Source organism: Acinetobacter sp. CAU_H_S139_7, assembly GCF_058599305.1.
The window spans coordinates 2,364,534-2,422,204 of record NZ_CM178651.1; the positions used below are offsets into that span (position 1 = coordinate 2,364,534).

The following is a 57,671-nucleotide window of genomic DNA, read 5'->3' on the forward strand; positions in this document are numbered from 1 at the left end:
CGCCATGAAATCAGAACGGCTCATCGTCCTCCGGTTCCTGGCCGCCCTTACGCTTTCGCTCCCGTGATTTGATCTTGGCCTGGGCCGCCAAGCTACTGTGTTGCAGGCGATAGGACTCGTTACCGGTTTCGACGATGTGGCAGTGGTGGGTCAGCCGATCCAGCAGGGCGGTGGTCATCTTGGCGTCGCCGAACACGCTCGACCATTCGGCGAAGCTCAGGTTGGTGGTGATCACCACGCTGGTGTGTTCGTACAGCTTGGATAGCAGGTGAAACAGCAACGCACCGCCGGCCTGGCTGAAGGGCAGATAACCCAGTTCGTCGAGGATGACCAGATCCATGCGCAGCAGAGCTTGGGCGATCCGCCCGGCTTTGCCGTCGTGCTTTTCGCGCTCCAGCAGATTGACCAGATCGACCGTGGAGTAGAAGCGCACGCGCTTGCCGTGCCGGGTGATGCCGGACACGGCCAGCGCAGTGGCCAGGTGGGTTTTACCGGTGCCAGGCCCACCGATCAGCACCACGTTCTGCGCGGTGTCGGTAAAGGCCAGACTGGCCAGTTCGCTGATCAAACGAGCGTCTGCGCTGGAGGCGCTGAAGTCGAAGCCGGCCAGGTCGCGGTGCATCGGCAGCTTGGCCATGTTCATCTGGTGGCTCACCGAGCGCATGGCGCGATCTGTGTGCTCTTGTTCCAGCAGGTGTTCGAGCAGCCACTTGGACGAGGCTGTGTTCGACTCACCCTGCGCAGTCAACTCCGCCCAGGCCGTGGCCATGCCGTGCAGGCGCAGCTCCTTGAGTGATGTGTGCTGAAAAAACAGGAGGTTTTAACTTGGTAAACTAAACACACTCATCAGGAGTTTACCATGAGCAAGAAACACAAGACTTACACCACAGAATTTAAAGCTGAAGCCATCAAATTAATTGAAGCCAATCAAGGCAATGTCTCGGAAACAGCTAGACAACTTAGCATTTCAATGCAAACTCTTTCAAATTGGAATACCAAAGCAAAGGCTGGAACTTTAGCAGGTACAAAACAGTATTCACCTGATCTAAACGCTCTACTCGAAGAAAATAAAAAACTCAAACAACAGCTCAAAATAGCTGAAATGGAACGTGAATTTTTAAAAAAGGCAGCAGCGTACTTTGCCAAAGAAAGTCAGTAAGGTACGCCTATATGAAACAAAAAAGATATTCTTTTCCAATTACCTTAATGGCTCGATTACTTCATGTTTCAGTTTCATGTTTTTATGATTGGCTCAAGAGAGGCGTGAGCAAAAGAACGATTCAACGAAATCAACAGACGATATTGGTGAAAATAGCCCATGAGGAGACAAGGCAGAGCTATGGTTATATTCGATTAACCAAATACTTACAAGCTCAGGGCATAAAAATGAGTATGTACGCTGTACGTCAGATAAAAGCGCTGAACCACCTGTATTGTAAGCGACACAAGCGTTTTAAAAGGACTACGAATAGTGACCATAATCGAGCGATCTATGAAAACCTGCTGGAGCAACAATTCTCAATGACTAGACCAAATCAAGCATGGTCAAGTGATATTACGTACATATGGACTGTTGAAGGATGGCTGTACTTAGCAGCGGTAAAAGACCTTTACACGAAACAAGTGGTTGGCTATAGCTTAAATGAGCGCATGACAGCACAGCTTGTTTGTAATGCGCTAAATATGGCTATTCACAATCAAAAACCAACCAAAGAACTGATTGTGCATTCAGACAGAGGAAGTCAATATTGCAGCCATGAATATCGAAATATACTTGAGCAATATGGTTTTCAAGGTTCAATGAGCAAGCGCGGAGACTGTTACGATAATGCACCGATTGAAAGCTTTTGGGGAATACTGAAAAATGAGTTAGTGCATCATTACAACTATCAAACCAGAGAAGAAGCCAAAGCAGATATTATAAAATACATTGAATTATTTTATAATCATCGAAGAATTCAAAAGGGTTTGGGTTTTAAGACACCAAATCAAATGGCCGAAGACTTTTATAAGTTGGCTGCCTAGAATCTCCCAAGGGAAAGTCTCCTGATAATTCAGCGTATATCATTAACTTTTTAAATCTAAAAAACAGGAATTTCATTTATGTCTAAACACTATGATTATATTGCGATTGGCGGAGGCAGTGGCGGTATTGCATCAGTCAATCGTGCTGCCATGTATGGTAAGAAATGTGCACTGATAGAAATGGGTGATATTGGTGGAACCTGTGTCAACGTAGGATGTGTTCCTAAAAAAGTGATGTGGTATTCAGCTCAAATTGCCGATGCGATTCATAAATATGGTCCTGACTATGGCTTTAATACAGAATTGAAATCCTTTAACTGGAAGAAATTAGTTGAAAACAGACAAGCCTATATCAGCCGAATACATACATCGTATGACACAGGACTAGCTAAAAATAATGTTGATGTCATTCGAGGTTTTGCAAAATTTTTAGATGCTCAAACAATTGAAGTAAATGGTGAAACGTACACAGCTGACCATATTTTAATTGCTACGGGGACTCAAGCATTCAAACCTGAAATTGAAGGTGCTGAATATGGTATTGATTCCAATGGTTTCTTCGGATTAGAACACTTACCGAAGCGGACTGCTATTGTTGGTTCTGGCTATATTGCTGTGGAATTGGCAGGTGTTCTTAATGCATTGGGTTCGAATGTACAATTATTTATTCGTAAACATCAGCCTTTGCGTGGATTAGATCATTTCCTTGGTAAAACACTATTAGAGAATATGCGCAGTGAAAATATTAACGTGCATACTCATAGTCAGATTAACAAAGTGACTAAAGTTCAAGATAACTCACTTGTATTACACCTAGAAGATGGTACAGAACATAGTGTAGATTGCTTGATTTGGGCAATTGGTAGAAAACCTGCAACTGAAGCGATCAATCTTAATAAGACTCAAGTTCAATTGAACGAGAATCGCTTTATTCATGTTGATGCATATCAAAATACAACACAGTCTGGCATTTATGCAGTGGGTGATATTACAGGTAAAGTCGAGTTAACACCTGTTGCTGTGGCAGCGGGTCGAAGACTGTCTGAACGTTTATTTAACAATAAGCCAAATGAACATTTAGATTATGAAAATATTCCGACTGTGGTGTTTAGTCACCCACCTATTGGAACAGTTGGATTAACCGAAGATCAAGCCATAGAAAAATTTGGTAAAGATGCCATCAAAATTTATAGTTCTTCCTTTACATCCATGTATACAGCGATAACAGAACATCGACAACTCACAAAAATGAAATTAATTTGTGTAGGAACTGATGAGAAAGTGGTCGGAATTCATGGTATTGGATACGGTATGGATGAAATTCTGCAAGGCTTTGCTGTTGCTTTAAAAATGGGAGCAACTAAAAAAGACTTCGATAACACTTTAGCAATTCATCCGACTTCTGCTGAAGAATTCGTCACAATGCGTTAATCATTGATCATCTAAAAGAGCATTTATTTATATATTTGCTCTTATTTTTATATTCTATATCCAAATTATGAACTTTCAACAACTTAGAATTATTAGAGAACTCACTCAACATAATCTCAATTTATCACAAACAGCACATGCTCGGCTTTGTTGCACAAAGATTTGAAATGCAAAGCGCCCCTAATTGAGCCAAATTTAAGGCGTAACTTGGGTAAGTGGTCGACCTAATTCCGTAAATCTGTTAAGGACTGCTACACGTGCATGGATCTCATTCACTTGGCTATCAAAACTCCTTGCACTGAGTTTATCTCCTAATAATTTGATGCAATGCATCTTAGTTTCAACCAAACTTCGCCGATGATAGCCTGACCATTTTTTCCATAGTGTCCTGCCTAAACGTTTAATTGTTCGAAGTAATTCATTTCGCTCTAGCGAGCTACTCTTTGTATCTTTCCATGGTTTCGCATTTTTTCTAGGTGGAATCACCGCATGCGCTTGCCGATCTGCAATGACCTGACGGCATTGCTTGGTGTCATAAGCTCCATCGGTATAAACAGAGTTAATCCGCTCATCTTGTGGAATCTGATTAAGTAAATCACCAAGCACCTGTGAATCACTGACATTATTGGTTGTAAGCTGAACTGCTCGTATTTGCAGGGTTTTAGCATCTATACCAATATGAAGTTTACGCCATTGGCGACGATATTCAGGTCCATGTTTCTTGCGTTTCCATTCGCCCTCACCTAGAAACTTCATGCCTGTAGAGTCCATGAGTAGATGCAGCCCATCGCTACTTTTTTGGTAGCTGATTACAATATCAATATGCTTTTGTCTTCTACAAAGCGTGGTGTAATCTGGAGCTATCCAATTTAATCCGCAAAGTTTAATCAGACTTTGCACAAAGCCAGTGACCATACGTAAAGACAGACGGAATAAGGATTTAATCATTAAGCAGCATTGGATGGCTGCGTCGGAGTAGGTTTGATTTCGCCCTTGTTTGCCTTTTGATGGCGCATACCATTGCGTAGCAGGATCAAACCAAATGGCAATATTTCCGCGACTCATGAGTGCTCGGTTATATGCGGGCCAATTGGTTGTGCGGTAGATTTTGTGTGTAGGCTTCTTCATTTGAAAATTATATCGCTGAAAAACCCTTTACAGATAGGTTTGTGCAACAAAGCCACTCCTAGTTGAAATAATTTTGGCCAAAGCATAGATACTTGACTGCCTTGACAAATAGAATTTGTAGTAACAAATGCAATTTTTTGTGTGCTATGTATGTATTGAGAGGCTTTATAAAACCAACAAGCGATGTAATCTAAATTTTTATAGTCATTCTGATTTCTAAAAACTATTTCCATATCCTCTCGTTGAAGATCAGTATGATTCCGTTGACCTAAATAAGGGGGATTTCCTAGAAGATAAATTTCTGAATTGATACTATTTGGGCAGATACTATTCCAATCAATTCTATTAGAGTTAGCACAAATAATATTGCCAGATTGCTTCAATGGCAAACTAGGTACTACTTCACCAAATTCAACCTTAAAGGATGAATTCATCTGATGTTCAGCCAACCATAATGACAAAATTGCTATTTCATGAGCAAAATCATCAACTTCTATACCATAGAACTGCGATACCTGAATCACTGAAAATGGTTTTGAAAATTGACCTGTTTTTTCTAATTCTAACTCTTGAATACGTTTCAGAAGCTCCATTTCAAATTTACGAAGCTCTTTATATGCAATGATCAGGAAGTTACCTGAACCGCAGGCAGGGTCAAAAATTTTAAGTTGTCCTAACCGTTGCTGTAATTTTAGTAGCTTATTAACACTATCTTGATTTTTCTCTAATTCTTCATACAAATCATTTAAGAATAATGGTTCAATCACCTTCATAATATTGGGAACAGAAGTGTAATGCTGTCCCATCGTGCTACGCTGTTCAGTATGAACAACCGCTTGGAACATAGAACCAAAAATATCAGGGTTAATATCAGACCAATCCAGCTCTGCACCACACTCAATTAAAATCCTACGTGATTTGCGTGTGAATTTTGGAACTTGAATATCATCTTTAAACAAACCACCATTTACATAAGGAAAATCTGCTAGGTAATCAGGTAAATCTGCTTCACGATCTTCAGATGATCGGTTTAAAACTTTAAACAATCGACCAATTAAAGCTGATAAATCTAATCCATCTTCATTACTCTTTGATATTGCCGAAGTAAACTGTTTGTCCTTGAAAATTTCAGTATCTTCAGCAAAATAACAAAATAACAGTCGAGATAAGAAAATATTAAGGTGATGTAAGTTTTCTTTATTGTTTAAATCATCTTCATCGAAATTATCAGCTTTAATTTCGTCAAATAGTTTTGCTAATTTTTCAGCAGCCTTAACATCCGCAGGGTTTTCGCCTTGATATACAGCTTTCTCCATCCCCGCCCATGGCAAGAAGAAATCAAATTTTTTAGCTAAATCATTAAAAGGAACATCCAATGTATCTTGTATTTTAGTATCTACAGCTAAAAGAGTTTTAAAGTCAGTCACGATCAAGAAGCGAATCTTATTGCTTTCAGTTCGCTTCTCACATTTCATTTGGTCAATTAGACCGTGTAAATCATGCTGTTTCGCAATTTTGAAGTATATTTGGCGCTTCCAAAAAACCGTGTTTTCCTTATCTTCAGCTAAATTACGCTCACCATTACGCACTCGTCCAATAGTTTGGCTACGATGTCCATAAGCTAAAAGCAATTCATAGATAAAGTCTTGCTTATTTAGCTCATCTTGAGCAATTTTATGGATAAGATGTTTAACATTTTCTTCGATTTGGACGATATTCATTTGTATAGGTGACCGTATTAAAGCTAATAATTAGTTCAAGGAAACAATAAGTTATTTAAACCATCGAATTTTAAACATGCGACATATATTGTCGCATATTGCATATATAAGTTTCTGTGTCAAAAAAGAAATTAATCTGTCTGTCATCGATCAATTTGTAATAGGCCTTTATTTAGCTTTTCACGAGATATCCCATGTTTATAAGCGTTGTACTGCCAAACAACAAACTGTTCTAATAGGGCAGCATTTTCTCTATCCAACCGCTCAACCTCACGGGTCAAGCGTGCGATACGCTGAGCTGCAACTGAAAGAGTTGCTGGAATCTTTAAATCCTTGACATCATTCTTATCTCGCTCTTTAGCTAGTTTCTAAGCTCCAGCAACTCGACTAAACTTATGCAAGGTTTGTCTAGTAGGCTTAAAACCTATAGCTCCAACACAAGCTACACAGAGAGCTTCCCAAGTCAAACTACCATCCCATCCATCACATAGCTCTATGATGCTCTCAATATCATTATCAGTCAGATGACGTGATTTTTTTCCCACTATTAATCCTCTGTTAATAAACGTGCTCTATCAAGAAAAGCTTCATTATCTTCGATTTTACATGCTCGAGCATCTATTGCTCTTTTTATGGGACTGTACTCCTGAGAGTTATGAAGCTTAATTACAGAGCCATTGGGTACTCCCGAGTCTTTTAGGATGCAAAGTAATTCTTCAGCTCTTTGTAGTGTCATTTTTGTATGCTCATAAGCACCTCGTTAATTAGCCATTTTATCCAACTAAAAGGTGTCTACAAAATTGGTGGCTATTCATTCATCCTTTAGCAAATTATTAAATTGATGGATTCTTATCACCTACACGATTTTTTCAAAATTGCTGCTAAGTCTTCTCTTACTTTGTCAGGCATACTTACTCTATTGTGACTAGTATCTATTGATATCCTTTTTTTTGAATTAACAGGCCTCTCCCAATATTTTGGATACAAATATGAACTTCTCTGTTTTTCCACAGCTTTTGCATATAAATCCATAAAAGTACTTCTTGCAATATATAAATATTCTTGATTATGAATAGTTTTAACTCTCTCCATTACTTCATAAGTAACTAGCTGAATCTTATGAATAATATTTTTCTCATAGTTTAATACATCCTCCCAAGCTTCAATCGGAGACTGCCAAACCCCTGCACTTTCACAAAGCTTTCGAAAGCCTCCAAAATTTACCAGTTTTTGTTCCTTACACAACCGTGAAATTCCATATTGGATTTCCTCTTCGAGAAGACCATCTATTGTCTCTATCATGAATTGAATAAGCTCATCTTTGGATCTATTTGCATACATTTGATTAAACTCTTTAACGTTAAGAGCCGACATAGTATTAAGAATTTTTTTAGCAAGAATTAAGTGAGTATTTTGCATTATTAAAAAATCCAATTCTGAGACTGTTTAACATTACTAACATATGGATTTTTTCTTATGCTTATGACATTTGGATATCCCCCTTCAATTGCTCTAATCAAAGACTCATTCGCTTGATCACCAAAACTTTCCAGTTTCAGTAATGTATACTTAGCACTTGTTAGAATAAGTGGTTGACCAATTTCATTTCTCATTGAAACAAAATCATTCCATAAATTTTGATCAACATTTGACGGTAGTACTAATACTTCTAAGAAATTTGAAGTTTTTATATTTTTATAATCTTTAATATCTGTAATATCTTTATTTATGTCCAATTTTTTTACTGGTGCTAGTCTATTTATTTTACTAGCTTTGTCTGCTTTTTGGACTGGTACAAATTTTAGACTATCCTGTTTTTCCTTAATACTTGTATTCGCAGATCTGTAATTTTCAAGTACTTTAATTAACTCATCTTCGGTTTTAAACGTATTTAAACAATAAGCCTTTCCATTTTTAGTTATCTTACCTACTCTAATCAATCTACACCCATCAAGCTCACTAAGTCCACGAAGTACCGTCGTGCGACTCTTACCTGTATCTGCTTGTAATTGCGTTAAAGAAATACAAGCTTCAAGCTTATGCCATCCTTCTGTACGTCTTACTATACAAATCAATATTTTAAATGCTGCATCTGTAAGATATCTCATTGCAATATCTACATAAATATTCAATACCTTAGTAAAACCTACTGTCATGTTCAGATCCTTTAATTAAAATTAAATTTAGGAGACCATAACAAATTTACTTTGCTTCATTTTCTAACCGTTGAGTTTTACGTTTTTTTTACAAAATCACACGATAGTTCAGCTCTTAAGACATGCTCTGTAATAGAAAAATAGTGAAAAAATCTTTAGGAAATCATCGATAATCCCTAGACTACTCCTAGTATCCTAGACAACCTCATTTTGCAGCTACCTCAAATGCTTTTGGGCTCATTCCGTCGAGATACGAATGGCGCCTAATCCTATTATTACTAAGATGGACAACTAAATAGCCCTTTATCACAATATTAGATGTAAAATTTTAATATTCCTAAATATCAATGCTCTGTATAAACTGAAAATTAACCAAACTTGAGTTGTACATTATGTTAAGTTTAGCAAATATTTCAGGATGTACTATTAGGTCCATACCTTTTAGTGTGTATGTCTCAGAGCTTATTTTCTCTTCACGTACTTCCCATGATCTCAATCTAAGAAACTCTTGTCCTTGAGAATCTTTTAAGCAAAGTTTCTCATTAAAATCTGCAGGCATATAATCAGGAGTAATTAATAACAGTTCAACAGGTGGAGTAAATATAAAGTTTCTGCCTAACATATCAGTGGAAATGGATACTCCAACTAGAGAAGTCAATCCCCCTCCAAAATGGATCATTATTCCACCATTTTTTGTCCACCATAAATTTTCAATACCGTCTTTTACTGGCATAAAATTATGAGGAAGACTAAATAATTGAGGTATTAATGAAAGCCCAGATATATTCTTAATCAACTTATTAGGTCTTGAAAAACTATGTTCTTCATTAATATATTGAGTTTCCATACAAGCTAACTGTACCCAATTTTCATACTTTGGATCATTCTTAACAATAGTAATAGGGCTTATTCCATTTGTTAGTTCATTTGGAAGAGGTAACGCTGGTCTTGTTACCCGACTTTGATAAATTCCTAAATGTGACTCTATGTTAGGTAACGTATGTAAAACAAACTCTTCTTCTGTTTCTAATGACCATAGGCCTTCTGCTTTTAAATATTGTTGAAGGGCTTGCCCACAATTGTTCAACTCTGCAATAAATAGTTCTTCTCTCCAAGTAAGTCCATCTACAGGAGGAGTAACATCTCTTGATCTACCATAAATGAGTTCAAAAGTTTCACTCATTAATTTCATATTGAAATTTTTCTTCAATTCTGCATCTAGAAAAGACTCTATTTCTGAAGGCAAACTAGGAACATATAAGCTTAAAGTTTCTAAGCTCTTAGTTGGGTCTAATTCCATAATATATGGATTAGGTAAATAGGTCTGAGAGCTGCTTGCAGAATAAACATTTATATTGTTATAAGCTTCATAACTTAGTCCTGCTCTATCTAATAAAGAACGGCTTATGACTTGGGCACCCCATATAGAAGAATTTGTATATATTTCTAATATATCCTTAATCCCTTTACTTAAAGTAAAAGGTTTATCTTCAAGGAAGAATATAATTTCTAAAATTAGCAGTAATGATGAGGTAGGCGTGCTATTACAAGCAAACCATGTTAATGGTTTAGATAAAAGATTAGGTAAATATTTTAAAATGCTAGTAAAACCTGTTAACGTTGCAAGTTTTCTAGATTTTCTGGGTTCAGATAATCTCAATAAAATTATTAAAATTAAGCTCTCATCTATATCATGTTCAATTGGATCAGAAGATCTATATTCAGCAAAATAATGAGAGATTTTAGTTAAAGTTAGACGATGTTCTATGACGCTAAAAGCCTCATGCCAACAATCAATTGCTTCAGTGTAATACCCCCAATCTCTCAATCTTTCGATCAAACTTTCAGTGATACCTGCACCGTAATCTGTATATTTTAATCTTCTTCCTAATTCTTCTGAAAATACCTTTGTTGTTAAATCCTCATTAAGACTTTTAGCAGTTAGTAATAAATTTTTCTGCTTAGAACCGCCAATACTGCTCCATCCTCCATTTCCTCTAGATTTCATATAAGCTAGAGTATAGGCAATAGCTGCTAAGTCTGAGAGTCCAGCATATTCAAGGCTTTGGGCTAGGCTAGCTAAAGGGTGATCTTCCGACCATGAAGAAACCTCACGGCCGTAGAAGAAGAGAATTCTTTCAGCATCATTTTTATTCCCCTCTATGCTTAGCTCTTGCAATTTATATGAAAGATAGACATTAAGTTTTTGATAATTTTTGTTCTTTGATTTTTCAATAAGCCTAATACATTTAATTATATCCCCAAGAGTGGCATCCTCTGGTGGATGTGGAACAATTTCAGGAGAAATATAATCAGAATTAACCTTAGAAAGTGAATCCCTTCGTGAATAACTAGTTGAGCTAGAAATTTTTGTGGGTTTTATCTTACATTTAATTGGATAACCAAAATTACTTGAAACTAACTCTAACTCTCTAATGGCATCTTCATTATATTTGTAAACATCATTAGAAACTTGGGCAGCCAATAAATGGAGTCTATTTTCTATAAATTGAGGATAGAGAGTATTTAATTTCAGTATGCATTCTAGACGTTCTTTTACTGCTATAAGACCATCATTTTCATATTCAATTTCAAAAGGTATTGTTTGCCATAAACTATCAAGTATTAACGGATTTGCTTGATCTAGTAGCTTATTAGCAACTAATTTAAGAGCCTCTATCGTTGGCCAACTTTCATGAAAGTTTTCCTCAATAATTGTTCTTGCTAACACATTTAAAGCAGCTTCAGGATCAATATCCAATAGCTCTTTGAACCAACGATTCGGTGTATGCTTAGTACTTCTACCATCTGTATGTCTTAATACAGAGGAAATTAATGGCTGTAATTTTTCTAAGGCTAATAAACACTCATTTTTAGATTTATGAGAGATTACAGAAACAGTATCAATTATCTCAAATAGGGTTATATCTTTTCTATAACCATAGCTAGTTAAATATATACCCACATCTTTCCACTCTTTATTAGCCTCGGTCTTATTATTCTCTAGAAGGATTTGAGTGTATTTTAACTTTAGTTCAGCATGTGTTGAGTAATATGTTCCATTACTCTCCACATGGTCTATTTCAGATTTTAAAGCTTCTAATATGTATCTATTGATATTCTCAAGCTTGGAATAAGGTTCAAGTAGATTAAAAATAACATCACTTGAAACAGGTCCATTAACTTCTCTATCAAGTCTTGTTGTGGTGTTTAAATTAACTTGTTTAAGTACTTCTAAAATATGTGCCCATTCATCCTCTGTTTTTACTAGCTTTAATCCTAACCCTATTGCATAGCTGATAGTCCCATGAATTGCATATAGATCACATGCTCTTGGTTTTCCAGCAAATGGATGGCTTTCTTCCAAAAGAATATTAAAAACTTCTTTAATATTATAATTTTCTGCTTTTTCTGCACAAAATACGTTGATAGCAAATTTTAACCAGCATCGATACCACCCCATACCTCGAATTCTTCTAAGTTCTCGGTTTAATACTTTATAAAGTTGATCGGAATGAGCTAATACCCTGATTGAAGCTACCCATAATTTCAAATTATTTTTTTTGGGATGGCCATCAAAACCTAAGTTTATAGAAAAAATTTTTCTTCCATCAATAACTAGATTATTTAAATTTATTCCATAATCTAATAATTGTGAAACCAGAATAGGTGACGTTGTGAGATTTAATGCACATTCAGCATATTCTCTCGCATAGGAGTGTGCATTTTGTTGATGATAGAAATCAGATAAGCCCCAATATAATCCATATGAAATTAATCTTTGATTCTCATAATTTCTAAATTTTTCAGCTAATTTTATTACCGTTTTAGTTAAATTATTCTTTAATAATCGGCATGCTAAACACTTAATAAAATAAACAGGAATATCTTGATTTCTTTTAAATTGATTTAAATATTTTAAAACTTTTCTTAATATTTTAAAGCCTAAACCTAGACTTAAGTAACCTTGTATTAATGCTAAGTTATTTTCTTCAGAAGTTTTTAACTGTGTTAAATGATCAAAGTAGTCAGGTGAATAAGTTCCATCCTCATAAGACATTTCAAGATTAACGTATTCTCTCCATGGAGCGATACCGCCCATATCATCAACAATCAAACACGCTTGCATGCCATTTAAATAATCTAATGTAGGTCGACCATCAAAAAGTAATCTTTCGGATAAAGCTTGATGACCAAAAAGCCTACCATATGTTAACCAATAATCTTTGCCTCCTAATCGCTCTTGTTCGTATGTATGAAGAGCCCGACGTAACTCATTACATCTAACTAATATGGCCCAATTTTGATCGTATGAAGCAATATTGGCTGTGATTGCAATATTATTTTGAATAGCATCTACAGTATGGCCATAATTAATACTTGTAGATACAAAATCAAATGAAACTAAGTCGTAAATTTCATTCGATTTATTTGCATTTTTTAAGGCAGATAATAAAAAACGATAGCTCTTAGCATTTTCATAGAAACCTTTATCCTTCATCCAATTAATCACTGGATCTAGAATATCTACTAAATTAACTCCTTGTTCTTTTAGCTCTTCTCTAATAAATCGTCGGAAACTTTCATGGAATACCCTAAGTCCACCTTGAGCTTCAATTTGGACAAATATAGGTTCAAATACCTTTAGGGCAGCGGATACATGACGTGCTAGGTGGCGAGGATACATTTCCTTTAATTCATCTTTAGTAATAGCAAATTCTATTACTGCGAATAAGTCTGCAACGAAACGACCTTCATCTGAAATTTTTTCATATAAATATTTGTAATAGACTTTAATATCACCATTAATAATTGGCAGTTGGTTTAACCAATCTTCAGGTTTTTCAGTCGGATTTTGTTTTAAATTAGAAATTATCCCTTTACATAAATACCTTGCATATAGAGGTATACTATTAGCTTTCTGGGCAACTAGACTAAAAATTTCATTATGATTTTCAATACCATGCTCTGAGAATAGAGTGTCTAATTCATGTAGCTTACATAGTTCAATTGTGTCTTGAAGAGTCCAATCAGGTATACAGTAAGTTAAAACATCATTTTCCCTTCGTTTTAAAATTGGGTCTAAGTGTTCTCCTGGTTGTGTACCTAATATAAGCTTTACCCCATTTGGGATATCTAAAGATGCTAGCCTTTCTATTATATCTGTTTCATTATCATTCAGATTAGATGATGCTGACTTAACTCTAGAAATATGATCTAAGCCATCAATAATTAAAATGACCTTTTCACTCCGAGAAGTTAATTCGTTTAAGGCATTTTCAAAATTTGAAAAATCTGCTGAAAGTCCAATCTTTGAACTAAATGGTGTTTTAATTGAATCTTGTAATTCAGCTAATAAGTTAGCAAAGAATACATCTGTAGTAACCCTTCTTTCAGATATTTCATCATTAGGGGATAAATAACAGTAATGTCGTGCAACAATTGCATCTTCTTTCAAAATTTCTGACAAATTCGTTAATTCCCATGACTTACCTGATCCAGGAGGGCCAATCAATATATGGAAATTCTTGTCGCTATCTAAATTTAAAATGTTTTTTCTAAAAATAGGCCGATCATAAAAGTACTTTTTATCTAATGGAAAAGCTTGTGAAACTCTGCCAAAATCTGTCCTTATTTCAAGGTGCTTAATAATCTCTTGAGTATCAAGTTTAGATTCATTAGCTCTTGCCCAAGTTGCAAGTCCAATAGCTAAGGCTGCAACATCCTCTACTTTACGCTCACTATTAGGGTATTGGCCAATCCCTATCTTCTCATGTAAGAGCGTTAATAATTCAGTTTCAACACGACTAGGTGAAAATAAATCACTTGATGCACGAGGTAGTTCAAGCTCGATAACAAATTTTTTACAAAACTCTATAAAGTCTGATCTATCAAAATCTGTTCGATTTTTTAGTGGCTTCCATAAAGGAGTCTGATTGTGGGGCCATATTTTTTCATAATCTAATTGGTATATTTTTGAATTAATAGTATCAAAAATAGGCTTTCCTGCTATCTCTATTAAACAGTCGTGATATTTATCGTCAATTAATGGAGCATTCCAAGTAGCACATAGGCGATACTCATCTGCTTTTTCAGTAGCTAATTTATTAGTTAAAATTAATCTATCAATGGTTAAGTTTGTACTCGTTCTATTAGTAAATTCAGAGAGAGCGAGTGACTTGTTAGCATCTGTACTATGTTTAATTTGAATTCTAGTTTTAAATCCATCTTTTTTTATAATTTGTAAGTCATCAAACCTATCATCATCTAATTGTTTCTTATCGACAGTCACTGAATCAAACTTGTCAATAATCCCTAATACAAAAAAATATGCAGTAATAATATCTTGATAACGATAACCAGCATGTGCTGGTTTAAGGTTTCCGCTCATATCCATCCTAATGATTTATTAACATCAATACATCATCCTAATAATTAAAAATAAATCTATATTATTAAGAGGCTAGCTAATTTTCCTATAAAAATGAGGAGTTATTTCACCATTTTTTATAAATCGAATATCATTTGTAATAACTTATATGATAATAGAAAAAATCTTTTTAAAGATAAAAGTGATTCCTCATTACTTAATTTTTACTATACACAATTTTTGAGTAAAGCTAGAACCAACATCAATGTAGTAGCAATTACTCAATCTTGTCATTTCTTTAACAATTGTATGCCCCAAATAAATGGCATCAATGCCTTCAACAACATCATAATCATTTGAAAGGTTTTTGATACGGCCTCGCCCCCATAATGCATTTTTATAAGCTGATGTCACGCCTGGGATAGAATAATCACCTTTAACCATATCTGCCTTAAAAGCATTCCAGTCATGAATATCTATATCTGCATGAACAATCCCAATTTTTTTGTCTTGGATCTGAATCTCTATCACAAGAGGTAAGACTTCAAAACTTTTTATAATTTCATGCCGTTGATGTGATGGCAATTGATAGAACCATTCACCGCCATTCCTTTCATGTAATTGTCTAAGCTTGAAATCATATAACCCTTTAATACACAACTCTTCGTGATTTCCACGCACCGTTTTGAACCATGGCTTTTTCAGTAATGAAATGCACTCTAAATTCTCTTTACCTTTGTCTACAAGATCACCCGTGCAGATCAATAAATCTTCATCAAAATTAAAGCCAATAAACTTAAGATGATTCATTAATAGCTGATAAGAACCATGTAAATCACCCACCACGTAGACTGATTTGAAAACTAATCCATCTATGCTCTGAACATGTTTCATCATGGCTGATCGTCACCTAATTGATTAAAGGCATTATGCTAATAGGAATTTAGCCAATCCAATAACTTAGAACTAGAAGTATCACAGAAATAAACCTGTAATCTTCACTGTATATCACCAATCCAATTCAGCCTTTGTCTCTTGAGTTTTAAATTTTTTATTATTACCTGAAGCTCTTTTACGAACTTTACCCTGAAGTTTAAGTAATTCGATTGGTGACAATGGCACCTCAGGTATTAAAACATTAAAATTATTCAGCATATTTAATGCACCTAAAATCGCTATTAAATCCGAAAGTTTAGCATTACCTTTTTCTGCGTTTAAGACTGTCCTTCTACTGATCCACGCTTTACTTGCCACTTCTGCTTGCGTCATATCCAGATTCAATCGAATGCGTTTTAAGCGCGCCCCTAAAACCGCAGCTATATATAATGGACTATCATTTTCTGAATACATCATTCTTCATCACTCTCAAGTATTTTTATAAATTTACGCATAAGAAATTCAAGTCGTTAAGTCCATATAATGCACATAAGTGCTTAATTTTGCCAGTTCTGTGCATTCTTTTGCACATAACAAAGTATGTATTTCAATAGAGCTCAAACGCGGCTGAATGATGGTGTCAATGAGAACTGATGCATTGGCTCAATTTGAGCTTTTCTTCTTTATAAATAAAATAAGAAATAGAATAATTAATATATTTAGTGTTTAACAAATTTTTAATACATTTAATTTTATTTTTCACATTTTACTAAGATTTATTGAGGCAGGCCTTGACGCCTATTTCATTACTGGATAACCTTATCTCAACACAGCAAAATCTGTGTTCGGGCGTGGAAACCTGATATCATCCAAGAGTGCAATTAAAGTCGCTTATGCGGCATTTTTTTTGCCTACTGTTACGCAGTCGTAATGGCAGCTTGACAGGGCAGCCTCGCGCTGGCCGTACTCTTGGAACGGTATTTCCACCCCTGTTACGCTGCCACCAAATACTCTATGTGGAAATGGAGTTGGTGGTATGTTCAATTAGACCGAGAGCATACGACTATGAATATTAAATTCAATAGTGCAAACCTTTGCACGCCAAAAAATCTTGCTAAACAACTTATTGTTGAAAGCGCTAAAATTCTAAATCACCAACAACGCCAAGCTTTGGTCGATATTTTTAAGACACTAGATCAAGCTGAAAAATCAGTACCTCAACCTATTCTCCCTCAGCGAGAAGCTGACCCAAGCTCTAAAAATCTGTCTGAAAATTTTGTTTATCAAGATGAATATGCTGAAAATGAATTCAATCAAGAATATTGGAGCGGTCAACATTGCGATTCACACAGCCAAGAGTATCCTGAAGATTGGGTAAAGCGAACGCAACAACGCCCTCGCCATACCACTTTTTCAAACTCTAATTATTAAGTTGTGAGTGAGAATGCTCATGACTAAAAAAACGAAGTTACTGGTACGTGGTGATTACCCACTTATTGCCTCTCCTACGCTTGCCAAAAGGTATGGAGTACCATCTGCAATGTTCTTGCAAAAACTACATTACTGCCTACAAAGCAGTGATGCAAAATGTATACAGCAGCAAAAATACTTTTATCATAGCTATGAACAGTGGGCTGATACCTTAGGAATCTACAGCGTATCGACTATTAAACGCATTGTCAGTAAGTTGAAAAATGCTGGAATCCTTATTGTTAAAAAATTGGCACAGAACAAGTGGCTTCAAACTAACTTTTATACAATTAACTACCGAAAGCTGAGTAACGTTGTAAAAGGCACTACGCAACCAAATCAAGCTGCAACGTCATCACAAGATGAATCTTCAACGAACAGCCCAATACAAGGAAATAGGTCTAAGCAACGTCATGCTTCCTCAGCATTATCTATTACAACTCCAAATATAACCAAATCTAGATCATCAAGTAACCCAGCACCCATAGGCCTACCTTCTCCATTATCCTCTGTTGCACAAGCCTCTGACTTAGAAGCGATGTCACCTGAGATACGAGGCTTATATCATCAGCTATTAAAAATGAAAGTTGATATTCATTATGATGATGCGAGGCTTGATGAATGGCTCAAACATAAGAATTTCATTGTTCAACAAGTCGCCTATCTTAAAGATCAGTTAGGACATTTAAAGATGCATTGGCATAGTCCAGAACAGCTCAACTTAAGAGTCAATTCGTGAGCTCAGCTAAAATAATTTGTGAAACATGTGATCATGGTTAGACGTCGAACATGATAAAACATTAAAAAAGCCCCATTCACTAGAATGGGGCTTTTAAAATCAACAAAAGGTATTAAAGAAAAAGAAGAAATCGAACAAAGTCTATTATTGTATTTTTAGACAATCTAAAAAATATTTCACTTATTTTATTTGGGGAAAAGTCGCTTTTCTATTCATCAAATAACTTTCTAATTATAAAATATATGGATCTAGCAAGATTATCTATAAGCTGCTGACCTTGTCTAAGATATGATAAGGAGTCATCAACTTCAGCTAATTTAATGGCATCAGTAATTTTAGATCCAGATATATGTGCATCGCCATTCCTCATATCATATATACCAGCAATTACTCCAAACATTTGATGAGCTTTATCCTCACCTACTTTATCCGCTAAAATGCTTTCGAAGAGCTTATTTGAGCCTAAATCATTTTTTAATTTATGATTAGAAAGCTGTTTAAGAGCTTTTTTATTTAAACGTTCCGAGAAAAAGCGAGTCAACTCTTTTGCCAATCTCAGTAGAGATGGCTGATCTTTGCTAGCAAATCGAGAAATATGCTTAAAGAAAGTGTCTGCATCAACTTTATGTGAAAAAAGTTCTAACTGATATTTTTCATAAAAATGCTGTTCTAATACCTCTGCCAATTCAAATAATATTACTTCTGGAGCATGGGTGTTAGCTGGATTAGCTTCTACTTGAGATAGCATTAATTCTGCTGATACTTTTCCATCAGGCACTACATTATGACCTAGCCAAACATGCTGTTCCCAAGGTTTTAATCGAGCAATATCATAAGCATATACTGTTATGTAATCAGCTACATTTAAGCCAAAATGTGTTCTATAACCTGAAGAAGAATTTATGGCTCCTGTTTCCTGTGTATACCAACTTAAAGAAAAACCTCTATAAGTAAGTAGTTCATTAATTACAGATGATCTAAACCAAAGCCAACGTCCAATGGACTCATTATTTAATTTATCAGAAGGTACTCTTTTTCCATCTGTTTCAATAATAAAGCTAGGTAAATCTTCATTTTTATCATTTCTTATTCTGGTGCTTTTCCCATTATGCATTATCCATTCATCTTTTAAAAACTCTCCCTCAACTCTTACACCATGGTATCCTCCTGTATAGCCCTCTGCTTGTTCATATTCTGTATTCCCATCATTTTCTTCTCCCATTACAGGGGCGTCTTCCTCATTATCTACATCTGTTCTCCCCACTCGCATAGATGCCCATGTACCCCCATAAACACTTTCAAGATCACGAATTAAAAGTTCAAATCTACCGCCCTCAATTTCATCATTTTTATTTTCAAGATCCTTGTAAGGGCTTGTTTCTAAACTTTCTACATTCTCAACTCTTTGTCGATAATATGAAATTCGCAGGTTCAGATTTCTAGCAGCAAGATAGTCTATTAAGAATTCTTTTTTAATTTCTATAAGTACATGATCATTATTTTCATTGAATACCTCCTTAATTACGGGAGTAAAATTTTCCAACGGACTGACCCAAATATCTCCCTCTTTCACTAGCTGTAGTGCCATGATTAAGTCAGGATTAATTATCCACTCACGCTTGTGGGTTAAAGGATGTGTATAGCTAAATACTAAATGAGTCCCTATAGGTTGTTTGTCATTATATTGATACTCTTCAACTGTTTTATAATATCCATCATCATAGGCATATGGAGTTGTCTCACAACCTATGCCTATGTCACTCCAACTTAAGCTGTCAGCTAAACTCATATGCTCTTCAGGAAAAGCAACTGTACCACACCCAAAGTAATCTTCAATGTATCCGATTTTTTGAATATCCCCATGAGTATTGTTCTGCGATGCTCTTAATGGTATCCAAGTTGCATTATTAAAAGACCTACGAATTTCTTTAGTCTGTAATATCCAATCTTTCTTACTCACCCGATTCCCCTTATAAATACGATTGAATTTTAAGATATTTTTGAATGAAAACTATTTTTTCACATATCTTTCTAACTCATTTTTCATTTGGTATAAATTTCTTATACTAAACGCACATATAAGCTCAAATATAGATATGCCATATAAGTTAGTAGCGGCAAAGCTGTGCCTTCCCGCCGCTAGCCCTTTGACTAAGAAAAATTATCATAGTCTGAGTTATATAGTCTGTCTGGTTGATGCCTTCTCTTGTCTAAATCAGGGTGGATTAATCCATCATCATCGAACATATTGTTTATCAGTATCCTTTCATGCTTGCCAAGCTTTTCCCTAAATGCTGCAACCAAACCCTTTACTTCCTGCTTAGCACTCTCATAGTGAACAGTTTCATCCTCTACAATTATTTCAAACTTAATTTGATCTAAGTGACCTTCAATTATTGTAGACAGTTTTTTAATTGTATTTAGTTCCTCAGCTTGCATAGTATTTAGCTTTATTTCGAGAAACTTAAAGCATTCATCAATACTGTAAATATACTCACCGAGGTATAGATCTATGTCCTCGTCAGATTTATTGGCATCACGATATTGATGAAAACAGCGTTCAGCTATTGATACAAAGCCCAATGCAGGTCTTAGTTCTAGCTCAGGGAAATTCTCTTGGATGCAGCTTAGCTCAGCACTCATGGTATTCAATGCACGCCTGCGCTTTGAGAGTTCTTTCGTACGTTCTAATTCTTGTTTAAATCGTTTAACGTTTTCAATACGTTGTTTACGCTCAGTTCGTTGTCTTGCAATGTTGACCAATCTACTGACTCCAATTGTTTCAACCCTTTCAGATATGGCCTTAAAACGCCATCTATTTCCTCTTGGATCAGGGGTCGCAGATAAGAGACTTTTAATAACATCTTCAAATGTGTTTCTAACTCTGATTTTAGTCTCTCTAAATATTCGATGAGCTCTTTCAATGAAATCTCTTTTTGCAGTTCCTCTTGATATAACTTGATGATCTTGCCCTGCTCGATTGACTTCGAATTCATATCTTTGAGTTTCTTGTTCATAAGAAAGTTTTCTTTCCTCATAAGCTCTTGATAGTCGTGCTGTAGCTTCTGCGAGTTCTCTAGTTCGTTGATGTAGGCTTTCTGCTCTTGGATCACATTTTGGTCTGTTTGAATTTCCCCGTCCTTTATTTTCAGTTTCAGTTCTAGATTTTGAACTGTCGCCTCTAACTGGGCAATCCGTTGGTTTTTTAAGATCTGTAATGGTGTATCTCTCATACTTAACTCCTTCCATTCGTGTAGATTTCTGATAATTAAGAGAATGCTTAATACTGTTAATTTCCCAATCAATTAGTAAACTCTTTGATATTGAAGATTCACTTGTTGTCTTGATTAAATTTCGCCCTAAATTTATTTGAGGCGTTGTTTGTTCAACTTCATCAAAGCTTGAAAATCTTTCTGCAACTAATTTTGAATTTAGCTCAACAATGGCATCAGTTTCATGCATGGATGTCGTTGTGTGTGTTTGATGTGGTAATACTTGATTTTTCTTAATTTTATCGATGGATAAGTTTTTAGGATCATATATCCTAGACATATCATCAGGACTAGATTCATCTTTAGGAATGAATCGGTTAAGCATTGAATTTATATTCAACTCCGAATCTAATATTTCTTGATCTATTGTTTGTCCTTTTAATCCTTTGGGTTGGTAATACTTATGGTTGTATTCAGCTCGCTTTGCCCGAACACGATGCATTTCTTTAAAACATTTTTCGGCTCTTTTTAAACGTTCTTCATTGGTTATTAACAGTTGTTCACTCTCACAGATTCCCTGCTTTAATCGTCTTTGATTTATTTGATAATCTTTAAATGAAAAATCCATTCCATAAAATTTTCCTCTTAGCCGATCTGTGTCGGTCGCATGTTTAAGTGAAATATAATCCTTGCCTTGTCTGTTCACTTTGCCCAAACGTTTTAGACAGCCAACAAGTTCTTCACGATTATTAATGTCACCCGAATTGATCAGGTTCAGAACATATCGATCAATAATCTTCAGCCGCTCATCTTTCGTCAATTTCTGATCAGTTAATCCATCTAAATTTGCTTTTACATCTTTAGCATCTTGGAAATGCAGATGTTGAGGCAACTCTTTCTGATTCAAATGTGTAACATCATCAGGTCGAATCCAATCATATTTGTAGTTAAAGTAATCACGTAACGGATCAAAATAATGACGATGACCAGGCGGAGCGACATTAAATGATTTTCCAGTTCTCAGCTCCATACGTGGTATTAGAATATGTAAATGTCCTGAACCATCATCTTCTCTATGCATGATGACAGTCATGTGATACTGATCTTGCTCAAGTCCAGCACCGATATGTTCTCGAAATCCAGAAACAACTTCACTGATTTGATCATCTGTCACCTGATCCTGCGGTGACCAGGCAATGACAACTGATGTATAACAATATTTAAATGAAGCACTTTCTGCCAGGGCAGAAAATGTGAAAGGATCTCCTTCTAATATTTCCACATCAGCTCGCTTATCTCCTTTATGATCAAGTTCGCCAAGTAAATAGGAGACTGCCCTCTTAGGATCACCAGTCCCAACTGGTAAAAACTTGATGATCATTATGTAAGCTCTACTTTTGCGACTGATCCTTGAGCTTTTGATCGTCTGTGTTCTGCGAGATTTTCTGAAAGGGTGTAGGTAGGGATCTCTGGTAAATATTTGTGAATCTGCTGTTGTATATCTGCTAGTACATCAAGACAATCTATAAAAGAAAACTGTTGCATAACATCTATTTGATAACCACAGATAATATTGAGCGAACGTGCAATCTGATTTACGTTATGCCCAATGCCTCCTAATTTTTTCAATAACTTAGGATCCATATCTGGAGCTGGACGACCAATAATATTAAATTTTTCCCTTCTCCGCTTCCTAATAGGTAAGTCAACAGCAACAATATTTTCTTCTGACGCCTCGAACTGAACGTTGTCAGTACACTGCCAGCCCAATCTGTTTAGTTCACTTTCAATTAAGTAATGAGTGAAATCAGTAAATGTTACTTTCCTCATCTCAAGATAGCTGTCTAACCTTCTTGCCTGCTCATCCTTAAAACGAAGTCGCTTAACAATTTTTCGTCGTGCTCTTGTCATTTATTCACCTCCATTGGAGTTGTATTGGAGGGGTCTTAGGGATCTCCCTAACAAGGCCCTGTTGCGTACCAGACAAAAATCGCGTAGCGATTTTTTCTGTAGCTACAGGTAGGCTTGCTTGATACCTTCCAGAATTAGAAAGATTTCCCCACCCCATACCCAATGATAAACAGATGTGAAAAAATAGATCTCCAACCGTCCTGATTCGCTGATTTTTGATGAAAAATGCGTTGAACTAATTAAATAAAAGGTGATGTGTAAGTAGATATGATTCACCCTACTTGAGCTTAATAGATGAATTAATAGCTTTTAGGCCTAACAGTTTGACTATTAAACAACTTATTTTTATTTTTTGAGTGTTAAAACATAAAAATGTGTTCTGAATAGTAAAACACATCTAATAAATAACGCTTACAACTCTATTAAAAAACTTTAAGATATTGATTTAGTCCAATTTAAATAGTGTTATGTAACATCGTATTTTCTGCTGAGTAACGTACAAAATTTTGCTGTGTAACGTTATTAAAATAATGAAGAAATTGGATGAAACGGACAGTTTTTTGCTGAGTAACGTACAGATTTGAACTGTGTCACATTATTTTAAATACTATGAATTTGAGAAAATAAATTATAGGTTTGACCTATTTATTGAATGAGGTACTAGCCTCTCATATTGAGTAAATATTAATAATCCAGATCATAGTTCAAGACTAACTTAGTAGAAATAAACATAAGAATTTGTTTCTTGAAGTTAAACCCTCACATTTACGAAATGAAAAGCCTCAAAGAAGGATGACTAAATATTACTGCAAATCTTTCACATCCAAATTGAGCTTAGACAATAACTTTTTTAATCATCGATACAGTCAAAGTAAAAAGTTAGTTAGCTAACCAGGAACAATATTATTTAAAAAAATAAACCGATTTTTTGATGTTTTCAACGAAATGAGTTTTGAAAAATTATGTTGTGCTATGTTCTTGTTATCAGCAGATATATCTAGACATATATCTATATGCAATAATTTTTATAGGACCGATAAAATTAATGAAACAAAGATTGGATCGTATTGCTCGAATGTCAGAAGAGCAACGTTTGAACTCAATTCATCAATTTTGGAATCTTCCTGAGGATGCCGTATTCTCACCCGAAGTCGTAGCGCTAGTATGCGATATGTCACTATCTTGGCTTCAGGCTAAACGCTGCCAAGGTAATGGTATTCCTTTTGTTAAAGTGGGACCGAGAAAAGTTGGGTACACAAAAAGAGATGTACTCGAATTTTTAAGTAAAAATAGGTATCTGAATACTTGCCAACCTAATTAGGGCTCTACTTAGTCAAAGGCCATACAGGCCTTTTTTTATTCTATAAAATGTATACCCAGTGTATACCTTGCTACAAAAAATACAGCTTAAATTCTATGTATACCCAGTGTATACTGTAAAAATGTTGTTTAAAATCGCCTCCTATTTTTAGATAGCGCTTAAACAAAAATATGTATGAAAATTAATTTGTTATGGGATTATTTTTATTGTTAAATACACTCTAATGTTGCTTAACTCATTCAACCAGCTTTGAACTCATCGGGTTCAGGGTAACGACACATGCAGCGGCATCTTCGGAGTACTTTATTTATTTTAATAACAATAACTTAAAACAAATATACATCTCACCTTTCTCATTTGAATCCGCATAAATCATCAAAAGTAGGCATATGGTAGGCTCCAGAATTATTGTGCTATATTGCTGTGTATTGTTTCAATCAGTTAAAAAGGGCTTTGTTGCACAAACCTATCTGTAAAGGGTTTTTCAGCGATATAATTTTCAAATGAAGAAGCCTACACACAAAATCTACCGCACAACCAATTGGCCCGCATATAACCGAGCACTCATGAGTCGCGGAAATATTGCCATTTGGTTTGATCCTGCTACGCAATGGTATGCGCCATCAAAAGGCAAACAAGGGCGAAATCAAACCTACTCCGACGCAGCCATCCAATGCTGCTTAATGATTAAATCCTTATTCCGTCTGTCTTTACGTATGGTCACTGGCTTTGTGCAAAGTCTGATTAAACTTTGCGGATTAAATTGGATAGCTCCAGATTACACCACGCTTTGTAGAAGACAAAAGCATATTGATATTGTAATCAGCTACCAAAAAAGTAGCGATGGGCTGCATCTACTCATGGACTCTACAGGCATGAAGTTTCTAGGTGAGGGCGAATGGAAACGCAAGAAACATGGACCTGAATATCGTCGCCAATGGCGTAAACTTCATATTGGTATAGATGCTAAAACCCTACAAATACGAGCAGTTCAGCTTACAACCAATAATGTCAGTGATTCACAGGTGCTTGGTGATTTACTTAATCAGATTCCACAAGATGAGCAGATTAACTCTGTTTATACCGATGGAGCTTATGACACCAAGCAATGCCGTCAGGTCATTGCAGATCGGCAAGGGCATGCGGTGATTCCACCTAGAAAAAATGCGAAACAATGGAAAGATACAAAGAGTAGCTCGCTAGAGCGAAATGAATTACTTCGAACAATTAAACGTTTAGGCAGGACACTATGGAAAAAATGGTCAGGCTATCATCGGCGAAGTTTGGTTGAAACTAAGATGCATTGCATCAAATTATTAGGAGATAAACTCAGTGCAAGGAGTTTTGATAGCCAAGTGAATGAAATCCATGCACGTGTAGCAGTCCTTAACAGATTTACGGAATTAGGTCGACCACTTACCCAAGTTACGCCTTAAATTTAGCTCAATTAGGGGCGCTTTGCATTTCAAATCTTTGTGCAACAAAGCCATTTTTTGCACGCAAGATTTTCTGCCTATACTTTAAAAAATAGTTTTGATTAAGCCTTCTTCATTTGAGAATTATTTTACTGAATTAAGCTCGCATGAAAATCTTTATTCAGCCAAGCCGTTCTATTAAATAAAATTAACTTTCAATCCGATATTGGAAAGTATTTTTAACATTCGACACACTGGTCGGTTTACCATCGACAAGACGAGGCTGATATTTAAAAGTGAGTGCAGCCTGTATCGAAGGTCGTACAAACATCGGATGACAATCGCCTTGTGCTTTAGGATTTTCTACCCGTCCTTTTTCATTTACGCTATACATCACTGTGCAATCCCCCTCAAGTTTACGATCCAAAGCTTGTTCAGGATAGGCTGGTGCTATTTTTGCAACAGGTTGATAATTTTTAACATCAAATGATTCAGGATGAGTTTGTGCTTTGGGTTCTACTGATTTCTGGGTCTTCGTCTGAGTTGGTATATCCGCCTTAGACTGCGTATCTACTGTTTTCTGAGATTCCTCTGTTGCCGTTTGCTTTTCCGTCACGACTTGCTGTGTCGGTTTAGCCGCTGTAGGTACAATTTTGTTGCTCTGCGACTCTACAAACTTCTTGGTGGTTTTCGGTTGGGCTTCAGCAGGTTTCTCAAGCTGTTTTTTGACAGGCTCATGTAGCGGCTTTTCTTCGACTATCGGTTCAGGCTTTTTAGGTTCTGGTTGCTGTTTGGCTGGAGGTGGTATTTGCACAAATTGTAATTGAATGGTTTTCGGCTTAGGTTCCACCAATGTTTCATGCATCTCAACCGTACATAACCATGCAATTAGCGCAATATGTAATCCAGTCGTGACCGAAAGCGCTAGACCTTGATCACGAAACCTAATTTTGGAAACGGTTGTCATCATGATTGTGGCTCCTCTGTCACTAGCCCCAAGTTCGTTACCCCACTTTTTTGCAAGGATGCTATGGCCTGTGCAACCAGTTGATAATCAGCATCCTGATCGGCACGTACATAAAACTGTAAGCTTTTATCTTTTTGAATAATCGGAACCAGTTTTTGTTGCATAGTGGCTAAATCAATGGCCTGATCCGTAACTTTCTCGGTATTCACTTCTGATCCAATATTCCAGTAATACTGGCCATTGGCTTGAATAGATAAGGTTACAATACGCTGCTGTTGTGATGCGGGCATGACATTGGCATCCACTTCAGGCAAATCAATTTGAATGCCTTGCGTCAACATTGGTGCAGTCACCATAAAAATCACCAATAACACCAACATGACATCAATATAAGGAACCACATTCATTTCAGCATTGAGTTTTAATTTTTGAGGACGCTTAATCATGGTTCTTGCTCCTTAACGCGAAGTGCGCTCAGTGTGCCCCAACAAACGATAAATACGCGTTTGCAACTCATTGGCAAAACCGTAATAACGACTGGAAAGCTTGTCAGCACGTGCCGAAAAGCGGTTATACGCGACTACCGCAGGAATAGCAGCAAATAAACCAATGGCTGTTGCAATCAGCGCTTCTGCAATCCCTGGTGCAACTGTATTTAGGGTTGCCTGTTCAACGGCAGACAGTCCAATAAACGCATTCATAATGCCCCAGACCGTTCCAAATAAGCCTATATAAGGGCTGACTGAACCGACTGTTGCAAGAAAGGTGAGATTTTGCTGAAGCTTTTCTTCTTCTTCACTGATGCTGCTGAGTAAACGACGTTCTACCCCATCAATCACATCCGCCGTCGTGAGTTGCTCATCTTTGATCAATTGATGGTATTCATCCACCCCATGTTGAAAAATGCTGACAACTCCTTTTTGTTGTTCAGGCTGTTGGTAGTCTTGCTGTAAAAGATTGAGATCTTTTTGCTGTCTAAAATTCTTTAAAAAGCGGTTCCAAAGCTGCTCTTGTCCACGAAGTAACATACCGTGACGCACGATTAAATACCAACTTACTACTGAGGATAAAACCAAAATCAACATCACTACTTTTACCAACACACTGGCATGGCTAATCAACATCCAAACTGACATTTGATCCATCGTTGCTTGCATAACGCACTCCAATTTTTTTACTGCATGGTGCAGTACATATATATTTTTAAAATGGGCTGTGATTCTTTAGCAGCTCATGTACTCAAGCGCTATTTAGTCCAAATGCAGGGCTTGAGCGATTTTTTCCCACGGCACATATTTAAAGTTCTGATTGGTTTCAGGCATACGTTTACGTCCATCTTGCACCACCAGCATGCCTTGCTTCCATTTGCCACCAAAATTTAGGGAGCTCACATCTAGTCCATCTGTTTCAGACACAGCGTCAATGCCTTTGTCGATATTGATGCCTACACGAAATGCGCCACGAACCGTATAAGGTGCTGCGGCATCAAGCACCACAAAGCTGTCATTGCCTTGGCTTGAAACTACCAAATAACTTTGCTTTTTACCGTGATAAAGTCCCATTCCCTCAATGTCATCATGCATCACCTCTCCTACACCTATCACCTGCTGCATAGGGAGCTGAGTTTTTGGGTTGAGATCTTTTACCCACACCGCGACATCTTCTTCACCCAAGAAAATACGTCCTGTGGCATCGTCTACGACACAGCCTTCAGGTTGAGTTTTCACTGAAAAACGTTGTACTTCTTCAGCCCGTAATTTTTGCTGTGCAGCCGTGATGTGGTATTGAACAAAAGTCCCATTTTTATCGTTGGGAATGGCATAAATTTCCCCTTGAGCGTCGCGGTACATACAAATGCCATAAATATCATCCAATGTAGTTGCTAGCTCGCCAAGCACAGAAACCTTGCCCGTTTTGGGTTGAATCGCAAAGAGATGCAGGCTGTTATGATCTCGGTTCGATGCCACAGCCAAATCGACCGTTTGATTGCCCCATTTAAAACCGTGGCGTACATCAACATTATTCAATCGCCCTACTGGCAAATACTGCACGGTTTTGCCCTGTAAATCGTTAACCTGTAAACCACCTTGTTTATCTGTCGCTAAAATACGGGACTGACTCGGCTGTGCAGCGTTATGCCAAATCGCAGGATCATCAGCCGCGTCACCTGTACTTGGCACACCCTCCGTCTGCACTTCTGCTGGAATAGTGATGATATTTTGGGCTTTGATCTGGGGGTGAGTTTCCCATTCCACATCTGTCACTTTCACGGTTTTATCATCTAAAATCAGCAAGGATTTATCAGTTAAATTACCTTGAACACTCAAAGTCTCTGCTTCTTTCACCGTGTCTAGTTGTAAAGGCGGCTGTGCTTTCCATTGCTTATCTTGCTTTTGATAACGATAAAGCAAAGGTTTTTCTGCATCGAGTACGGCGACATGATCATCTACAATCGCAATTGCAGAGGGTGAACCTTGCATCGAACCAAAGGGTTGCACGAGATCCACCGCCTGACGCACCATGTCAGCTTCAGAATGAGCTGGATATGCCCAAACCCCAACATTCGCTTCATTAATAAACAACTCTGCTGTGGCATCATTCACTTTGCATACACTACTAGCAGGTGGAAAACTGAGACGGCGTAACAACTGTGGTTGAACCAAAGCCTTCTCATGCTGAGCCACCAACCATTGTTCACCAAGCCCCTCTTCGCCTACTAAAAAAGCAAAACTCAGCCCTTGAGCATCGGTATATAAGCAAACATCTTCAGACTTAAATGAACGCTTTGGAATAAAGCTGGGTTTGTCCCATGCTTTATTTTTTAAGTTCATGCTCATCAGTTGAATTTGCTGTTGTTGCAAATTTGACGCAGCAATCAATAAACGCTCCGAACCAATCCGATAATCAAAACGCCCAAACTGACCTTGAATTTGATGTAGTACATTTTGTTGATCATCTAATATTTGTAGCCCTTTATTTTTACTGCTCAACAGTGCGGCGACTTCAGGCCATGCACTCAAGCTTAACCATTGCACATCCTCAGTTTTTGCCCCATTCATGTCGACTTCACGTAATTGCAACTTCGCTGCCATGGGCTGATCTATTGGTATTTCAACTGGGCTTAACGACTGGCTATTTTGCGGAGCTTGGGGCACGCTATGCTGACTGCATGCGCTCAATAACAGCAAGCAACTGCTTAAAGCAGACAATTTAAAAGATGAAAATTTCATAGAGACACTCAAAATTGGGCAAGGAACCTCAGGTCTGCTTCTGCTGAGCAAACCTGAGAACTAAATTTAATTCGACTTAAAAGTGGGTGTAGGTCAGTGCAAGTTTGTATGCTGGGCCATACTCTTCATATTGAGCGTTATAAGCCTTAGAACCTGCATAGTTGTAATAAGTTTCATCGGTGATGTTTTGCACATCAAACTTGAGCTGTAAGTTTTTAGATAAGTTCACATGACTACTAAAATCAAGAAAGATTTGGTCATCGGTATAAATATCTTTCTCAGGCGTATCAATGTCACCAAGTTCATACAGATAACTCGATTTATAATTTGCTGAAAGTCGTACACCAAAACGCTCATTTTCCCAACCAATCATGGCATTACCGACCACATCCGACTGGTTTGGTAAATGAATACGACGGCTCAGAAGTTCGCCATCTTTCATCGAATCAATATCCGCCTCTGACTTACTAAAGGTGGTATTTAAACCCAACAAGAACCCGTTCCATGGTGCTCCTAGATGGTCAAACTTTTGTGAGTAGGCAAACTCCATCCCGTACAGTTTTGCTTCATTACCATTTTTATAGGTAATAGCTTCATCAAAGTCAGCCCATTGCCCTGTTCCTGCAATATTGGTGTTATAAATAAAGTTATCGATATCTTTATAAAATGCGTAGAAGCCCACCATACTGGCTTTGCCAAAATATTTTTCTACCCCCAAATCAAAGTTAGAAGATTCTAAAGGCTTTAACATTGGGTTACCAAACTCAGCTTCATCGCCATCGATATAAACACTTGGTGCACTTTGCGCAAAGTTTGGACGTACCACACTATTGGTCCAAGCGGCACGGAGGTAAGCGTTATCGGCCAATTGATAACGTAAATGTAGGCTTGGCAACCAATGATCATAGTCATTTTCATGTTTAGTCGCAGTGATCACATCATCGTTGAACTCAAAACCACGTGCTTCAAAGTTGGTATTTTCATAACGTAAGCCTGCAATCACACGCAGTTGATCCAAATCAACGGTATTCATGACATAAGCCGCTTGTATGTCTTCATTCGACTTAAAGTCATTAATGATTGAACCGTCAGCAACCACATAATCATTTGGATTTAATCCACTGATTTTATCTTTAATAGCATTTTTATTAATGGTTGGACCAAACTGACCCAGTTCATAATGGCTGTTTGAATTGAAATCTGAACTTGACGTACTGAGATCTTCATATTTCCATTCATCGGTATTGTTGGTTTTTTCACGTTGACTGATTTTTCCGCCGAACTTCAATGCAGCAGCATAATTCCCCAGCATATAGTCTTTCAAAAAGTCTAATTTACCGTTGTATTCTTTATCGGTGGTTTTAGATTTTTCCCACGACACCGAATCTAACTCATAGTTGGCCGCATTATAAAAATCTTGGTCTGCCGTAATTACAGGTTTTTGCGTACTATTAAATCCAACATTACTAAAATCACCTTGGTATTTTGCCCCCGAAATTCCCCCTGGATTTTCCTCCGATGCTTCGCTATAACCGAGCTGACCTTCCACCGTCCACGTGCCAAAACCTTGCTTACCACCGAGGACAAAAGACTGTATTTCTTGTGTTTCTTCACGGCTCTTCAGTGAACGAGTCACTTCTGCATCACCACGCTGGCCTGCAAATTGCGGATCAGAAAATTCAGCCGCCACTTCCTGACGTGACTCAGTGTCTTTAAAGCGACTATATAAAGTTCTTAAATAGTATTCGCCTGTGTCATTCGGACGGTAGTCAAAGTTTAAACCCGCACCAATGCGCTCACGCTCGATGTCATATTGACGCATTGCGGTTTCTTCAAGTGCGTCACCATCCCAAGCCCCACCCGTTTCAACATTGTCCGAGCCAAATTTTCGGTTTTGATAACTCAGTGCCAGTGCCACCCCAAGGTTGTCTTGCCCCTCACCAACACTGAAACGATTACTGATAGCACCAGATGCTTTAGGGCTATATTTTTCCCGTTTTTCATCATAACCACCTTCAACCGTTCCCGTATAAAACAAACCGTCATGGTCAAAAGCCGATAAACTTTCAACCTGCACCGTACCACCTAATGAGTTGGCATCCATGTCTGGTGTCAGCGTTTTCACCACAGCCAATGACTGTACTAGCTCTGAAGGTAAGACATCCAATGCTACGCCACGGCGATCGCTTTCAGGCGCGGGAACCAAAGTACCATTGATGGTTACTGCATTTAAGTCAGCGCCTAAACCACGAACGGAAACAAAACGTCCTTCGCCTTGGTCACGCTCTGTAGATACACCCGGTATCCGTTGCAAAGCTTCTGCGGCATTGTCATCGGGTAATTGTCCGATGCCATCGGCATGTACCACACTGCTGATTTGGTCGGCACGTTTTTGTTCTTTGAGTGCTTTATCCATACTTGCAGCTTGACCAATGACCTGTACATATTCCACCGTGTTATCTTCGGCATGTAGATGCATCATGCTCAGCATTGACAGGACCAGTGTGCTAAGCTGAAAACCCGCACGCTTATGTTTCATGAAACGGCTCTGATTATTTTGCATTATGTTCTTCCCCTCAAGCCAAAGTGGCATGGTTTGAACGCACAATAGAAATTGAATGTGAACATGATGTGACAGTCTTTTTTTCTGCCTGTCCTTTTTATTTGTTTTTGGCCATTTTCAGCAAAAAGTGAGCTAATTTGATCTGTATAGAGAAAATACTGAGCATACAGAATGATGCATATTCACCTCAAAGATAGGGTTTTTCAGCATTTTTATTCTCAAAAATCAAAAATACCCTGATCTATTTTGACCCTAGCCATTGCCATCAAACTGTCATCTAAATCTGTTTAGCTTGGGCGAAAATAAATCATTTCAAAAAATGCTATGCCTAAATACTTTGCTTACTACCGCTGGCCTTTATTATGTGTAGCGACTGCCTGTAGCTTATCCCTTTGGTTGTTTATCTTACTTGGGCAGAGCAAGTCATTTGCTGAATGGAACTGGGTCGATATTTTAGGTGAAGGGGGAGCAACTGTTTTTATTGGTATTTGGATTTTCTTTATTATTAAAAGCCGTCCTTTGGGCCGTGTAACCAACTATATCTTTTATGGACTGTGTTTTATTTTTTTCCACATGTGGATGGACAGCTTAGATGAGTTTATTCGCCTGCCTAAAGAAATCATGTGGGATGCATGGCTTGAGTCCATTCCTTTTCCAATTGGACTGTATCTATTTACCATCGGGATTTATTTTTGGCATCAAGAAGAACAGGCAATTTCTAAACACATGCAAAAACGAGAACGTATTTATCGGGATCATCGCTTATTCGATGCACTCACCCCTTTGGCCGATGCTCATTATTTTAAAACACAGCTCAAAGCCGCAATCGAGCAAAACTTGCATGAACCCAGCGACATGTCCGTCATACTGCTAGATATGCATAATTTTAATCAGATTAATCAAACACATGGCTTTGATGAAGGCACATCTATTTTACAGCATGTTTCACAATTGATTAGCTTAAACTTACGACCACAAGACCTGCTCTGCCGCTTCGCAGGAGATCGTTTTATTATGTTGTTACCAGAGACTAAGCTACAACAGGCTGAAAAAATGGCTGCTCAACTTGAACGCATGCTTATGGTCAGTGCTTATTATCAACGTGATCTGTCCGTGCACATTCCTCTAAAAGCACTCACGACCTGCTGCGCTGTCGGACAATACCAAACTGCCCAACAACTCTTGAGTGCCTTAAATCAGCAATTGCTCCAAGTGAAGCAGTACTACTCACCGAAGCGAGTCATGGTATGAGCTTTGAATGCGACTACAGCTACATTCCTGCGCATCATCAATTGTCTATTTTAATTGATTTGGCAGCGAGTCATGAAGTCGAACATCACGTCCTGCTCAGTGGCAGCAGTATTTTCTTAGAAGATATCTTTTCGGGGCAAAAACTAATTAGTCAACAACAGTTACAACAGGTTTTAAAAAATGCTGAACAGTGTTTTCGCAATCAGGACATCAGTTTTTTATTTGGTCAACGCAGCCTAACCACCCCCTTTAATGACGCCATTAAATCTATGCTTTATGCATCGACCTTCGATGAGGCACTTAGCCGTTATTTAACATTTTCCGCGTCCGTTTCACCATGGTTATGCCCTCGACTCATGTACAGTCAAAGCCATATTCATATTTATTGGTTAGATGAAAACAAGCTTGAAAATCGCTTTTTAATCGAAAGCGCAATGAGTGCAGTACAAGCGTTTAGCCGTCAACTGTACCAAGCCAAGTTAGCGTGGAAATTCGAGTTTAATTTTTCTGAACCTGACTATATTGAACAATATTGGACACATTTAGGCAGTGCTTTAGAGTTTAATCGCCCGATCAACATGATGAGCCTACCTCGCGATTTGATTTATGAAAAACTTCCCAATGCCTCTTCGACCTTAGCTTCAATCAGTTATCAATATGCGCTGAAAGAAATGACAGCTCAAAATATTCAACAGAGTTTTTTGCTCAGTTTGCACCAATATTTAATGCAGAATATTCAAAATAATATTCAACTTGAACAAACCGCTGACTATTTTCAAATGAGTTCTGCCACCTTAAAACGTAAACTGAAAAAGCATCAGACCCATTTTCAGGCGCAACTCGATCAAAGTCGTTTGCATACTGCCATCATTTTATATCGTGTACATGGTTTTAAAACTGAACAGATTTCTCAGTATTTACAAATTAACGATGCCACTAATTTTCGACGTGCGTTTAAGCGGTGGAGTGGTTTAACCGTACAAGCGGCACAGTCCTAAGCGCTTATTTTTCCCAAAAAAATCACGGGTATTTCTATTGTAACGTCGAAATTAAAAGTCAAAAACTCATCGGCTAATCACTAAAGTCTGCATAGTCACGTTCGCTGTATTTTTCTGTTTGTGTCCAAGGTGTAGCAACATGTTGGCCAATTTTGCGCACGGTAAAGGTTTTGGCATAGCCTGAGGTCGGTTTGAGCAATTCATATTTTTGAACCAGTTGATCCTGTTCACTCCATATAATATTCAACGTTTGCCCAGCACTGCGTATTTGATAATGCGCTAACTTCGGATCACGTTGAATCAATTGTGCTCGCTTTAAAATGTCAGGATGAATCAAACTATATTCACAGCGCCAACAGTTTTTCATCCCTAGCATTTCTTGATCGACATCCTGCAATTGCACCCGCATTTTTTCATCTGGCAAAATATAAAAACGCTGAAACGGACTTTCTACGTTTGCTTGCCCGACTACATCTTTGCGCTGCATCCACTGAATTGCACTGTCAAAACTCGCATGCTGATGGGTATCTTTGGCAGACACATGAGCGTTGTTATGTGTATGGGCTTCGTCAGCATGCGTTTGTGTGTTTAAACGTTCAATCCAAATATTTTGCGCATCTCGAATTATTTTCTCACTGTATTTTTGAATGGTCGTGACCCCATTGGCATCCAACCGTTCAATCTGATAATCAATACGATATTCATCGGCCGACCATACCCATGGACTGAGCAAACTGAAAGACAATGCTAAGAACTTCATTTTGAATTTGAACGGCCGTATTAATCTTGTATCCATTAGAATCCAAACGCCTTTTTCAATTGCTCAAATACCCATGTATTTTCTTGTGTGCCTTTGAAGAAATTTGAATTCTTTCCTTCAGCAAACAGCATCACATCTCCGCCGCCATGTGTTTCGCTTTTCGTCAGTTGTACCCCGACTTCTTGTTTATAGTCGTCAGCAAAGGCTTGCTCGTTGCTAATACTGTCACGAATATCTAAACGTTTACCCGTACCATTTCCAAAAACAAGCGTCGTTCCTGTTGCCCCATTTACATCGCGGTATGGATTATGTACTTGGCCATCAGCCAGCACTTTGCTGTAAGCATTTTGCTCTTTTGCAATATTATAATCATAGCTCAGCCCCAAAATACCTGGATTAGTTTCCGTCGTTTGACCCGTTCGTGCGGCATAACCATTAAAGGTCATCACATGGTCATGGTCTGCCGTCACTACAATCAAGGTATTGCTCAAATCCACTTTATCCAGTGCAGTTTGAATTGCATCATTAAATGCCTTGGTTTCCTGCAATGCCCGTTTGGCATTATTGGCATGTAGCGCATGGTCAATACGCCCACCCTCAACCATCAAGAAATAGCCTTGTCCATGACTCTGTGCTTGCAGTGCATCAATCGCTTTACTGGTCATCGCCGCCAGACTCGGTTCAGTCTCTATATTCTTCTTGAGTCGGTCCAAATCAAAATTTAAATGCGACTGTGTGGAGAATACGCCGAAAATTTTCTGAGTATTGACCGTCAGCGCCAAATCACTTTGGCTTACAACGGTTTGATAACCCTGCTGTTTAAACTCTGCCAATAAATCACGACCATCCAAGCGCCCTTTGGAGTTAGAGACTGCATCATAAGGCGTCCAATGATTTAAGCCGCCTCCCATAAGGACATTAATGCCATCCAATAAGTTTGGATTATAAGCTTTACCTTTTGGAACAGCTTGAAGCGCGATATCGTATTGCGCATCACGGTGACAGATATGTGCATAGGTTGCCGCAGGTGTGGCATGGGTGAGTTCGGTCGTCGTCACTACGCCAACCGCTTTACCCTGCTTTTTTGCCAGTTCTAAAATACTTAACGCAGGCATCCCTGCGACCATACTACTGCCCTGTTCTGGACAACGGTTGATGGCTTTCGCTAAGCTTTTGCCATTCGGCAATTTTCCTTCTTCAGGTTCGACCGCAACCGTTCCTGTTGTCATGGCAATCACTTCATTTTTATTTTTCTGCCCAGTCATATAGGCGCCCATAGAGGGAGCGCTATCTGTGGTTTGACCATCCTCAGAATAGGTTTTAATCCGTGCTGCGTGCTTCATGCGGTCCATGGCCAGTTTGCCATTTTCCCCCACAGCATAAATACGACTTGCCGTCACTGTGGTTGGCCCCATCCCATCGCCTAAAAAGAATATAACGCTTTTCGTTGGTGTAACTGTGGTGTCCGCAGCATACAAAGCACTTGAAGAAATCGACGCTGTAAGCAGAAGCATCATGTATGGGAGGGTTTTTAAAGTATGTTTCATGTGATATCCCTCTGCTATAAGCCTGTGATCTTACGAATGAGGTAATTGACCTCAATATTTTCAAGGCTACCCGAGAACTGATCTGCCCCCTGACCAATCGCACCTAAAAACACATCTGCACCACCATGCGTTTCTTTATCTTTATAGCCCGTTTGAATCACAGCTTCTTGTTGGAAATCATCCGCAGCAGTGCCTGTACACCAACCCGTTTCAGCCAAAGGATAAGTGAAGCTATATTTTTCGCGTTGTGGCGCCTTTGGCCCTTGTACTGGATGACAGACATCAGTGTCTTTTAAGTTCAGTACCAAGTCATCCATACGGTTTTGAGTAGGGCGTTTTTTGCCAGTACCAAAACCGATAATCGGATAAGGTTGCCCATGAATATCTTGAGCAAAGCCCGCTTGGTCATAATTTTTCACCAGACCGAGTACACTGGTTTCCTTACCTTCGATATATTTTCCTGTGCGCTTGGCATAACCATTTAAAACCAAGGTGTGATCATGGTCGGCTGTGATTACAATCAGTGTATTTTTAAGTTCAGGATCACTTTGTTTAAGCTTTTGAATGGTTGCTTCTAAAGCATCATTTAAGGCAATCGTGTCTTGTAAAGCACGTTTGGCATTGGTGTCATGTAGTGCATGATCTATACGCCCGCCCTCCACCATCAGGAAAAAACCCTTTTTATTTTGTGTCAAAATGTCTAAAGCAGACAGCGTCATTTGCTTGAGACTCGGCTCCGCCAAATTTTTCTTGGTGCGATCCAAGTCGTAATTTAAATGGCTGTGATTAAATAAACCCAATAATTTTTCATTTTTCGCCAGCTGCACTTGGGAGAGTTGGTTTTCATCAAAAACCACGCGGTAGCCTGCCTTTTGCATCTCGGTAATTAGATTGCGCCCATCAGTACGCTCTCCGTCTGCATCTTTAGGCAAAAATTGACGCTTGCCGCCGCCTAAAACCACATCCACTCCATCTTTGAGTTTTTGGTTATATCTTTGATAAGCATCCCCTTTTGAACTCGGCACCAGCTGTGATGCAATATCATTTTCAGCATCACGGTGGCAAATATGCGCATAAGTCGATGCTGGTGTGGCATGCGTGATTCGCGTCGTGGTCACAACCCCTGTCCCCCAACCCTTTGCTTTGGCTAATTCGAGTAAAGTCTGTGTGTTTTGCTTATTTTTGTTTTGTGGGTTAGTCCCGCACTGGTTATTCCCTACTGAATCAGGTTCAACTGCAATTGTCCCTGTCTGCATCGAGATCACCTCATTTTTCATCTTCACACCGGTCATGTACGCACCCATCGAAGGTGCACTGTCAGTGACTTGCGCATCTTCAGAAAAGGTACGAACAAAGGCAGACTCAGGTAACCGATCAATTGCTAACTGACCATCTTCACCGACAGCATAAATGCGGGAAGCGGTAAGTGTAGTCATGCCCATTCCATCACCCAAGAAAAACACTACACGTTTCGGTTGTTGGACTTTTTGTTGTTTGAGTAGTTGTACTGCATGAGTTGGTTGAGCTTGCATTAAATCACTACTTTGACAAGCGGAGAGAAATAAAGCATTCAAACTTATATATGCCACACTGATTGTTTTTAATTGGAATTTTTCAAGAAAACCGAGCATTGCATCAACCCATCTAAAGATGGCTGAAACATACACTTCGGATATTTAAATCCGATGACATTTAAGCATCAATATAAATTTACTCACTTTCGAAACGCTTTTTCATTTTTTACAATTATCAATATTAACCATCAAATTTGTAACGCAATCTAACGTCTTTATTCTCATTTGACAATGGTTATTATTTACTTTTTGGTAAAATTCAATCAAAATCCCCCAGCCTTCTACAAACCAATCTTTTGAATTACTGCTAAAAATGAAATAGTTAAGCTTTTTTATAACGTATCTTATTAACTTTATGCACTTTTTTACAATAACCACCAATCTCGGGGATCTTAAATGAAACGCTCTTCCATGTTACTTGCTATGGGGCTCTTAATAACCACTCTTTCAGGCTGTGCGACATCACGCGGATTGATTCAAGTTCCAACGCCTAATACTTCCGCATCCTCTCAAGAAGTGCCGAGTTCTAAGAAAGCAATTATCGCGCTGGTCGAAGATAATAGAACATTCCAAGACAAACCAACCACACCTGATATTCCGTCTTTAAAGGATGGTTTAGCCAAAGCAACTACTGAAGAAAAAGCAAAAGCTGTTGCGCGTAAAAGAAATGGCTACGGAAAAGCGTTAGGCGATATTCTTTTAGAAAAAGAGACCGTGTCTGAGTTATTACAAAAACGCACAACTCATGCACTTAAACAATCAGGTTATGAAGTCATTACAGACAATGAAACCAATCGAGCAAATGCCGATCTAATCCTCACCATTAAAATTAATAAATTTTGGTCATGGTTCCAGCCTGGATTTGCGTCAATCAAAATTCACTCAGAAATAGATACAAATGTCGTGAATGCGAAAGACTTGAATACAGCCCCTCTCCACATTTATAGCAAGGTGACAAAATCAGCTCAAATTGCCAATGGTACGAAATGGGTAGAAAACATTGATGGGGTACTTGATGATTATGAGTCTAAATTAATTTCTGCATTGCCAAAAGCAAATCCATAAATAGCTATAAAGTAAAAAAAGCCCTATGTAGAGGGCCTTAAAAGCTAACGAATGTTATACGTTAAAACTTGGGCCATTCTTTAATGACCCATGTTTTTTTAACCACAAATAAAGATAAGTACTACCACTTATGACTATAAGAAACTTTTAACGTTGCTCCATTCGCTACTAAGTGACTTGTGTTGTCACCAGATCTTAGCAATTGGCTATAAAGTGGGTAATATTTTCGGTTAAACATATTTTCTAAACCAATAGTTACAATATCTTTTTTGTTAAGCGCAAAACTACTGATTAAGTCGGCCGTTGTATAAGATTTCACATCATAACGACCAAAACCGTTTACGCCATTCAACCTGTAGTCCTTCGCACCAAAGTAAGTTGCCTGTAGTCTATTCGTCCAAGTATCAGTTGGACTATAAGAGATGTAACCAGTCAATTTTAATGGTGGGATTCTGAAGCCCGTCATATCTTGTTCTTTATTCGTGTTTTGTGGAGTTTCACGACCTTTCATCCACGTTACACTCCCCCCAGTCCCCCAAACATTAACATCATCAATGTAGTCAATAGTTGCTTCAACACCAGAAACTTTCTCTTTTGTTCTAGCAAGAACCAATCCATTGTTAAAAGATTGGACACCTCCAAGGTCAGAGGTTGAATGGAATACGGCAAAACTAGATGAGATATTTTTAAAATCACCCTTCCAACCAAGCTCATAATTATCAACTTTTACAGGTTCTAAAAATGATGAAGCAAGGTTAAAACCGACTCCAGCATTACGTATAACTAAACCAACATCAGGAAGTTGAAAGCCTTGATTAAAAGAGCCGTATATCGAGTGTTGATCAGTTGGAGAGAAAGTAAGATTTGCATTATATAACCATGCATCAGCTTTAACTTTACCCCCTTGGACTGTATAAGGGTTTGGTTTACCTAACTGAGATAATGGGATGAAACTATCGATTTCAGCGTAACTATCTTCATAACGAGTTCCAATCTCAGCAGCCCATTGGTCATTAAATTGATGCTTAAATTGAACAAATCCGCCAAGACTTTGAGTTGTGAGCTCAGGCAAATAAATAAGATTCCCAATTTTAACAAACTCTAGACCACCAGACTGATCATAAATTTGAGGGTCAAAAATATCCAAGGGCATCTCGCTCTTTTCACGACTAAAGTCACCGCCCCAAACTACAGTTGTATCACCCAAGAATTCAAGTGGAGTCGAGACTGTTAAGCGACTACCTAGGACATTATTTTCTTGGTAAATTTGATCGACTTGTTTTCCACGATTTGCATTACCACGCGCATCAAATGGTGAGAAGCGAGTAAAGAAGTCTCGATAGTAAAGTTGTGCATCAACTTTATTTCCTAATAAATCTTTATTGATATAGGTCAAATTATAGATTTGATTTTCATTTTTATTTTGATCTTTTAATTTTAAACCTTTAATTGCTTGAGCAGGTACACTACCAAGAGGATATTTTTTTGTGCTCGTATCAGCTGCATAATCAGAATCTTGTTCTGCATTATAGTAATTCGCCGCAAGCTGTAGGTATTGATTGTCATCAATATGATAGCCAATTTTACCCCCTATGCTATAGGCATCAGCATCATAAAGATCACCTTGACTGGGTTCTGGAGCAACTCTATCACCACTGGCATCATATGGACTACCAATACGTTGATAGCCAAAGTCCAATGCATAGTCAAAATTATCCAAGCTTCCCGTAAAATATTGGTGAATATCCCCACTTAATGCATCTGTACGGAAATTAGTTAAAGGGCTTTGTAAGCCAATAACAGTTTTAGCTGTAGGTTCTCCACCAGCAGCTTTAGTTGTTATAGATATAATCCCGCCTGCTGCACCACTACCATAAATGGCGTTGCTTCCTCGAATAACTTCAATATTTTGAATACTTTCCGGATCAATAGAAGAAAGACCTCTAGAAGTATCACGCGTTAAATTCATCGGAACACCATCAACTAAGATAAGTGCATTTCGCCCACGTAATGTTTGTCCATAATCTGTAATTGTACGACTTGAATCAGATAAGCCAGGCACAGCTTTTGCTAAAACAGTTGCAATATTCCCTGAAGAACCATTTTTTAAAAGTTCAATTTGTTTTTCATCTAACTTTGTCACTTGTTTTGATTTTTCTTGGACTTCATCAGCACGTGAGGCAGTGAATGTCATTGTTTCTAACTGTTGTACAGTATTTTCTGATGGAGAAACCTTTTCTGAGTTTTCTGCAAAACTCGAATTAGAAATGAAAATTACACCTGTTGTTGCTAATATTGGGAAAAGTTTTTTAGACATAGATATTGAAGAGGGCTTTTTCATAATTTGCAAATAGTAATAAGAATTTTTATCAAAATAATTCTTGTTTACTTTCCAGTCAATTTTTTTATCAAATAACTTTAAATTATTTATTGTAAATAAATAATTTAAAGAAAAAACTATTCAGCTGTTTTGATACGTAATTTTCTAATATCGAAGTAACTACCCTGATGTACTTTCTGCAATTTCAAATATCGAAAACTGTTGATAAAAAGCAGATGCTTCTGCCTAAATTAAATGCCAACGAATAAGCTCTACATCTCAAAAATCGGTTTATTTCGCCTTTTTTATTAAATTTTACAAGTAAATTTAGTAGGCAAATGGTAGGCTGAAAACATTAAAAAGTAGGCATATGGTAGGCAAATTATTTATACTTCTGAGCAATGTGGTATTTTTTCATAGATTTTATTGTTTAAATACAAATATTTATTTTAATTTTATATATATTTAAGCTCTGTTTAATATTGTCTCCGATCGCCAAAAACAAGATTTCACTCAGAACTCATCGGGTTCAGGGTAACGACACATGCAGCGGCATCTTCGGAGTACTTTATTTACTTAAAATAATAATTACATACATCGCTAATATTCTTTAATTTTTATTTTTCAAGTTTATCGCTTTCATCTTGTCTCCGAGCTACAGAACAAAATGATTATTGAATATCTCTTTAAATAACGCTTTTATTGGACTATTAAATCTTAATCGAACCATTTTTCCACTTCATTTGTCCATAAAACAAAGCTAACCAACCCTCAACTTTTAAGAGTTTTCAAACAAAAACCTGACTTAGCTAAATGCTGCATCAGGTGCATTCACATGATTTATTTTTTTAGCAAATCGATCCAATAATATGCTCTGCGTGACAGGTCACCCCTTGCTGAACCATCAATTGAATCACTCCACTTTGATGTGCAAGTACAGGGACTTCCATTTTCATGGCTTCCATAATCGCCACCACCTGCCCCTCTGCGACCTGCTCCCCGTTTTCTACCTTCCAAGCGCTAATTACGCCATTGATTGGTGCAAGTAAGTGTTCAGCACTCACTGCTGTTTCTGTAGCTGGTTGGTCTTGAGACGTCATTGTAGGGTTTTGTGCAAACATACCCGCAGGTAAGCCTAAACGATGTAATTTCCCATCAATTTCAATATAACTGAGTAACATCGGCTGTTGATGATTCGGAATACTGCGTTTCGTTGGCTTTAAGTCCTGTTTAAAATCATTTTCAATCCAACGAGTATGAACATTAAATGTGGCGGTAAAATCAGCTTCATTTAATACAACACGGTGAAAGTCTAAAACCGACGCAACCCCTTCAATTTTAAATTGCTTCAGCGCACGTTTAGCGCGAGCGATCGCAATTTCACGGGTTGGGCCTGTGATAATCAGTTTTGCCATAAGCGAATCAAAATGACTCGACACCAAAGAACCAGTACGAACACCTGTGTCTACACGTACCCCCTGACCAAATGGTGCTTCAAATAAACTCAATACACCAAAAGCAGGAATGAAGCCACGAGCGGGGTCTTCAGCATTGATACGAAACTCAATGGCATGCCCCTGCGCTTTCGGGGTTTCTTTGATTGAAAGTTCATGGCCTTGAGCCACGCGAATTTGCTCAACCACCAAATCGACTTTGGCCGTTTCTTCAGTAACAGGATGTTCCACCTGCAAGCGGGTATTAACCTCTAAAAATGAAAGCTTTCCATCACGGCTCAGCAAATATTCAACTGTACCCGCACCGACATAGTTGGCTGCCTGACAGATATTTTTAGCCGAAGTTAAAATTTCTTGATATATCGCATCGCTGATAAAAGGCGCTGGCGCTTCTTCAATCAGTTTTTGATTACGACGCTGTAGCGAACAATCACGTGTGCCTAAAACCACAACATTGCCATGTTGATCGGCAATCACTTGTGCTTCAACATGGCGTGGTTGATCTAAGTATTGCTCAACAAAACACTCACCGCGGCCAAAAGCGGCTTGTGCTTCACGTACAGCCGAATCATACAGCTCCTTTACATCTTCCAGTTTCCAAACGACTTTTAAACCGCGACCACCACCGCCAAAAGCGGCCTTAATCGCAATAGGTAAACCAAACTGCTTTGCAAACTCGAGTGCTTCATCAGCATTATTTAAGGGGCCTTGTGTACCATGAACTAAAGGTGCGCCCACTGAAGCGGCTATCTTACGTGCTTCAATTTTATCACCCAATTTTTCAATGGCGCTTGGCGATGGCCCTACCCACTTTAAGCCTGCATCAATTACGGCCTGTGCAAATTCAGCACGTTCAGATAAAAAGCCATAACCCGGATGAACCATGGTCGCTTTGGATTTTTTAGCAACCTCAAGAATGGCTGGAATATTCAAATAAGTTTCACGTGCAGTTGCACCCGCCAAACCCCATGCTTCATCCGCCAGTTCGACATGCATACTGTCCATATCGTCATCGGCATATAAAGCAACCGATGAAATACCCATATCACGGCAAGCATGAATAATACGAACGGCAATTTCACCACGGTTTGCAATTAATAATTTTTCAGTAGTCATCATTCATTCTCAAAATCTGTAAATTCGGTCATTTTTTTAAATTTGATTTGGCAATCTGCTGGAATCTGTGCCACCAAGTCCCAATGGTGCTTCGCCACAGCCGCAATAACGGGGTAGCCACCAGTTAAAGGATGGTCATTCATAAACAGTACAGGTTGACCGTTTGGCGGAATCTGCAAGGCACCAATACAAGTTCCTTCACTTTCCAACTCATGAGTAATTTTGCGTTGCAACGGCTGTTCACCTGAAAGTCTCAGTCCAACCCGATTACTTTCATTGGTCACAAACCAAGCTTGCTGACATAAGCGCTCAATGCTCTCTGTTTCGAACCAATCCGTTCGCGGTCCCATCACAATGTCGAGCTCTACCACATCGCCGACTTTGGGCAAGTTTAACTTCGCAATTTCAGTATTACTGATATTTGAAACTTCAACCTGTCCTTGATAAACCGTATCCCCCATTTTTAGAGGTTCTGGTCCCAATATGGCCAAACTATCAAATGAAGCGCTATGCAGCACAGGCTGCACGTCGATACCACCACGAATCGCCAGATAATTTCTTAGCCCTGCCGTCGGTGCTTGAATCTGAAATTCATCACCTTCATCGAGGGCAATCGCTTGATAACTTTCAAAGTCTGCCTTTTGGCCATCACTAAATTTCACATGGATGTTTGAAATTGCTCCTGTAACCGCAATGACTGCGGACTGATGCATTTTGGCTTTCAAACCACCATTTAAAACTTCAATTACTGGCGTCGGAGTTGGGTTACCGACAATTCGATTTGCACTGTGCATCGCCGATACATCCATCGCCCCTGCAACACCAACCCCAATCTTGGTTTGGTTAAAACGCCCTTCATCTTGAATCAGCATCTGTAGGCTCGGTGCAGTTATCGTAAACAAAGGCATAGATTGTTTGGGCTCAGCTGTACGAGTGACTTGCTGTGCTACGCTGACTGTGGTCGGTTGATGTGTGACATCTTCAAAATGGACCGTCATTCCTGGTAACAGTAGCGCTGGATTTTTACGCTCTAGATCCCACATTTTTTCAGCAGTCGTACCGATCAACTGCCAGCCCCCTGGACTGTCTTTCGGATAAATCCCTGAATATTGTCCTGCCAGTCCCAAAGAACCCGACGGTATTTTTTTACGTGGCACAGCTAAGCGTGGAATATCGGTAAAAGGTCGATCGGGACTGCTCATATAAGCAAAGCCCGGTGCAAAGCCGATAAAAGCCACATTCCAAACACTTTGCTGATGTTTCAAAATCACATCAGCAATTGAAAGCCCTTGTAACTCTGCAACTTGAGCAAGGTCTTCACCCGTATAGCAGATAGGAATAATCAACTCTTGGACATTACGCTCAACGCCTGAACCAATTTTTACAGTCTGAATCGAAGCAACCAGTGTTTTAAATGTAGTCTCGATTTCACTAAAAAATACCAAAATCGTTTTTGCAGCAGGGACTAAGTCTTTAATTCCATTCAATTGCATCGTGTGCAATTTATTGTACAACGCCAATGTTTCCTCTAAGCTGGCAAGCTCTATGAGAAAACAATCCGCGTTTACCGATAAAAAACGCATATGCCTATCCTTTTAATTGTTCTTTGGTGCTGCTTAAGCTATCCATGCACGATCAGGAATGTCGGTAATAAACATATGACCGGGTGCATGGCTTATGGCAAAAGGAATTTTTGAGTTCATCACCGCCGCTTGTGGGGTTACACCACAAGCCCAAAACACAGGAATTTCCCCTGTCTCAATACGTGAAGCATCGCCAAAGTCTGGCTGATTCACATCACGAATGCCTAAACCTTCAGGATGTCCAATATGCACAGGTGCACCATGCACACTTGGCATCCGTGCTGTAATTTTGACGGCATCCGCGATTTGATGGGATGGAATTGGGCGCATAGAAACCACCATATTGCCCGAAATACGACCCGCAGGCTGACATTGAATATTGCTCAAATACATCGGTACATTGGTCTGATCATGGATATGACGAACTTCAATGCCCGCCTCCTGCAGTGCTGTTTCAAAAGAGAAACTACAGCCAATTAAAAACGTTACCAAGTCAGGATGCGCATGATAAATGTCACTCGCATCCGTGACTTCATCGACCATTTCACCCTCTTTCCAGATGCGATAACGTGGAAAGTCGGTGCGTATATCTGAGTTCTCTGCCAGTCTTGTGGCATAAACACCTTCCTCTAGCACGTCTAAAACAGGACAGCTTTGCGGATTGCGATGTGCATACAGTAGAAAATCATAAGCCCAATCTTTAGGCACCGAAATCATATTGACCTGCGTCATGCCCGCAGCCATACCCGCCGTTGGTTTATCAAAGCCTGCACGAATTTTTAAACGTGCCGCTAAAGCGGCTTCAAGCTGCGCTGAATCGACTCGGATATCCTTATACATTGCATACTTCCTCATGCTTTAAGACAAAGGGACGAATTTCAATATGATGATTTAGCAGTTCAGCTTTAATCGCAGCCGACATCTCTAAAGCACCTGCGGTGTCACCATGTAAGCAAATCGTGTCCGCTTGAATCGGGGTAAATACACCATCAATCGACTCAACGCCGCCATTTTTCAACATAGACACCACACGGCGTGCCACAAAGGCTGAGTCATGTAAAACAGCCCCGTCCAAACGTCGTGAAACCAATGAGCCATCACTGTTATAAGCACGGTCTGCAAATGCCTCAGATACAACCTTTAAGCCTGCTGCACGTGCTTGCTCAACCAAGTGGGAACCTGCCAGTGCCACCAAAACCAGTTCTGGGTTATACATCTTGATAGCATCAATCACCGCAGCGGCTTGAGCGTGGTCGTGTGCAATGGTGTTATACAGTGCACCATGTGGTTTCACATATTGCACTTGAGAACCAGCCACTTTAGCTAGACCATCCAGTGCAGAAATTTGATACAGCACATCGGCAATCAGCTCATCACGTGACACATCCATATTACGGCGACCAAAACCGACAAGGTCTGGATAAGATACATGCGCGCCAATCGTGACATTTAATTCAACAGCCTTCCGCAGTGTCTTTAAAATCCCCAGCGGATCACCTGCATGAAAGCCACATGCAATATTGGCACTCGTGACCACAGGTAGAATTTGGTCATCATTGCCCATTTTCCACGAACCAAAACTTTCACCCAAGTCACTATTTAAATCTACAAACATGGCTTAATTCCTTTATCACTTCACCATCGTCTGGCTTAAAGTTTGGTTAAATAATTAAAGACTGTAGTAAAGGACATATAGCCCATCCACCATGTCAACATACATGTGAGTACACCCAAAATAAGTAACCATTTTGGATAGTTATAATTCCCCATCATATCTTTACGACAAGCAGCTACATAAACAAAAATCGTTAAACCAATTGGCAGTACCAAGCCATTAAAGCCGCCAACAAAAATCAACAATCCAGCAGGAGTTGCGCCCAGTACGACATACAGTAATAAAGCTAAAGAGATAAATGTAATGGTGGTGTAATTGGTTTGCTTTGGACTGAGGTTTTTCTTAAATGCGGTAAAGAATGAAACCGAAGTATAAGCGGCGCCAATGGTACTACTGATCCCTGCTGCCCAGAAAATTAGACCAAATAATTTATAACCAAAAGTTCCTGCGGCATATTGAAAAGCTTGCGCTGCGGGATTGGCATCATGGCTGGCTAAATCAATACTTGCGCCACTTACCACCACACCCAAGAAAGCTAAAAACAGCACATAACGCATGATGCCTACAACCACAATACCTTTGGTTGCGGCTCTTGCAACTTCATCAATATTTTCAGGGCCAACCGCACCTTTATCCAGTAAACGATGGGCGCCTGCATAGCAGATATAGCCGCCGACCGTTCCACCAACAATCGTGGTGATGATGGCAAAATCAATCTGGTCGGGTGCAAACGTTTGATGAACAGCTTGGCCCACAGGTGGCATCACAATGACGGCAACAATGATAATCAAGATGATTTTGAGCAACCCCAAAACGATCATGCTTTTATCCATGGCCAGCGTGGCTTTTCTTGAAGCAAAAATTAAAATGGCCAAAGCACCACTTAAAATGCCGCCCCATTTGGTGTCCAAACCAAATAAGGCATTGAGACCTAAAGCCGCACCTGCAATATTACCAATACTGAAGAAAAAGCCACCCAAAATGACCAGAAAAGCCAGTAAGTAACCACTGCCCGGCAAGGCTTTATTGGCAATATCCGAGGCACGCATTTGCGTCAGCGTTACGACACGCCAAATGTTTTGCTGCACCACATAATCAATCAAAATAGACACTAGAATGGCAAAGCCAAACGCCGCACCCAATTTCACAGTAAAGACCGCAGTTTGAGTTAGAAAACCAGGTCCCATGGCGGAAGTTGCCATCATAAAGATTGAAGCAACAATGGCCCATTGGCGATCTGATAAAAAAGAAGATTTTAATAAAGACATATTTAATGCGTTCCTCGTCCATTTGAGCTTAATAACGCTATTTTCAAGTTGAACCAAGAACATCATTTTGTTTGCAAATTCTGTTCTTAAATCCCTTTAACTGACAAAGATTCCCAGTTGCCCAACCAAAGCCATGGCGGATCAAACCTTCTATTTGAAATAAGAACATAGGCAAGCACGATGAACAATACGACTTTTTACATCCATTATTAAAACTAAATAACTGTATTTTATTATTTTTTATTTATTAAAAGTCTAATGATAAATTTTACTTATCACGCACGATAAGCTGCTTTTATAGTTTTTCAAACAAATTACGTTTTGAGATAAAGTAACATCACTTGTAAAAAAGCTGTGTGCGCCTCAATTATTTTTTAATTTTCTCAAGCAATCTTTTCATTGCGCTTTCAGAAACAGTGACTGCAACATCGGTTAGTTTCTCTTTCAAGGCAGCATCATTTCCTTGCATATAAATCGAGGTGAAATGAAAGGTTTTGAGTTGGATCGGTGTATTTAAAATCTCTAAACGACCATCTGTAATTTCCTTTAAGGCCGTTAAGGTCGGCACAACGGCGATCCCTAAACCTTGCTCCGCGAGACGCAATAAGGTCGCAAGCGAATAACTGGTAATAGACAGCGGCTCATCCAGTGCCTGCTCTTTCATTTTGGCCTTGAGCTCTTTATAGGGATAGGTAATTTTCGGGTAGGTTAAAATGGTATGAGACATCAATGCCTTAAACGACATTTGCCCCACACCACCTTTAAAAGATGGCGCTGCCAAAAAACTCAGTTCAAAGTCACATAGCGCCTGCTCTACACACTCAAAAGCCAAAGTCGGGCCCAACAAAAAGGCCATGTCCAAATCCCCGGTACGCACACCTTCTTGCAAATTTGGAGTTAAATCTACCACAATTTCCACAGAAACTTTAGGAAACTCTTTTTGTACTTTTTCGATATATTCAACCAACCACGTATAAACGATCGTCTCAGAAACACCTAAACGAATTGTTCCTGTGAGGTGCTGGTTTTCAGTCAACTCAGCCACCAAATCGGTTTCCAAACGCATAAACTTTTCAGCATATTTAAACAGGGTCATGCCTTTATGGGTGGGTTTAAGCTGTCGAAAGCTGCGATCGAGAACTTTAAAACCTAAATCATTTTCAAGAGAGGTGATTTTTTGTGAAACGGCAGGCTGAGTCGTTTGTAATTTTGTGGCAGCCTTATTGAAACTATTTAAAGTCACCACCCAATAAAATGCTTCTAGATTTTTTAAATTCACCCTGAACCCTGCCTTTACTCCATCCCGCTTATAGTACGGCAGTTCCCCCTATTTTTTAAGTTCCTGTTTTATATAATGTCAAAATGACTCACGAGATGACGCTCATTTAAGCGCTATACCTTGCCCAATCACGTCCTTTTTGTGCTGCTTAACTAATTGAATCGCTCGAACCTGATCAAGGTCCATTAAATCCAATTGAATCAAAAAAAGTTGAAGGGGCCAATTTTTACTAACGCTTTTATTTATTCCAACACGAATCATCATAAAAAAAGCACCTTTGATAAAAAGATGCTTTTTTAAACTCAACTGAAAAGGGAGTGTAAAAATCTAAAAGCGCTTATTTACTCTTCTGTAAACGTAAAGCATTTAAGACTACGGACAATGAGCTCAATGACATAGCCACCGCAGCGAACATTGGGGTGAGTAATAACCCTGTTAATGGATAGAAAATTCCTGCTGCCACAGGTACACCTAAACCGTTATACACAAAGGAAAAAGCAAGGTTTTGTTTCATATTACGCACACCCAGTTTCGCCATATGTAGCGCATCGGCTGCGCCACGAATATCACCTTTAACCAAGGTGACTTGTGCGGTTTGTTTAGCAATATCAGTTCCATTGCCCATGGCAATTCCGACATTGGCTTGTGCCAAGGCTGGTGCATCGTTAATGCCATCTCCCGCCATCGCGACAATCTTACCTTGAGCCTGATATTTCTTCACGATGTCCAATTTTTCAGTTGGCGTACAGTTGCCATAGACTTGTTGAATACCCAATTCCTTAGCCACCAACTGGGCATTTTGTTCATGGTCACCTGTTGCCATGACCACTTCAATACCATCATAAATCAGTTGTTGAATCACTTGCTGGGCATTGGCCTTAATCGCATCGTGAATAGCAATATAAGCCAGCACTTCTTGGCTATTGCTTAAGAAGCTGATCACATTGCCTGTCGCACGCTGCTGATTCAACTGGCTTTGCAAAGTATCATCTAAAGTGATGCCGAGTTGCTCAAGCAGCTTTTGACTACCAATATAGAAGGTTTGCTCGCCAATCTGCCCTTTGACACCAAAGCCAGTCACATCCTCAAAGTCTGCCACTTTAAGCAATTGCTGTGCAGGCACCAACTGTGTCAAAGTCTGGGCAATCGGATGACTTGAATACTGCTCAATCGAGGCAATCCACTGTTCCACTTGCGCTTGTTCTACATTTGGGCTGAGCAACTGAATTTCTTTAAGACTCGGTTTACCTTCCGTCAGAGTCCCTGTTTTATCGACAATCAGCGTATTCACTTTACTTAAAGCTTCAATCGCCTCTGCATCTTTAAACAGTACCCCTTTTTGTGCCGCGCGCCCTGTCGTGGCCATCACTGACATTGGCGTTGCTAAACCCAGCGCACATGGGCAGGCAATAATCAGGACCGCCACCGCACACATCAGTGCCAAATCAAATTGCGCACCACCAAACACCATCCAAGCGGCAAAAGTCAGTACACTAATCAGTAACACCACAATCACAAAATACTTGGCAAACACATCGGCCAAACGTTGTAACGGTGCTTTAGAACGCTGTGCTTCTGCCACCGTCTGAATCATTTTCGCCAAAGTGGTATTCGCCCCGACCGCCGTGGTTTGAATCCGAATACTGCCTTGTTGATTGACCGTCCCTCCGATCACCGTGTCATGCACTTGCTTTTTCACAGGTACAGGTTCACCTGTCATCATGGCTTCATCAACATAGGTTTTGCCTTCAACCACCACACCATCCAGTGGAATCTGCTCACCCGAGGAAATCTGTAAAATATCGCCTTGTTTGACCATGCCAATATCCACTTCTACCACTTGATCGTTTTGAACCAACTTGGCTGTGTTAGCTTGCAGTTTCAGTAAGGCTTTGAGTGAATCTGCGGTCTTGGCACGCGCTTTCAGCTCCATGATTTGACCAAGCAAACTTAAAGACACGATCATACAGGCTGCTTCAAAGTACACTGCAACGCCATGCCCCGTTTTGGCTTCCATTGGAATCACACTTGGGAAAATCGTTGCCACGACACTATAAATATAGGCTGCCAAGACCCCGACACCAATGAGGCTCCACATATTTAAGTTGCGGGTTTTATACGAGGTCCAGCAACGCTCAATAAACGGTTTACCCGCCCATAGCACTACAGGAGTCGCTAGGACCAACTCAATCCACGGTTGAATATGCGGTGAAATGAAACTGTGAATATGTGAACCCATCGCCAGTACAAACACGATCAACGTCAGTGGCAAGGTCATCCAAAAGCGATGGCTAAAGTCCACCAACTCTGGGTTGGGTGCATCATCTAAAGTCGGTTGCATCGGCTCGAGTGCCATACCACAAATCGGACACGTCCCCGGTCCCTTTTGTACAATTTCAGGGTCCATCGGACAGGTATAGTCCATATCCGCAGCCCCTTCAGGTACAGGACGCTGATCGGGTGGAATCAGATAAAACTCAGGATCCCCTTTAAACTTATCTAAGCAAGAAGGATTACAGAAATAATAAATCTGTTGCTGATAATCCGTTTTTAACTCTGTATTAGGATCGACTGACATACCACATACGGGGTCAATAAACTCAGCTGATCCAGATGGAGCAGTATGTTCATGCTTTCCTCCACCACAGCAACTTGCTTTGTTGTCTGATTCTGTTTGCGGCTTAGGCTCACAACAGGATGCTTTTTTCTCTGCCTCTTTCGGAGTTGAACCACAACAGCCCGCAGTAGAAGTAGACACCGATACTGCATCTTCAGTTTTTACATAAGCCTCTGGGGTTGCAATAAACTTTTGCAAACATTTTTCACTACAAAAATAGTAGTCCTGTCCCTGCCACTCGGTATGCGGTTTAGTTAAATCAGTTACAGTCATGCCACACACAGGGTCAATAAATGTGGTCTTCTCTGCATCTGACACAGGTTTTGATCCGCAACCACAACCTTTGGAAGTAACTACAGCACTTTCCTCTTTCCCCTGAGATGAAGCATCGCTTATATCTGTTTTGGATTGACTACAACAAACACTGGGCGCTCTTTCTGATGTTAAGTAAGCCTCTGGATTGGCCGAAAATTTCTTTAAACAGCCTGAGCAACAAAACAAATAACGAACTGATTGATGCTCATACACATGAGGAGAGTCCTCTGCGACCGTCATCCCACAGACAGGATCGATATTCACCACCATCGGCGCTAATTTCTGTTTGGAACAGCAAGACGTTTTGTGTTGCTCACTCATTCTGACTCACCTTTTATTTTTTGATTGTGTTAGCATAAAGTCTGTACCTAGGTACTGAGTCAAGCCTTTTGGAGATTATTTTATGCTCACTATCGGCAAGCTGGCAAAACACTGTCAGGTGAATGTGGAAACCATTCGTTATTATCAACGGATCGGTCTGATGCGTATTCCTGAAACCACGCAAAACTATCGCTATTATAGTCAGCAAGATATTGAAACTTTAAGCTTTATACAAAAAGGCAAAGATGCGGGCTTACAGCTCAGTGAAATTCAAGATTTGCTGCATTTGCAGTTGGATGACCGTGAAAAAGTCCGTGAAGTGATTCAACAACGGCTGGAAAAGATTGATCAACGGATTCAAGAGCTGAATGCTTTGAAACAACGCCTTTCAAGCTGGGTGGATGAATGTAAAACCACCACCGACAGTTGCTGCCCAATTTTGCAAGAGCTAAAAAAAGGTTCAACGATTGCACCATAAACAGATACCATCTTTGAAATTTGACGATCATTTTCACACACACCTTTTCGATTCTCAGGACTGCGTTCACCATGTCGATTGAACTTGCCCAACTCAGAAAACAGCTTCGCAAACAACGCAGACAAGTTTCCGCCTATCAACAGCAGCAGTCCGAACTTCAAATTTTACAACGTTTAAGACGTGTGCCCGAATTTAAACATGCCACCCGTGTCGGGATCTACCTACATGCTTTTGGGGAAATTCAGACCCGTAAAATCATTGAATATTGTTTTCATCAAAAAAAAGCAGTATATTTACCAATGATTTGCAATATGAATCAGCGTTTAGCGTGGGTCAAAGTTTCACGTCATCAATTTCAAAATAAACGCTTTTCCCACCATCCGCTAGGTATGCAAGAGCCCATGGCAACACGTGGTCAGCACGTTTCACATTTAGACCTGCTACTCATGCCCTTATTGGCGTGTGATCCTTATGGCACACGCATTGGCATGGGCGGTGGTTTTTATGACAAAACCTTGGCTTCTGCGCCGTATCACCGTCCATTTCGTTTGGGTTTGGCTCATCACTTCCAGTTGGTGCCACAGCGCTTGATTCGAGAAACATGGGATCAACCTTTGGATGGGCTGCTGACCCCTCAACAGCATTTACGCTTCAAGCGCTAAAATTGACATTTTTGACTGTTGAGAATACTTAAAAATCACATGTTTAGTCATTTTTTATACAATTTATTTTGACCTGCCCTTGTATTTTTTAAAATACCCATCACTATAAAAAACATGGCAACACCGTTGTCACTCATTAGGAGTGCCCATGTCTGAAATTATTATGAATCAAGAAACCTTAGAGCCTCAGGTTCCAAGTGTATTACCACTTTTAGCGTTACGTGATGTGGTGGTGTATCCACACATGCAAATCGCGCTATTTGTAGGTCGTGAAAAATCGATCAATGCAGTTGATGTGGCTCGTAACAGTGACAATCTAGTATTTGTAGTTGCTCAAAAAGATTCTCTTTCAGAAGAAATTGATCACGACAACTTATATCAATACGGTACTGTCGCGAAGATTGTGCAAGTTGTGAATCATGAAAATGATGAAAACTGTATAAAAGTATTAATTGAAGGCTTGCATCGTTCAAAGCTAGAAAAAATCATTGATGAAAATGATTATCTAACCGCAGAACATGCACTTAGCCCAATGTCAGTCCACATTGACGAAACAACGCAAGAAACACGTGTACAAGAATTACGTGCCCTGTTTGCTCAATATGCCGAAGCAAAACTACGTAATGCACGTGAACTGATTGCTGCTGCGAACAAGATTGACGATTTACTGCAATTGTTATTCTTCGTAGCGACCCGTGTCCCACTGAATATTGATGTGAAGCAAAAATTCCTCGAACACGATGAGTTTGAAGCACATCTACAAGAACTGATGACGTATTTATTGCAACAATCTGAAGAACAACAGATTGAGCAAACATTACATGACTCAGTGAAGCGCCAAATGGAGAAAAATCAACGCGAATACTTCCTCAATGAAAAGATGAAGGTCATTCAGCGTGAGCTTTCTGACATGAATGGCGGCGCGGAAGATGACGTTGCTGAAATTGAAAAACGTCTTGCCGAAGCTGATTTGCCTGAACACGTGCGTAAAAAAGCGGAAAGCGAATTCCGTAAACTCAAAGCAATGCAACCTGCGTCTAGTGAGGCGGCTGTGGTGCGCAATTATATCGAGGCTATTTTAGATACGCCTTGGAATAAAGCCAGCAAAGTCAGCATTAACTTAAGCAAAGCGCAAGAAATTCTCGATGCAGATCATTACGGCTTAGATGACGTGAAAGATCGTATTGTGGAATATCTCGCAGTTCAATCTCGCGTGAAAAAACTCAAAGGTCCGATTCTATGTTTAGTTGGTCCTCCAGGTGTAGGTAAAACTTCACTGGGTGAATCCGTTGCTAAAGCGACAGGTCGTGAGTTTGTGCGTATGGCACTTGGTGGCGTACGTGACGAAGCGGAAATCCGTGGTCACCGTCGTACTTATATCGGTGCGATGCCAGGTAAAATTGTGCAGTCTTTAACGAAAGTCGGCGTAAAGAACCCATTGTTCTTGCTCGATGAAATTGACAAGATGGCGCAAGACTACCGTGGTGACCCTGCTTCTGCGTTGCTTGAAGTACTCGATCCATCACAGAACAGCAAGTTTAACGATCACTATTTAGATCTTGATCTGGACTTGTCTGAAGTGATGTTCATCTGTACTGCGAACAGCATGAATATTCCAGAAGCATTGCTTGACCGTATGGAAGTGATTCGTCTACCGGGTTATACCGAAGATGAAAAAGTCAATATTGCTGAGCGTTACCTTGTTCCGAAAGCCATGAAAAATAATGGTCTACGTGCGAAAGAATTGACTGTTCATGAAGAAGCGATTCGTGACATCGTACAACGTTATACACGTGAAGCCGGTGTGCGTAGCTTAGAGCGTGAAGTCTCTAAAATTGCCCGTAAAGTTGTAAAAGAAGCGGTCAGCAAGAAGGCGAAAAACCTACAAGTCGACGTGACTTCGGCTAACCTTCCAGACTACTTAGGTCCACATAAATTTGACTTTGGTATGGCGGAAGACGAAGCCCAAGTCGGTCGCGTAAACGGTTTAGCGTGGACTTCAGTCGGTGGTGAGTTGCTGACCATTGAAGTTGCAGCTGTGAAAGGTAAAGGTAAATTCATCACCACAGGTTCACTCGGTGATGTGATGAAAGAATCGATTACCGCAGCTATGACCGTCGTGCGTACTCGTGCAGATGAGTTGGGCATCGAGTCAACTCGCTTTGAAGAGACCGATGTTCACGTACACTTACCAGAAGGTGCAACACCAAAAGATGGTCCATCTGCTGGTTTAGCACTGACTACAGCATTGGTTTCTGCCTTCACAGGTATCCCAATTCGCCCTGACATTGCCATGACAGGTGAAACCAGTCTTGGTGGTCGTGCAATGCGTATTGGTGGTTTGAAAGAAAAATTGCTTGCTGCACATCGTGGTGGCATTAAATTAGTCTTCATTCCTCAAGATAATGTCCGTGATCTTGCCGAGATTCCTGAAAATGTGAAAGAAGGTTTAGAGATTAAAGCGGTGAAATCGATTGATGAGATTTTACCACTAGCGTTGACCTCTATGCCTGAGCCTTTGGTCAAAGCACCAATAGTGAAAGCGGTCGATGAAGGCAAAAAAGCTGCACGCCACTAATTCCGCATCGTAAAAAGAGAGAGCTTCGGCTCTCTTTTTTATTACAATTTACTGTAGATAACACCACACATCTTTATGCTTTTATTTCCTACAATAATTTGATCAAGGGATACACGTAGGACAACTAAAATGAAAAACCCGATTGGCTGGTTTGAAATTTATGTGGATGACTTATCTCGTGCCAAACAATTTTATGAATCTGTTTTTAATATTCAATTAACGGAATTAACCCCACCAGCGGATGATAATTCACTGCAAATGTGGGCTTTCCCCTCAGACATGCAAGCCTATGGCGCTTCAGGTGCACTGGTGAAAATGCCAGGCCTATCCGCAGG

The 57,671-nt window shown here is 39.2% G+C and carries 38 protein-coding genes and 2 pseudogenes (1 of these 40 only partly in view); 12 read left to right on the forward strand and 28 right to left on the reverse strand.

The features are described from left to right. Positions 1 to 10: 10 nt before the first annotated feature. A complete protein-coding gene (istB, locus tag AC4MC0_RS11630) occupies positions 11 to 769 on the reverse strand; it encodes an IS21-like element ISPst3 family helper ATPase IstB (RefSeq protein ID WP_074964445.1) in 759 nt (252 codons plus the stop codon). A 90-nt stretch (positions 770 to 859) separates the two neighbouring features. On the opposite strand from istB, the gene AC4MC0_RS11635 reads away from it, so the two are divergent. Next, a protein-coding gene (locus tag AC4MC0_RS11635) for an IS3-like element ISAba22 family transposase (RefSeq protein WP_085944217.1) occupies positions 860 to 2,025 on the forward strand; the annotation gives its coding sequence in 2 pieces (ribosomal slippage) (positions 860 to 1,118 and positions 1,118 to 2,025; 1,167 coding nt in all). Between the two features lie 78 nt (positions 2,026 to 2,103). Next, positions 2,104 to 3,456 (forward strand): glutathione-disulfide reductase, encoded by a 1,353-nt coding sequence (gene gorA, locus AC4MC0_RS11640; RefSeq protein WP_002122354.1) that lies wholly within the window; start codon positions 2,104 to 2,106, stop codon positions 3,454 to 3,456. Between the two features lie 195 nt (positions 3,457 to 3,651). Here gorA and AC4MC0_RS11645 read toward each other — a convergent pair whose 3' ends face one another. The 7 genes and pseudogenes from AC4MC0_RS11645 to AC4MC0_RS11675 form a co-directional block, all read right to left on the reverse strand. Then, positions 3,652 to 4,584, reverse strand: coding sequence for an IS5-like element ISAba12 family transposase (locus AC4MC0_RS11645; protein ID WP_002114401.1), 933 nt, complete (start codon positions 4,582 to 4,584; stop codon positions 3,652 to 3,654). A gap of 62 nt (positions 4,585 to 4,646) precedes the next feature. After that, positions 4,647 to 6,305, reverse strand: a pseudogene (locus AC4MC0_RS11650) (DNA methyltransferase); the annotation flags it as partial. A gap of 852 nt (positions 6,306 to 7,157) precedes the next feature. Further along, positions 7,158 to 7,724 carry a hypothetical protein gene (locus AC4MC0_RS11655; protein ID WP_149931862.1) on the reverse strand — a complete coding sequence of 189 codons (567 nt, stop codon included), beginning with the start codon at positions 7,722 to 7,724 and terminating at the stop codon, positions 7,158 to 7,160. Between the two features lie 2 nt (positions 7,725 to 7,726). Further along, positions 7,727 to 8,461 (reverse strand): phage replication initiator YdaU family protein, encoded by a 735-nt coding sequence (locus tag AC4MC0_RS11660; protein ID WP_149931863.1) that lies wholly within the window; start codon positions 8,459 to 8,461, stop codon positions 7,727 to 7,729. 337 nt (positions 8,462 to 8,798) lie between these two features. Next, positions 8,799 to 14,852 carry an ATP-binding protein gene (locus AC4MC0_RS11665; protein WP_491887079.1) on the reverse strand — a complete coding sequence of 2,018 codons (6,054 nt, stop codon included), beginning with the start codon at positions 14,850 to 14,852 and terminating at the stop codon, positions 8,799 to 8,801. 192 nt (positions 14,853 to 15,044) lie between these two features. Continuing rightward, positions 15,045 to 15,728 (reverse strand): metallophosphoesterase, encoded by a 684-nt coding sequence (locus tag AC4MC0_RS11670; protein WP_149931823.1) that lies wholly within the window; start codon positions 15,726 to 15,728, stop codon positions 15,045 to 15,047. Positions 15,729 to 15,839: 111 nt separating this feature from the next. Next, entirely contained in the window at positions 15,840 to 16,184 is a 345-nt protein-coding gene (locus tag AC4MC0_RS11675; RefSeq protein WP_149931824.1) for a helix-turn-helix transcriptional regulator, read from the reverse strand. A 588-nt stretch (positions 16,185 to 16,772) separates the two neighbouring features. Between AC4MC0_RS11675 and AC4MC0_RS11680 the strand changes: the two genes are divergently transcribed. Together AC4MC0_RS11680 and AC4MC0_RS11685 are read left to right on the forward strand one after the other, a co-directional pair. Next, positions 16,773 to 17,138, forward strand: coding sequence for a hypothetical protein (locus AC4MC0_RS11680; RefSeq protein ID WP_149931825.1), 366 nt, complete (start codon positions 16,773 to 16,775; stop codon positions 17,136 to 17,138). 19 nt (positions 17,139 to 17,157) lie between these two features. Beyond that, the gene (locus AC4MC0_RS11685; protein ID WP_491887080.1) at positions 17,158 to 17,916 is read left to right on the forward strand and encodes a hypothetical protein; all 759 of its coding nucleotides are present in this window, start codon (positions 17,158 to 17,160) and stop codon (positions 17,914 to 17,916) included. Between the two features lie 208 nt (positions 17,917 to 18,124). Here the strand turns inward: AC4MC0_RS11685 and AC4MC0_RS11690 are convergent, their stop codons facing one another. The 3 genes from AC4MC0_RS11690 to mobC all read right to left on the reverse strand — a co-directional run bounded on the left by AC4MC0_RS11690 (position 18,125) and on the right by mobC (position 23,039). Continuing rightward, positions 18,125 to 19,876: a hypothetical protein gene (locus tag AC4MC0_RS11690; RefSeq protein ID WP_149931827.1), complete on the reverse strand. Its 1,752-nt coding sequence runs from the start codon at positions 19,874 to 19,876 to the stop codon at positions 18,125 to 18,127. Positions 19,877 to 20,067: 191 nt separating this feature from the next. Beyond that, positions 20,068 to 22,509: a relaxase/mobilization nuclease domain-containing protein gene (locus AC4MC0_RS11695; RefSeq protein ID WP_149931828.1), complete on the reverse strand. Its 2,442-nt coding sequence runs from the start codon at positions 22,507 to 22,509 to the stop codon at positions 20,068 to 20,070. Then, complete coding sequence (gene mobC / locus AC4MC0_RS11700; protein ID WP_149931829.1) at positions 22,509 to 23,039, reverse strand: plasmid mobilization relaxosome protein MobC; 531 nt, start codon at positions 23,037 to 23,039, stop codon at positions 22,509 to 22,511. Before mobC ends, AC4MC0_RS11695 begins: the two co-directional genes overlap by 1 nt. Positions 23,040 to 24,863: 1,824 nt before the next feature. On the opposite strand from mobC, the gene AC4MC0_RS11705 reads away from it, so the two are divergent. Then, entirely contained in the window at positions 24,864 to 25,796 is a 933-nt protein-coding gene (locus tag AC4MC0_RS11705) for an IS5-like element ISAba12 family transposase (protein WP_274561262.1), read from the forward strand. Positions 25,797 to 25,983: 187 nt separating this feature from the next. Here the strand turns inward: AC4MC0_RS11705 and AC4MC0_RS11710 are convergent, their stop codons facing one another. The 5 genes from AC4MC0_RS11710 to AC4MC0_RS11730 all read right to left on the reverse strand — a co-directional run bounded on the left by AC4MC0_RS11710 (position 25,984) and on the right by AC4MC0_RS11730 (position 32,535). Next, complete coding sequence (locus tag AC4MC0_RS11710; RefSeq protein ID WP_491887081.1) at positions 25,984 to 26,745, reverse strand: energy transducer TonB; 762 nt, start codon at positions 26,743 to 26,745, stop codon at positions 25,984 to 25,986. After that, entirely contained in the window at positions 26,742 to 27,188 is a 447-nt protein-coding gene (tolR, locus tag AC4MC0_RS11715; RefSeq protein WP_491887082.1) for a protein TolR, read from the reverse strand. Before tolR ends, AC4MC0_RS11710 begins: the two co-directional genes overlap by 4 nt. Positions 27,189 to 27,200: 12 nt before the next feature. Beyond that, entirely contained in the window at positions 27,201 to 27,899 is a 699-nt protein-coding gene (gene tolQ / locus AC4MC0_RS11720) for a protein TolQ (RefSeq protein ID WP_491887083.1), read from the reverse strand. Between the two features lie 93 nt (positions 27,900 to 27,992). After that, positions 27,993 to 29,972: a phytase gene (locus AC4MC0_RS11725; protein ID WP_491887084.1), complete on the reverse strand. Its 1,980-nt coding sequence runs from the start codon at positions 29,970 to 29,972 to the stop codon at positions 27,993 to 27,995. Between the two features lie 76 nt (positions 29,973 to 30,048). Continuing rightward, entirely contained in the window at positions 30,049 to 32,535 is a 2,487-nt protein-coding gene (locus AC4MC0_RS11730; RefSeq protein ID WP_491887085.1) for a TonB-dependent receptor, read from the reverse strand. 324 nt (positions 32,536 to 32,859) lie between these two features. Between AC4MC0_RS11730 and AC4MC0_RS11735 the strand changes: the two genes are divergently transcribed. Continuing rightward, entirely contained in the window at positions 32,860 to 33,786 is a 927-nt protein-coding gene (locus AC4MC0_RS11735) for a diguanylate cyclase domain-containing protein (RefSeq protein WP_163141003.1), read from the forward strand. Further along, a complete protein-coding gene (locus AC4MC0_RS11740) occupies positions 33,783 to 34,784 on the forward strand; it encodes a helix-turn-helix transcriptional regulator (RefSeq protein WP_005399817.1) in 1,002 nt (333 codons plus the stop codon). Before AC4MC0_RS11735 ends, AC4MC0_RS11740 begins: the two co-directional genes overlap by 4 nt. A gap of 73 nt (positions 34,785 to 34,857) precedes the next feature. On the opposite strand, the gene AC4MC0_RS11745 is transcribed toward AC4MC0_RS11740, so the two are convergent. Genes AC4MC0_RS11745 through AC4MC0_RS11755 form a run of 3 tightly spaced genes read right to left on the reverse strand, consistent with a single transcriptional unit; the run spans position 34,858 to position 38,722 of the window. After that, positions 34,858 to 35,544 (reverse strand): hypothetical protein, encoded by a 687-nt coding sequence (locus AC4MC0_RS11745; protein WP_491887086.1) that lies wholly within the window; start codon positions 35,542 to 35,544, stop codon positions 34,858 to 34,860. Positions 35,545 to 35,579: 35 nt separating this feature from the next. Beyond that, positions 35,580 to 37,091 carry an alkaline phosphatase gene (locus AC4MC0_RS11750; protein WP_491887087.1) on the reverse strand — a complete coding sequence of 504 codons (1,512 nt, stop codon included), beginning with the start codon at positions 37,089 to 37,091 and terminating at the stop codon, positions 35,580 to 35,582. Between the two features lie 14 nt (positions 37,092 to 37,105). After that, a complete protein-coding gene (locus AC4MC0_RS11755; RefSeq protein ID WP_491887088.1) occupies positions 37,106 to 38,722 on the reverse strand; it encodes an alkaline phosphatase in 1,617 nt (538 codons plus the stop codon). A gap of 354 nt (positions 38,723 to 39,076) precedes the next feature. Here AC4MC0_RS11755 and AC4MC0_RS11760 point away from each other — a divergent pair, with 354 nt between their 5' ends. Further along, positions 39,077 to 39,730 (forward strand): YajG family lipoprotein, encoded by a 654-nt coding sequence (locus AC4MC0_RS11760; protein ID WP_078389624.1) that lies wholly within the window; start codon positions 39,077 to 39,079, stop codon positions 39,728 to 39,730. Between the two features lie 121 nt (positions 39,731 to 39,851). On the opposite strand, the gene AC4MC0_RS11765 is transcribed toward AC4MC0_RS11760, so the two are convergent. The 9 genes and pseudogenes from AC4MC0_RS11765 to AC4MC0_RS11805 form a co-directional block, all read right to left on the reverse strand. Then, a complete protein-coding gene (locus tag AC4MC0_RS11765; RefSeq protein WP_335997053.1) occupies positions 39,852 to 42,071 on the reverse strand; it encodes a TonB-dependent receptor in 2,220 nt (739 codons plus the stop codon). An 827-nt stretch (positions 42,072 to 42,898) separates the two neighbouring features. Then, positions 42,899 to 44,620, reverse strand: a complete 1,722-nt coding sequence (locus AC4MC0_RS11770) for an ATP-binding protein (RefSeq protein ID WP_279043549.1) — start codon at positions 44,618 to 44,620, stop codon at positions 42,899 to 42,901. After that, positions 44,620 to 46,203, reverse strand: a complete 1,584-nt coding sequence (locus AC4MC0_RS11775) for a 5-oxoprolinase subunit B/C family protein (protein WP_491887089.1) — start codon at positions 46,201 to 46,203, stop codon at positions 44,620 to 44,622. The genes AC4MC0_RS11770 and AC4MC0_RS11775 overlap by 1 nt, the downstream gene beginning before the upstream one ends. Positions 46,204 to 46,236: 33 nt before the next feature. After that, positions 46,237 to 47,043: a putative hydro-lyase gene (locus AC4MC0_RS11780; RefSeq protein WP_491887090.1), complete on the reverse strand. Its 807-nt coding sequence runs from the start codon at positions 47,041 to 47,043 to the stop codon at positions 46,237 to 46,239. After that, positions 47,036 to 47,818, reverse strand: a complete 783-nt coding sequence (locus AC4MC0_RS11785) for a LamB/YcsF family protein (RefSeq protein WP_491887091.1) — start codon at positions 47,816 to 47,818, stop codon at positions 47,036 to 47,038. Before AC4MC0_RS11785 ends, AC4MC0_RS11780 begins: the two co-directional genes overlap by 8 nt. A gap of 35 nt (positions 47,819 to 47,853) precedes the next feature. Further along, positions 47,854 to 49,108: pseudogene (locus AC4MC0_RS11790) on the reverse strand (NRAMP family divalent metal transporter). Positions 49,109 to 49,453: 345 nt separating this feature from the next. Then, complete coding sequence (gene mumR / locus AC4MC0_RS11795) at positions 49,454 to 50,365, reverse strand: LysR family transcriptional regulator MumR (RefSeq protein WP_004694273.1); 912 nt, start codon at positions 50,363 to 50,365, stop codon at positions 49,454 to 49,456. A 102-nt stretch (positions 50,366 to 50,467) separates the two neighbouring features. Continuing rightward, on the reverse strand, positions 50,468 to 50,629 hold the full coding sequence (locus AC4MC0_RS11800; RefSeq protein WP_491887092.1) for a hypothetical protein: 162 nt from the start codon (positions 50,627 to 50,629) through the stop codon (positions 50,468 to 50,470). A gap of 73 nt (positions 50,630 to 50,702) precedes the next feature. Beyond that, positions 50,703 to 53,618 (reverse strand): heavy metal translocating P-type ATPase, encoded by a 2,916-nt coding sequence (locus AC4MC0_RS11805; RefSeq protein ID WP_491887093.1) that lies wholly within the window; start codon positions 53,616 to 53,618, stop codon positions 50,703 to 50,705. 82 nt (positions 53,619 to 53,700) lie between these two features. Between AC4MC0_RS11805 and AC4MC0_RS11810 the strand changes: the two genes are divergently transcribed. From AC4MC0_RS11810 to AC4MC0_RS11825, 4 genes are all read left to right on the forward strand, one after another. Continuing rightward, positions 53,701 to 54,096, forward strand: coding sequence for a MerR family transcriptional regulator (locus AC4MC0_RS11810; RefSeq protein ID WP_004980886.1), 396 nt, complete (start codon positions 53,701 to 53,703; stop codon positions 54,094 to 54,096). Between the two features lie 71 nt (positions 54,097 to 54,167). Continuing rightward, positions 54,168 to 54,758, forward strand: a complete 591-nt coding sequence (locus tag AC4MC0_RS11815) for a 5-formyltetrahydrofolate cyclo-ligase (RefSeq protein ID WP_491887094.1) — start codon at positions 54,168 to 54,170, stop codon at positions 54,756 to 54,758. A 148-nt stretch (positions 54,759 to 54,906) separates the two neighbouring features. Continuing rightward, positions 54,907 to 57,336, forward strand: a complete 2,430-nt coding sequence (gene lon / locus AC4MC0_RS11820; RefSeq protein ID WP_491887095.1) for an endopeptidase La — start codon at positions 54,907 to 54,909, stop codon at positions 57,334 to 57,336. Positions 57,337 to 57,465: 129 nt separating this feature from the next. Beyond that, positions 57,466 to 57,671 carry the 5' portion of a VOC family protein gene (locus AC4MC0_RS11825; protein ID WP_004980894.1) on the forward strand. Its footprint extends 175 nt past the window's final position, so only the first 206 of its 381 coding nucleotides appear in the window; it begins with the start codon at positions 57,466 to 57,468; its stop codon lies off the right edge, out of view.

Excerpts from the sequence above, each read along its gene's own strand:
- istB (WP_074964445.1), bottom strand. The coding sequence starts at position 769 with ATGGCCACGGCCTGGGCGGAGTTGACTGCGCAGGGTGAGTCGAACACA.
- gorA (WP_002122354.1), top strand. The coding sequence starts at position 2,104 with ATGTCTAAACACTATGATTATATTGCGATTGGCGGAGGCAGTGGCGGT.
- AC4MC0_RS11645 (WP_002114401.1), bottom strand. The coding sequence starts at position 4,584 with ATGAAGAAGCCTACACACAAAATCTACCGCACAACCAATTGGCCCGCA.
- AC4MC0_RS11655 (WP_149931862.1), bottom strand. The coding sequence starts at position 7,724 with ATGCAAAATACTCACTTAATTCTTGCTAAAAAAATTCTTAATACTATG.
- AC4MC0_RS11660 (WP_149931863.1), bottom strand. The coding sequence starts at position 8,461 with ATGACAGTAGGTTTTACTAAGGTATTGAATATTTATGTAGATATTGCA.
- AC4MC0_RS11665 (WP_491887079.1), bottom strand. The coding sequence starts at position 14,852 with ATGAGCGGAAACCTTAAACCAGCACATGCTGGTTATCGTTATCAAGAT.
- AC4MC0_RS11670 (WP_149931823.1), bottom strand. The coding sequence starts at position 15,728 with ATGATGAAACATGTTCAGAGCATAGATGGATTAGTTTTCAAATCAGTC.
- AC4MC0_RS11675 (WP_149931824.1), bottom strand. The coding sequence starts at position 16,184 with ATGATGTATTCAGAAAATGATAGTCCATTATATATAGCTGCGGTTTTA.
- AC4MC0_RS11680 (WP_149931825.1), top strand. The coding sequence starts at position 16,773 with ATGAATATTAAATTCAATAGTGCAAACCTTTGCACGCCAAAAAATCTT.
- AC4MC0_RS11685 (WP_491887080.1), top strand. The coding sequence starts at position 17,158 with ATGACTAAAAAAACGAAGTTACTGGTACGTGGTGATTACCCACTTATT.
- AC4MC0_RS11695 (WP_149931828.1), bottom strand. The coding sequence starts at position 22,509 with ATGATCATCAAGTTTTTACCAGTTGGGACTGGTGATCCTAAGAGGGCA.
- mobC (WP_149931829.1), bottom strand. The coding sequence starts at position 23,039 with ATGACAAGAGCACGACGAAAAATTGTTAAGCGACTTCGTTTTAAGGAT.
- AC4MC0_RS11705 (WP_274561262.1), top strand. The coding sequence starts at position 24,864 with ATGAAGAAGCCTACACACAAAATCTACCGCACAACCAATTGGCCCGCA.
- AC4MC0_RS11710 (WP_491887081.1), bottom strand. The coding sequence starts at position 26,745 with ATGATGACAACCGTTTCCAAAATTAGGTTTCGTGATCAAGGTCTAGCG.
- tolR (WP_491887082.1), bottom strand. The coding sequence starts at position 27,188 with ATGATTAAGCGTCCTCAAAAATTAAAACTCAATGCTGAAATGAATGTG.
- tolQ (WP_491887083.1), bottom strand. The coding sequence starts at position 27,899 with ATGCAAGCAACGATGGATCAAATGTCAGTTTGGATGTTGATTAGCCAT.
- AC4MC0_RS11725 (WP_491887084.1), bottom strand. The coding sequence starts at position 29,972 with ATGAAATTTTCATCTTTTAAATTGTCTGCTTTAAGCAGTTGCTTGCTG.
- AC4MC0_RS11730 (WP_491887085.1), bottom strand. The coding sequence starts at position 32,535 with ATGCAAAATAATCAGAGCCGTTTCATGAAACATAAGCGTGCGGGTTTT.
- AC4MC0_RS11735 (WP_163141003.1), top strand. The coding sequence starts at position 32,860 with ATGCCTAAATACTTTGCTTACTACCGCTGGCCTTTATTATGTGTAGCG.
- AC4MC0_RS11740 (WP_005399817.1), top strand. The coding sequence starts at position 33,783 with ATGAGCTTTGAATGCGACTACAGCTACATTCCTGCGCATCATCAATTG.
- AC4MC0_RS11745 (WP_491887086.1), bottom strand. The coding sequence starts at position 35,544 with ATGAAGTTCTTAGCATTGTCTTTCAGTTTGCTCAGTCCATGGGTATGG.
- AC4MC0_RS11750 (WP_491887087.1), bottom strand. The coding sequence starts at position 37,091 with ATGAAACATACTTTAAAAACCCTCCCATACATGATGCTTCTGCTTACA.
- AC4MC0_RS11755 (WP_491887088.1), bottom strand. The coding sequence starts at position 38,722 with ATGCTCGGTTTTCTTGAAAAATTCCAATTAAAAACAATCAGTGTGGCA.
- AC4MC0_RS11760 (WP_078389624.1), top strand. The coding sequence starts at position 39,077 with ATGTTACTTGCTATGGGGCTCTTAATAACCACTCTTTCAGGCTGTGCG.
- AC4MC0_RS11765 (WP_335997053.1), bottom strand. The coding sequence starts at position 42,071 with ATGAAAAAGCCCTCTTCAATATCTATGTCTAAAAAACTTTTCCCAATA.
- AC4MC0_RS11770 (WP_279043549.1), bottom strand. The coding sequence starts at position 44,620 with ATGACTACTGAAAAATTATTAATTGCAAACCGTGGTGAAATTGCCGTT.
- AC4MC0_RS11775 (WP_491887089.1), bottom strand. The coding sequence starts at position 46,203 with ATGCGTTTTTTATCGGTAAACGCGGATTGTTTTCTCATAGAGCTTGCC.
- AC4MC0_RS11780 (WP_491887090.1), bottom strand. The coding sequence starts at position 47,043 with ATGTATAAGGATATCCGAGTCGATTCAGCGCAGCTTGAAGCCGCTTTA.
- AC4MC0_RS11785 (WP_491887091.1), bottom strand. The coding sequence starts at position 47,818 with ATGTTTGTAGATTTAAATAGTGACTTGGGTGAAAGTTTTGGTTCGTGG.
- AC4MC0_RS11800 (WP_491887092.1), bottom strand. The coding sequence starts at position 50,629 with ATGATGATTCGTGTTGGAATAAATAAAAGCGTTAGTAAAAATTGGCCC.
- AC4MC0_RS11805 (WP_491887093.1), bottom strand. The coding sequence starts at position 53,618 with ATGAGTGAGCAACACAAAACGTCTTGCTGTTCCAAACAGAAATTAGCG.
- AC4MC0_RS11810 (WP_004980886.1), top strand. The coding sequence starts at position 53,701 with ATGCTCACTATCGGCAAGCTGGCAAAACACTGTCAGGTGAATGTGGAA.
- AC4MC0_RS11815 (WP_491887094.1), top strand. The coding sequence starts at position 54,168 with ATGTCGATTGAACTTGCCCAACTCAGAAAACAGCTTCGCAAACAACGC.
- lon (WP_491887095.1), top strand. The coding sequence starts at position 54,907 with ATGTCTGAAATTATTATGAATCAAGAAACCTTAGAGCCTCAGGTTCCA.